Origin of the sequence: Micromonospora citrea (assembly GCF_049629545.1) — a bacterium.
Classification (GTDB): Bacteria; Actinomycetota; Actinomycetes; order Mycobacteriales; family Micromonosporaceae; genus Micromonospora; species Micromonospora citrea_A.
In genome coordinates this window covers 111,204-156,294 of sequence record NZ_JBNADX010000014.1, presented here as the reverse complement: position 1 = coordinate 156,294, position 45,091 = coordinate 111,204, and the positions used below count along the sequence as shown (strand labels likewise).

At 74.5% G+C, this 45,091-nt stretch carries 45 protein-coding genes; 26 read left to right on the top strand and 19 right to left on the bottom strand.

What is annotated here, in order from left to right; translation table 11 throughout:
* Positions 1 to 73 precede the first annotated feature (73 nt).
* From ACPFP2_RS17195 to ACPFP2_RS17185, 3 genes are all read right to left on the bottom strand, one after another.
* On the bottom strand, positions 74 to 238 hold the full coding sequence (locus tag ACPFP2_RS17195; protein ID WP_424090178.1) for a hypothetical protein: 165 nt from the start codon (positions 236 to 238) through the stop codon (positions 74 to 76).
* Between the two features lie 176 nt (positions 239 to 414).
* The gene (gene kynU, locus ACPFP2_RS17190; RefSeq protein WP_424090177.1) at positions 415 to 1,677 is read right to left on the bottom strand and encodes a kynureninase; all 1,263 of its coding nucleotides are present in this window, start codon (positions 1,675 to 1,677) and stop codon (positions 415 to 417) included.
* Between the two features lie 96 nt (positions 1,678 to 1,773).
* Complete coding sequence (locus ACPFP2_RS17185; RefSeq protein ID WP_424090176.1) at positions 1,774 to 2,706, bottom strand: hypothetical protein; 933 nt, start codon at positions 2,704 to 2,706, stop codon at positions 1,774 to 1,776.
* Between the two features lie 280 nt (positions 2,707 to 2,986).
* Between ACPFP2_RS17185 and ACPFP2_RS17180 the strand changes: the two genes are divergently transcribed.
* Positions 2,987 to 3,913 carry a diacylglycerol kinase gene (locus ACPFP2_RS17180; protein ID WP_424090175.1) on the top strand — a complete coding sequence of 309 codons (927 nt, stop codon included), beginning with the start codon at positions 2,987 to 2,989 and terminating at the stop codon, positions 3,911 to 3,913.
* Here ACPFP2_RS17180 and ACPFP2_RS17175 read toward each other — a convergent pair.
* The 3 genes from ACPFP2_RS17175 to ACPFP2_RS17165 all read right to left on the bottom strand — a co-directional run bounded on the left by ACPFP2_RS17175 (position 3,876) and on the right by ACPFP2_RS17165 (position 6,556).
* Positions 3,876 to 4,865 carry an EamA family transporter gene (locus ACPFP2_RS17175; protein WP_424090174.1) on the bottom strand — a complete coding sequence of 330 codons (990 nt, stop codon included), beginning with the start codon at positions 4,863 to 4,865 and terminating at the stop codon, positions 3,876 to 3,878. The two genes, ACPFP2_RS17180 and ACPFP2_RS17175, sit on opposite strands and share 38 nt — an antisense overlap.
* 135 nt (positions 4,866 to 5,000) lie before the next feature.
* On the bottom strand, positions 5,001 to 5,711 hold the full coding sequence (locus ACPFP2_RS17170; RefSeq protein ID WP_424090173.1) for a TetR/AcrR family transcriptional regulator: 711 nt from the start codon (positions 5,709 to 5,711) through the stop codon (positions 5,001 to 5,003).
* 80 nt (positions 5,712 to 5,791) lie between these two features.
* The gene (locus tag ACPFP2_RS17165; protein WP_424090172.1) at positions 5,792 to 6,556 is read right to left on the bottom strand and encodes an HAD family hydrolase; all 765 of its coding nucleotides are present in this window, start codon (positions 6,554 to 6,556) and stop codon (positions 5,792 to 5,794) included.
* An 86-nt stretch (positions 6,557 to 6,642) separates the two neighbouring features.
* On the opposite strand from ACPFP2_RS17165, the gene ACPFP2_RS17160 reads away from it, so the two are divergent.
* Both ACPFP2_RS17160 and ACPFP2_RS17155 read left to right on the top strand, forming a co-directional pair.
* A complete protein-coding gene (locus tag ACPFP2_RS17160; RefSeq protein WP_424090171.1) occupies positions 6,643 to 9,504 on the top strand; it encodes a DEAD/DEAH box helicase in 2,862 nt (953 codons plus the stop codon).
* 169 nt (positions 9,505 to 9,673) lie between these two features.
* Positions 9,674 to 10,561, top strand: a complete 888-nt coding sequence (locus ACPFP2_RS17155; RefSeq protein ID WP_424090170.1) for an MHYT domain-containing protein — start codon at positions 9,674 to 9,676, stop codon at positions 10,559 to 10,561.
* On the opposite strand, the gene ACPFP2_RS17150 is transcribed toward ACPFP2_RS17155, so the two are convergent.
* The 3 genes from ACPFP2_RS17150 to ACPFP2_RS17140 form a co-directional block, all read right to left on the bottom strand.
* Positions 10,546 to 11,286 (bottom strand): SAM-dependent methyltransferase, encoded by a 741-nt coding sequence (locus ACPFP2_RS17150; RefSeq protein ID WP_424090169.1) that lies wholly within the window; start codon positions 11,284 to 11,286, stop codon positions 10,546 to 10,548. The two genes, ACPFP2_RS17155 and ACPFP2_RS17150, sit on opposite strands and share 16 nt — an antisense overlap.
* 93 nt (positions 11,287 to 11,379) lie before the next feature.
* Positions 11,380 to 12,300: a 5'-3' exonuclease gene (locus ACPFP2_RS17145; protein WP_424090168.1), complete on the bottom strand. Its 921-nt coding sequence runs from the start codon at positions 12,298 to 12,300 to the stop codon at positions 11,380 to 11,382.
* Between the two features lie 52 nt (positions 12,301 to 12,352).
* Positions 12,353 to 12,571 carry a hypothetical protein gene (locus ACPFP2_RS17140; RefSeq protein ID WP_424090167.1) on the bottom strand — a complete coding sequence of 73 codons (219 nt, stop codon included), beginning with the start codon at positions 12,569 to 12,571 and terminating at the stop codon, positions 12,353 to 12,355.
* 229 nt (positions 12,572 to 12,800) lie between these two features.
* Between ACPFP2_RS17140 and ACPFP2_RS17135 the strand changes: the two genes are divergently transcribed.
* On the top strand, positions 12,801 to 13,928 hold the full coding sequence (locus tag ACPFP2_RS17135; RefSeq protein ID WP_424090166.1) for a DUF4037 domain-containing protein: 1,128 nt from the start codon (positions 12,801 to 12,803) through the stop codon (positions 13,926 to 13,928).
* Here ACPFP2_RS17135 and ACPFP2_RS17130 read toward each other — a convergent pair.
* The gene (locus ACPFP2_RS17130) at positions 13,876 to 15,135 is read right to left on the bottom strand and encodes an MFS transporter (RefSeq protein WP_424090165.1); all 1,260 of its coding nucleotides are present in this window, start codon (positions 15,133 to 15,135) and stop codon (positions 13,876 to 13,878) included. The two genes, ACPFP2_RS17135 and ACPFP2_RS17130, sit on opposite strands and share 53 nt — an antisense overlap.
* 61 nt (positions 15,136 to 15,196) lie before the next feature.
* On the opposite strand from ACPFP2_RS17130, the gene ACPFP2_RS17125 reads away from it, so the two are divergent.
* Positions 15,197 to 16,075 carry a winged helix-turn-helix transcriptional regulator gene (locus tag ACPFP2_RS17125; RefSeq protein WP_424090164.1) on the top strand — a complete coding sequence of 293 codons (879 nt, stop codon included), beginning with the start codon at positions 15,197 to 15,199 and terminating at the stop codon, positions 16,073 to 16,075.
* 37 nt (positions 16,076 to 16,112) lie between these two features.
* Here the strand turns inward: ACPFP2_RS17125 and ACPFP2_RS17120 are convergent, their stop codons facing one another.
* Positions 16,113 to 16,919 (bottom strand): alpha/beta fold hydrolase, encoded by an 807-nt coding sequence (locus tag ACPFP2_RS17120; protein ID WP_424090163.1) that lies wholly within the window; start codon positions 16,917 to 16,919, stop codon positions 16,113 to 16,115.
* 62 nt (positions 16,920 to 16,981) lie between these two features.
* Here ACPFP2_RS17120 and ACPFP2_RS17115 point away from each other — a divergent pair, with 62 nt between their 5' ends.
* Positions 16,982 to 17,668: a TetR/AcrR family transcriptional regulator gene (locus ACPFP2_RS17115; RefSeq protein ID WP_424090162.1), complete on the top strand. Its 687-nt coding sequence runs from the start codon at positions 16,982 to 16,984 to the stop codon at positions 17,666 to 17,668.
* A 91-nt stretch (positions 17,669 to 17,759) separates the two neighbouring features.
* Here ACPFP2_RS17115 and ACPFP2_RS17110 read toward each other — a convergent pair whose 3' ends face one another.
* Positions 17,760 to 18,587 carry a DUF72 domain-containing protein gene (locus tag ACPFP2_RS17110; protein WP_424090161.1) on the bottom strand — a complete coding sequence of 276 codons (828 nt, stop codon included), beginning with the start codon at positions 18,585 to 18,587 and terminating at the stop codon, positions 17,760 to 17,762.
* Positions 18,588 to 18,785: 198 nt separating this feature from the next.
* On the opposite strand from ACPFP2_RS17110, the gene ACPFP2_RS17105 reads away from it, so the two are divergent.
* The 5 genes from ACPFP2_RS17105 (at position 18,786) to ACPFP2_RS17085 (ending at position 22,355) form a co-directional block, all read left to right on the top strand.
* Positions 18,786 to 20,249 carry a hypothetical protein gene (locus ACPFP2_RS17105; RefSeq protein WP_424090160.1) on the top strand — a complete coding sequence of 488 codons (1,464 nt, stop codon included), beginning with the start codon at positions 18,786 to 18,788 and terminating at the stop codon, positions 20,247 to 20,249.
* Positions 20,250 to 20,320: 71 nt separating this feature from the next.
* The gene (locus tag ACPFP2_RS17100; RefSeq protein ID WP_424090159.1) at positions 20,321 to 20,452 is read left to right on the top strand and encodes a hypothetical protein; all 132 of its coding nucleotides are present in this window, start codon (positions 20,321 to 20,323) and stop codon (positions 20,450 to 20,452) included.
* Positions 20,449 to 21,591: an acyl-CoA dehydrogenase family protein gene (locus ACPFP2_RS17095; RefSeq protein WP_424090158.1), complete on the top strand. Its 1,143-nt coding sequence runs from the start codon at positions 20,449 to 20,451 to the stop codon at positions 21,589 to 21,591. Before ACPFP2_RS17100 ends, ACPFP2_RS17095 begins: the two co-directional genes overlap by 4 nt.
* Before the next feature lie 9 nt (positions 21,592 to 21,600).
* Positions 21,601 to 21,822: a DUF433 domain-containing protein gene (locus ACPFP2_RS17090; protein ID WP_091296648.1), complete on the top strand. Its 222-nt coding sequence runs from the start codon at positions 21,601 to 21,603 to the stop codon at positions 21,820 to 21,822.
* Between the two features lie 53 nt (positions 21,823 to 21,875).
* Positions 21,876 to 22,355 carry an Lrp/AsnC family transcriptional regulator gene (locus ACPFP2_RS17085; protein WP_424090188.1) on the top strand — a complete coding sequence of 160 codons (480 nt, stop codon included), beginning with the start codon at positions 21,876 to 21,878 and terminating at the stop codon, positions 22,353 to 22,355.
* A 6-nt stretch (positions 22,356 to 22,361) separates the two neighbouring features.
* Here ACPFP2_RS17085 and ACPFP2_RS17080 read toward each other — a convergent pair whose 3' ends face one another.
* Complete coding sequence (locus ACPFP2_RS17080) at positions 22,362 to 22,928, bottom strand: histidine phosphatase family protein (RefSeq protein ID WP_424090157.1); 567 nt, start codon at positions 22,926 to 22,928, stop codon at positions 22,362 to 22,364.
* A gap of 216 nt (positions 22,929 to 23,144) precedes the next feature.
* On the opposite strand from ACPFP2_RS17080, the gene ACPFP2_RS17075 reads away from it, so the two are divergent.
* Both ACPFP2_RS17075 and ACPFP2_RS17070 read left to right on the top strand, forming a co-directional pair.
* The gene (locus ACPFP2_RS17075; protein ID WP_424090187.1) at positions 23,145 to 23,879 is read left to right on the top strand and encodes a VOC family protein; all 735 of its coding nucleotides are present in this window, start codon (positions 23,145 to 23,147) and stop codon (positions 23,877 to 23,879) included.
* 580 nt (positions 23,880 to 24,459) lie between these two features.
* Complete coding sequence (locus ACPFP2_RS17070) at positions 24,460 to 24,651, top strand: CsbD family protein (protein WP_424090156.1); 192 nt, start codon at positions 24,460 to 24,462, stop codon at positions 24,649 to 24,651.
* 96 nt (positions 24,652 to 24,747) lie between these two features.
* On the opposite strand, the gene ACPFP2_RS17065 is transcribed toward ACPFP2_RS17070, so the two are convergent.
* Positions 24,748 to 26,154: a KamA family radical SAM protein gene (locus ACPFP2_RS17065; protein WP_424090155.1), complete on the bottom strand. Its 1,407-nt coding sequence runs from the start codon at positions 26,152 to 26,154 to the stop codon at positions 24,748 to 24,750.
* A 156-nt stretch (positions 26,155 to 26,310) separates the two neighbouring features.
* Between ACPFP2_RS17065 and ACPFP2_RS17060 the strand changes: the two genes are divergently transcribed.
* The 6 genes from ACPFP2_RS17060 to ACPFP2_RS17035 are packed head-to-tail and all read left to right on the top strand — an operon-like array spanning position 26,311 to position 33,037.
* On the top strand, positions 26,311 to 27,360 hold the full coding sequence (locus ACPFP2_RS17060; protein WP_424090186.1) for a zinc-binding alcohol dehydrogenase: 1,050 nt from the start codon (positions 26,311 to 26,313) through the stop codon (positions 27,358 to 27,360).
* 5 nt (positions 27,361 to 27,365) lie between these two features.
* Positions 27,366 to 28,937, top strand: coding sequence for an amidohydrolase (locus ACPFP2_RS17055; protein ID WP_424090154.1), 1,572 nt, complete (start codon positions 27,366 to 27,368; stop codon positions 28,935 to 28,937).
* Positions 28,938 to 28,996: 59 nt separating this feature from the next.
* The gene (locus ACPFP2_RS17050; RefSeq protein ID WP_424090185.1) at positions 28,997 to 30,559 is read left to right on the top strand and encodes a lysine 5,6-aminomutase subunit alpha; all 1,563 of its coding nucleotides are present in this window, start codon (positions 28,997 to 28,999) and stop codon (positions 30,557 to 30,559) included.
* On the top strand, positions 30,556 to 31,317 hold the full coding sequence (locus tag ACPFP2_RS17045) for an OAM dimerization domain-containing protein (protein ID WP_424090153.1): 762 nt from the start codon (positions 30,556 to 30,558) through the stop codon (positions 31,315 to 31,317). Before ACPFP2_RS17050 ends, ACPFP2_RS17045 begins: the two co-directional genes overlap by 4 nt.
* Entirely contained in the window at positions 31,314 to 31,706 is a 393-nt protein-coding gene (locus ACPFP2_RS17040; protein WP_424090152.1) for a hotdog domain-containing protein, read from the top strand. Before ACPFP2_RS17045 ends, ACPFP2_RS17040 begins: the two co-directional genes overlap by 4 nt.
* A complete protein-coding gene (locus ACPFP2_RS17035) occupies positions 31,703 to 33,037 on the top strand; it encodes a glutamate mutase L (RefSeq protein WP_424090151.1) in 1,335 nt (444 codons plus the stop codon). Before ACPFP2_RS17040 ends, ACPFP2_RS17035 begins: the two co-directional genes overlap by 4 nt.
* Before the next feature lie 413 nt (positions 33,038 to 33,450).
* On the opposite strand, the gene ACPFP2_RS17030 is transcribed toward ACPFP2_RS17035, so the two are convergent.
* A complete protein-coding gene (locus ACPFP2_RS17030; protein WP_424090150.1) occupies positions 33,451 to 34,116 on the bottom strand; it encodes an alpha/beta fold hydrolase in 666 nt (221 codons plus the stop codon).
* Positions 34,117 to 34,121: 5 nt separating this feature from the next.
* On the bottom strand, positions 34,122 to 34,628 hold the full coding sequence (locus ACPFP2_RS17025; RefSeq protein ID WP_424090149.1) for a pyridoxamine 5'-phosphate oxidase family protein: 507 nt from the start codon (positions 34,626 to 34,628) through the stop codon (positions 34,122 to 34,124).
* A gap of 77 nt (positions 34,629 to 34,705) precedes the next feature.
* On the opposite strand from ACPFP2_RS17025, the gene ACPFP2_RS17020 reads away from it, so the two are divergent.
* The 4 genes from ACPFP2_RS17020 (at position 34,706) to ACPFP2_RS17005 (ending at position 38,420) form a co-directional block, all read left to right on the top strand.
* Positions 34,706 to 35,380 (top strand): winged helix-turn-helix transcriptional regulator, encoded by a 675-nt coding sequence (locus tag ACPFP2_RS17020; protein ID WP_424090148.1) that lies wholly within the window; start codon positions 34,706 to 34,708, stop codon positions 35,378 to 35,380.
* A 99-nt stretch (positions 35,381 to 35,479) separates the two neighbouring features.
* Complete coding sequence (gene lnt, locus ACPFP2_RS17015; RefSeq protein ID WP_424090184.1) at positions 35,480 to 37,015, top strand: apolipoprotein N-acyltransferase; 1,536 nt, start codon at positions 35,480 to 35,482, stop codon at positions 37,013 to 37,015.
* A 28-nt stretch (positions 37,016 to 37,043) separates the two neighbouring features.
* Positions 37,044 to 37,808: a polyprenol monophosphomannose synthase gene (locus tag ACPFP2_RS17010; protein ID WP_424090147.1), complete on the top strand. Its 765-nt coding sequence runs from the start codon at positions 37,044 to 37,046 to the stop codon at positions 37,806 to 37,808.
* 93 nt (positions 37,809 to 37,901) lie between these two features.
* A complete protein-coding gene (locus tag ACPFP2_RS17005; RefSeq protein WP_424090146.1) occupies positions 37,902 to 38,420 on the top strand; it encodes an FxsA family protein in 519 nt (172 codons plus the stop codon).
* Positions 38,421 to 38,427: 7 nt separating this feature from the next.
* Here ACPFP2_RS17005 and ACPFP2_RS17000 read toward each other — a convergent pair whose 3' ends face one another.
* Positions 38,428 to 39,075, bottom strand: a complete 648-nt coding sequence (locus ACPFP2_RS17000; protein ID WP_424090145.1) for a MerR family transcriptional regulator — start codon at positions 39,073 to 39,075, stop codon at positions 38,428 to 38,430.
* Between the two features lie 50 nt (positions 39,076 to 39,125).
* On the opposite strand from ACPFP2_RS17000, the gene ACPFP2_RS16995 reads away from it, so the two are divergent.
* Positions 39,126 to 39,752 carry an NAD(P)-dependent oxidoreductase gene (locus ACPFP2_RS16995; protein ID WP_424090144.1) on the top strand — a complete coding sequence of 209 codons (627 nt, stop codon included), beginning with the start codon at positions 39,126 to 39,128 and terminating at the stop codon, positions 39,750 to 39,752.
* A 54-nt stretch (positions 39,753 to 39,806) separates the two neighbouring features.
* Here the strand turns inward: ACPFP2_RS16995 and ACPFP2_RS16990 are convergent, their stop codons facing one another.
* Entirely contained in the window at positions 39,807 to 40,148 is a 342-nt protein-coding gene (locus ACPFP2_RS16990; protein ID WP_007070998.1) for an RNA polymerase-binding protein RbpA, read from the bottom strand.
* A gap of 219 nt (positions 40,149 to 40,367) precedes the next feature.
* On the opposite strand from ACPFP2_RS16990, the gene ACPFP2_RS16985 reads away from it, so the two are divergent.
* A complete protein-coding gene (locus ACPFP2_RS16985) occupies positions 40,368 to 41,849 on the top strand; it encodes a peptide MFS transporter (protein WP_424090143.1) in 1,482 nt (493 codons plus the stop codon).
* Between the two features lie 54 nt (positions 41,850 to 41,903).
* Complete coding sequence (locus tag ACPFP2_RS16980) at positions 41,904 to 43,973, top strand: molybdopterin-containing oxidoreductase family protein (RefSeq protein WP_424090142.1); 2,070 nt, start codon at positions 41,904 to 41,906, stop codon at positions 43,971 to 43,973.
* On the opposite strand, the gene ACPFP2_RS16975 is transcribed toward ACPFP2_RS16980, so the two are convergent.
* Entirely contained in the window at positions 43,961 to 45,079 is a 1,119-nt protein-coding gene (locus ACPFP2_RS16975) for a hypothetical protein (protein ID WP_424090141.1), read from the bottom strand. The genes ACPFP2_RS16980 and ACPFP2_RS16975 overlap by 13 nt on opposite strands.
* Between the last annotated feature and the right edge of the window lie 12 nt (positions 45,080 to 45,091).

The following is a 45,091-nucleotide window of genomic DNA, read 5'->3' as shown; positions in this document are numbered from 1 at the left end:
TCCCCCCCCCCCCCCCCCCCTCCTCCCCCCCCCCCCCCCCCCCCCCCCCCCCCCCCCCCCCCCCGCTGCCGCCTCAGGCGCCGCCGGCGTCCAGGTCCGGGTCCGGGTGGATCCGGGTCGCCTCGATCCGCTCGACCTTGGTCACGGTGATCTTCATGGGTGCACCTCCCTCCGCCTGCTCGCTGCGGGGTGCGCCACCGGTCCTCGGTGGAGGGCCGCGACGCTGTCCCGCCGGCACCGTCGTGGTGCTGGGATCAGCGTCGGCGGCCCGTCGTCCCGGGAACCAGGGACATCGGCACCGATCGGACGGGCCCGTCCGTCCCGGCCGGCGCGGGACGGGCGAACGGACACCGCCCCCGCACGCGACAGTCGTGCGGGGGCGGTGCGGGTGACGGTGGGGTGCGGGCGTCCGGCTCAGGTGATCCGGGACGCCTCGCCCGGCATCCGCTGCCACGACCCCCGCTCGGCGATGTCCCGCAGTCGGTCCATCGCGTCCCACACGTCGACGTAGCGGGTGTAGAGCGGCGCCGGCCCGAGCCGCAGCCGGTCCGGGGCACGGTAATCGGCGACGACCCTGCCCTGCTCGGCCAGCGCCCGACAGATTCGCAGCGCCTCGGGGTGGTGCAGCGAGACGTGGCTGCCCCGCCGCGCCGGGTCGCGCGGGGAGGCCACGGTGAAGCCGTACGGGGTCAGCCAGGTGTCGGCCAGCGCGACGATCAGCTCCCCGAGGCGTCGGCCCTTCTCGCGTACCCGGTCGATGCCGGCCTCGGCGAGCACGTCCAACGCCGGGTCCAGGGTCGCCATGGCCAGGATCGGCGGGGTGCCCACCTGGAACCGGTCCAGGTCCGGCACCGGGTCGTAGGCGGGACCCATGAGGAACTGGTCGCGCTGGCCGAACCAGCCCTGGATCGGCTGGCGCAGCCGCGACTGCAACTCCTGCCGCACGTAGAGGAAGGCGGGCGCGCCGGGGCCGCCGTTGAGGTACTTGTACGTGCAGCCGACCGCGAGGTCCGCCCCGCTGGCGGCCAGTTCGACCGGGACCGCCCCGACCGCGTGCGACAGGTCCCACAGCACCGTCGCCCCGACCTGCCGGGCGGCGGCGTTGACCTCGGCCATGTCCAGCAGCGCGCCACACCGGTAGGACACGGCGGAGAGCACCACCAGGGCGACGTCGTCGTCCAGCGCCGCCCGCAGGGTGCGAAGGTCGAGCCCCTGGTCGAGGTCCGACGGGAGCATCCGCAGGGTCAGCCCACGCGCCTCGGCGAGCCCCTGCAGGACGTACCGGTCGGTGGGGAAGTCCTCGGCGTCGACGAGGATCGTGCGCCGGTCCCCGGCGGCGTCCAGCGCGGCGGCGGCGAGCTTGTACAGGTTCACCGAGGTCGAGTCGGAGACGGCGACCTCGCCGGGACGCGCGCCGAGGGCGTGCGCGGCGAGCCGGTCGCCGATGCGCCGGGCCCACTCGATCCAGGTCGGCCAGCCGCGTACCAGCTGTTCGCCCCAGCCGTCGCGGACCAGCCGGGTCAGGTGCCCGGCCGTGGCGGCCGGCAGCCGCCCGAGCGAGTTGCCGTCCAGGTAGATCAGGTCCTCGTCGGCGATCACGAACCGGTCGCGCAGGTCGGCCAGGGGGTCCGCGGCGTCCCATTCCTTGCACAGGTACCGGGGGATCTCGTCCCGCACGCGCCACTCCTCCGCCAGACCGTCGCCGCCGGCCCCGGGGCGGGGACGGGCCCGTCCCAGGGTAGGCGGCGCGGCGGCGGTCCCGGCCGGGCCGGGTCAGTTGTACGGCATGCGCGGGAACCAGCCGAAGCCGAAGATGGCCGGCACCCGCAGGTCCCAGTAGACGACGGTGAACACGCCCAGGGCGATGAGCAGCGCGCCGGTCACCACCGCGGCGCGGCGGGGGTGCGCCATCCAGCGCAGGAACCCGCCCCGGGTGGCGAGCACCACCACCGCGAAGATGAGCGTCACGAGCAGGACGTTGCCCACCGACTGGAGCGTGAAGGCCGCCGCCCCGTACAGCGGGTTGCCGCTGTCGACCGCCCAGTGGAACAGCTTGTTGAACATCGGGTACGGCCGGCCGATGAGGAAGCCGCCGACGAGGGCGCCGAGGGTGACCACCCGCAGCGTGGGTCGTCCGGCGAAGACGTCGGGCAGCGTGCCGATCGAGGCCAGGCCGAGGTAGATCAGGGCGAGGCCGATCACGCCGAACACGACCGACGACTGGATCAGACGCACCGGCACCCCGTCCACCGTCTCGGTGGAGAGCTGGGGCAGGCGGTCGCCGAGCAGGACGCCGACGAAGCCGTACGTGGCCGCGACCGCCACCATGCCCAGGGTCAGCCAGCCGACCGGGCGCAGCAGGGCGCGCAGCAGGCCGCGCCGGCTCTCGGCGGCGCCGACCTGGCTCATCGGGCCGAACGACGCCGCCATCGCGATGTTGCAGGCGGTGAAGGTGCCGGCGAAGCCGGAGACGAAGGCGAACAGCAGCCCGGCGGCGGTCCCGCTGATCGCGGTGGCCTTGGCGTCGTGTCCCAGCACGGTGTTGGCGACGTTGTCCCCGATGACCTTGTCGACCAGTTCGAACGACCAGAGCACGGCCAACAGGACGCCGGCCGCGGCGCTGAGCAGGATGATCCGGGCCCGGCGTGCCGGGGTGGGGGGTGCCGCCGGGTCGACCAGCGGTCGGGGGGCCTGGTGGAGTGCCATCATCGCCTCTTCCTGTGGCGGACGGCGCCGGTCGCCTGGCCGGCGGCGGGCGCGACCGCCCACCCGTCCCGCGCCGTCGTCGGGCCCGCCGTCGTGGTGACCCCGCCCGGCCCCGGGTGTCGGGCCGTGACCGGGCGAGGGGTTGTGCTGATGATGCCGGCCCGCCGGGGCGGACGCCTCTTCGTACGTGCGCACCTCTCGCCGCGGAGACCCGACGAGCGAACTTCGTCGGCCGCCGACCGTCGCCGGCGGTGGTCGGCGGTGCCGGCCGTACCGTACGGTGCTCGCCGTGACCGCAGACGATCACCGTCGGACCGGCCCTGTCGCCGTGCTCGCCAACCCCACCGCCGGCCGGGGCCGGCACCGTGGCCTGCTGCCCCGGCTGCTGGAGCGCCTCGGCGAGGGTGGCCGCCCGGTGCGGCTGCTGTCGGCGGACACCCCGGACGAGGCGGAGGCGGCGTGCCACGCCGCGGTCGCCGCCGGGGCCACCGCGCTGGTCGCCGTCGGCGGCGACGGCACGGTGCACCGGGCGTTGCAGGCGGTCGCCGGTACGACCGTGCCGTTCGGTCCGGTGCCGGCGGGCACCGGCAACGACTTCGCCGTCGACACCGGCTTCCCGGCCGATCCGCTCGCCGCCGCCGGGGTGATCGCCGCGGCGTTGCGTGACGGGCGCAGCCGCCCGGTCGACCTGGCCCGGATGACCGGCCCGGACGGCGCCGACCGCTGGTACGGGGCGGTGCTCGCGGCCGGCTTCGACGCGATCGTCAACGAGCGGGCCAACCGGATGCGCTGGCCGCGTGGCCCCCGCCGCTACGACCTGGCGATCCTGGTCGAGCTGGCCCGGCTGCGTCCGCGCCGGTACACGCTGCGCCTCGACGGGCAGGAGCAGAGCCTCGACGCGGTGCTGGTGGCGGTGGGCAACTGCGCCAGCTACGGCGGCGGGATGCGGATCTGCCCCGACGCGGACCCGCACGACGGGCTGCTGGACGTGGTGGTCGGCGGCCGGTTCGACCGGCGCACCCTGATGCGCGTCAAGCCCCGCATCTACCAGGGCACCCACGTACGGCATCCGCTGGTGCGCAGCTTCCGGGCCCGGACGGTGGAAGTGGCCGCCGACGGCATCACCACCTACGCCGACGGCGAGCGGGCGCTGGACCTGCCGGTGCGGATCAGCGCCGTGCCGCGGGCGGTGCGGCTGCTGCGCTGAGCTGCCCGTCGGGCCCGGCCGCCACCGGCCCGTCGGGGTCGGCCACCCGGTCGGCGTGCCGTGGCGCGGCGGCCCGGACCGCGCCGATGCTGGCGGCGACGACGAGGCCGATGGCGAGCACCTCCACCGCGTGCAGCGCCTGGTCGAGCACGAGCCAGCCGGCGAGGGCGGCGATCGCCGGGCCCAGGCTCATCAGCACGGCGAAGGTGGCGGTGGGCAGCCGGCGCAGCGCCAGCAGCTCCAGGGTGTACGGCAGCACCGAGGCGAGCAGGGCCAGCCCCGTGCCGAGGCCGAGCACGGCGGGATGCCACAGCCGGCCGCCGGCGTCGGCCAGCCCGATCGGCAGGGTGACCAGCGCGGCCACGGTGAGGGCGAGGGCCAGCCCGTCCGCGTTCGGGAACCGGCCGCCGACCCGGGCCGAGCAGACGATGTACGCGGCCCACATCGCCCCGGCCACCAGGGCGAGCCCGGCGCCGAGCGGGTCGAGCCGGTCGAAGCCGCCCTGGCCGAGCAGGGCCACCCCGGCCAGGGCGAGGCCGGCCCAGCACCAGGCGGCCAGCCGGCGCGCGGTGAGCACGGACAGCGTCAGTGGGCCGAGCACCTCCAGGGTGACCGCCGGGCCGAGCGGGATCCGCTCGATGGCCTGGTAGAAGATCGAGTTCATCCCGGCCAGGGCCAGCCCGAACGCCAGCACCGAGGCCCAGGCGGCCCGGTCGTGGCCGCGCAGCCGCGGCCGGCACGCCAGCAGCATCAGCAGCGCGCCGATGGCCAGCCGCAGCGTCACCGTGCCGGCCACTCCGGCGCGCGGGAAGAGCAGCGCGGCGACGGCCGAGCCGAACTGCACCGACAGCGCCCCGCCGAGCACCAGCCCCACCGCGGCGGTCCGCCCGGAGCCGGGGCGCGTGGGCGGGCCGGCGGTGCTCGCGGCGGCGGACGACAGGGTCTCGGTCATGACGGTGACGCTATGACCTGCGCCTGCGGCGCGGACACCCAGGTCCACCGGTGGCGCTGCTCGCGCGCTCGGGACCCTCGGGCCGGCGCGGGGGAGCGGATCGGACGGCGGGTCCGGTCCGGACGGCCGGGCCGCTCAGGGGGACGTCGGGTGCCGGCGCGCACCGGCGATCCGGTCCAGCCACTCGCCGAGCAGGGCCCGCTCCGCGTCGGTGAGGTCGCCCGCCACCTGCGCCAGCGCGGCCCGCAGCGCGACCGCGTGCCGGACCGGCCGGTCGGGTGGGCGCACGGCGCGGGCGGCCGGGCTGTCGGCACAGACGGCCGCGACGACCGCCTCCCGGGTGGCGTCGGACAGCGCCGGGTCGCCGCCCTGGATCAGGGTCAGGGTCACCCCGCAGCTCGCGGCGTGCGCCATCTCCGCCGCCCGGTCGACGTCGACGCGCAGCCGGCCGGCCTCGGCGATCCGGACGACGAGCTGGCGGAAGATGTCGGCGGCCACCCGGGCGGCGGTGGGGCGGACGCCGGGGCGGGGGTCGCCGTACATGAGGGTGTGGAAGGCGGGGTTGGCGACGCCGAAACCGACGTGCATGTCCCAGCCGCGGCGCAGGTCGTCCACCGGGTCGTCGGCGGGTTCCCGGGCCGCCTCGGCGTGCAGGTGCGCCGCGAAGCCGTAGCTGGCCGCCGCGTCGAGCAGCCCGCGCATGTCGCCGAACTGACGGTAGATGGTGGGGGCCTGCACCCCGGCGGCCCGGCTCACCGCGCGGGTGGAGACGGCCTCCCGGCCGCCCTCGGCGAGCAGCGCGGCGGCGGCCCGCACGATCCGGTCCCGGGCGGACGTCTCGGTCACGACAGCGACGATAACCTTCCGGTGTTAGCGGCGGGAGCAAACGTGAGTATCAAGATCGTGTTATCGGTGCTACCCGCTGGTCAGCGGGGCAGTGCCAGGTCGAGCACCGCGCCGAGGCCGTTGTCGCGCCCCGGCTCGGCGCAGGGCAGCACGAGCACGGCGCAGCCGGCGTTGACCGCGCCCGCGTCGGCCGGCGTGTCGCCCACCATCAACGCCCGCTCCGGGTCGACGCCGAGCATCCCGCACGCGCGCAGGAAGATCCCCGGATCCGGCTTGCAGCGCCCCACCTCGTACGACAGCGCGTACGCGTCGACCAGGTCGTCGAGGCCCCAGGCGGCCAGCAGCGGCCGGATGTCGAAGCCGATGTTGCTGACCACCGCCACCTTCACCCCGCCCGTGCGCAGCGCCCGCAGCGTCGCCGCCACTCCCGGGTACACCACCCAGCCGTCCGGGACGAGCAGCCGGTCGTAGAGCGCGTCGGCGAGGCCCTCGATCCCGGCGTCCACCGTCTCGGCCAGCCCCGTGTACGCCCCGCGGTGGGCGTGCTCGTACAGGTCCCGGTCGGCCCAGAGCTCGGCCAGTCGGGGCGGCACCCGCGCCGGCAGCGGCCCGCCGGCCCGGCCGGCGGTGACCAGCCGGTCGGCGAGCGCGGTGGCCCGCATCCGCTCCAGGCTCACCCCGCAGGCCGCAGCGGCGTGCCGCACCCACTCGTGCGGCTCCTCGACCTGGGCGAGGGTCCCGTGGAAGTCGAACAGCACCGCCTCGACGGGGCGGCGGGGCGGGCCCGGGCGGACGGCGTCGTCGGCGCCGCTCGGGGTTCGGGGCGGTTCGGCATGATCCGGCACGTCGTGCACCCTACCGACCGCCTCCGACCGCCCTGCCGGTTGGCCTTGGCGGGTGACCGTCGGTGGTACGCACTAATCTTGGAGACATGTCGAGCCCCGCCGAGCGGTACGCCGCGGCGCGCCGCCGGGCCGCGCAGGCCTCCCAGTTCCCGGCCCTGGACGAGTTCGCCCGCGACCTGGGGTTCGACCTCGACGACTTCCAGCGCGAGGCGTGCCAGTCCCTGGAGCGCGGCAGCGGCGTGCTGGTCTGCGCCCCCACCGGCGCGGGCAAGACCGTGGTCGGCGAGTTCGCGGTGCACCTGGCCCTGCGCGCCGCGCCGCCGGCCGGCCGGTCACCGGCGCGCCAGGTCGCGCCGGGCGCGGGTGACGAGGTGGTCCCGGCGGCCGGCGGGGAGGTCGCGCCGTCCCCGGGCGCCGGCGCCCGGCGCAAGTGCTTCTACACCACGCCGATCAAGGCGCTGTCCAACCAGAAGTACCACGACCTGGTCGACCGGTACGGCGCCGAACAGGTCGGCCTGCTCACCGGCGACAACGCGATCAACGGCGACGCGCCCGTGGTGGTGATGACCACCGAGGTGCTGCGCAACATGCTCTACGCCGGCTCCAGCACCCTGGAGGGCCTGGCCTACGTGGTGATGGACGAGGTGCACTACCTCGCCGACCGGTTCCGCGGCGGGGTCTGGGAAGAGGTGATCATCCACCTGCCCGCCTCGGTCACGCTGGTCTCCCTGTCGGCCACCGTCTCCAACGCCGAGGAGTTCGCCGACTGGCTGGTCACCGTCCGGGGCGAGACCGCGGTGGTGGTCAGCGAGCACCGGCCCGTGCCGCTGTGGCAGCACATGCTGGTCGGCAAGCGGATGTTCGACCTGTTCCACGACGCCGACGCCGCCCGCAAGCACGACGTGCACCCCGAGCTGCTGCGCTACACCCGCGACACGATGCGCCGGCTGGAGTTGGGCGAGGGGCGCAGCGCCGGCCCCGGCGCCGGGCGGCGCGGTCCCCGCTGGCGTGGCCCGATGCGCCCGGACATCGTCGACCGGCTCGACCGGGAGGGGCTGCTCCCGGCGATCCTGTTCATCTTCAGCCGGGCCGGCTGCGCCGCCGCCGTGCAGCAGTGCCTCGCCGCCGGGCTGCGGCTCACCTCCCCGGAGGAACGCGCCGAGATCCGCCGGGTCGTCGAGTCCCGGGTCACCGCCATCCCCGGCGAGGACCTGACCGTGCTCGGCTACTGGGAGTGGCTCGACGGGCTGGAGCGCGGCCTGGCCGCCCACCACGCCGGCATGCTCCCGGTGTTCAAGGAGGTCGTCGAGGAGCTCTTCGTCCGCGGCCTGGTCAAGGCGGTCTTCGCCACCGAGACCCTGGCGCTGGGCATCAACATGCCGGCCCGCTGCGTGGTGCTGGAACGCCTCGTGAAGTTCAACGGCGAGGCGCACGTCGACCTCACCCCGGGCGAGTACACCCAGCTCACCGGTCGGGCCGGGCGGCGTGGCATCGACGTCGAGGGGCACGCGGTCGTGGTCTGGTCGCCGGAGACCGACCCCCGGCACGTCGCCGGCCTCGCGTCCACCCGCACCTACCCGCTGCGCTCCAGCTTCCGGCCGTCGTACAACATGGCGGTCAACCTGGTCGGCACGGTCGGCGTGGAGCCCGCCCGGGCACTGCTGGAGTCGTCGTTCGCCCAGTTCCAGGCGGACCGGTCGGTGGTCGGCCTGGCCCGGCAGGTGCAGCGCAACACCGAGACCATCGAGGCGTACGGCGCGGAGGCGGCCTGCCACCACGGCGACTTCGACGAGTACTTCGCGCTGCGGGTGGCCATCGCCGACCGGGAGCGCGCCCTGGCCCGGCAGGGCCAGTCGCAGCGCAAGGCGGCGGCGGTGGCCTCGCTGGAGCGGCTGCGCGTCGGCGACGTGATCCGGGTGCCGTCAGGCCGCCGGGCCGGGCTCGCGGTCGTGCTCGACCCGGCCACCGGCGGCTTCGGCGAGCCCCGCCCGCTGGTGCTCACCCAGGACCGCTGGGCCGGGCGGGTCAGCCCCGGCGACTTCACCAGCCCCGCCGAGGTGCTGGCCCGCATCCGGGTGCCGAAGCACTTCAACCACCGCTCACCGGCGGCCCGGCGGGACCTGGCGGCCGAGGTCAGCGGCACCGGCCTGGACCGGCACGGCGGCCGCCGCGGTGGCCGGTCCCGGCAGGCCGCCGGTGAGGACGACCGGATCAGCCAGCTCCGCACCGAGCTGCGCCGGCACCCCTGCCACGCCTGCGCCGACCGGGAGGAGCACGCCCGCTGGGCCGAGCGGCGCCGCCGGCTGGAGAAGGACACCGAGGAGTTGCGCCAGCGCGTCGCCGGGCGCACCGGTTCCCTCGCCCGCACGTTCGACCGGATCGTGGCGCTGCTCACCGCGCGCGGCTACCTCTCCGCCGACGGCGGGGTGACCGACGCCGGCCGGATGCTCGGCCGGATCTGGACGGAGGCGGACCTGCTGGTCGCCGAGTGCCTGCGGCGGGGTGTCTGGGACGGTCTCTCCCCGGCCGAGCTGGCCGCCGCGGTCTCCGTGGTGGTCTTCGAGGCCCGGCGGGATCTCGACGAGCGCGCGTCGTTGCCGCGTGGTTCGGTCGCCGACGCGGTCGAGGAGACGCTCAAGCTCTGGAGCGAGATCGAGTCCGACGAGGCGAACCGTGGGCTGACCGTGACCCGGGAGCCGGATTTCGGCTTCGCCTGGCCGATCTACCGGTGGGCGCGGGGCGAGGCCCTGGCCAAGGTGCTCGCCAGCGGCCACCAGATCGACGGCGAGATGCCCGCCGGGGACTTCGTCCGCTGGGCGCGGCAGGTCGTCGACCTGCTCGGCCAGCTCGCCGACTCCGGTGGCGCGTCGACAGAGTTGCGCGCCACCGCCCGGCAGGCCATCGCGGCCGTCAACCGCGGTGTGCTGGCGTACCACGCGTCGGCCTGATCCGTCACTGTCCGTCACCGTCGCCCGCCGAATCGACGCATCGCGCTGTCACTGCAACAGCACCCCCCGAAGTGCCCGGGGGGTGCTGTTGCGGCTGTTGGAGGCACCCGTGATCATTGCTCCGGCGCTAGTTGTTACGCGCCGGTAATGACTGGGGGGACAGGCCGCCGTGGCGGAGATCAATCACTTTGAGTACGGGTGGATCACACCCGCGTTGAGCTACGCGCTGTCCGTGCTGGGCTCGGCCCTCGGGCTGGTCTGCGCCGGCCGGATCCGCACCGCGTCCACCGGGGGGCAGCGAGCCTGGTGGGGATTGCTCGCCGCCTGGGCGATCGGCGGCACCGCCATCTGGGCGATGCACTTCATGGCGATGCTCGGCTTCGCCGTGGAGGGCACCCGCATCCGGTACGACGTGCCGCTCACCGCGGCCAGCACCGTCATCGCGGTGGCCGCGGTCGGGATCGGCCTGTTCATCGTCGGCACCGGCCGGCTCAACGCCGTCCGGCTGGTCATCGGTGGTGTCTTCACCGGGTCGGGTGTCGCCGCGATGCACTACACCGGCATGGCCGCGATGCGGCTCAACGGAGATCTCAGCTACGACTCCACCCGGGTCGCGCTCTCCGTGCTCGTCGCCGTCGTCGCCGCCACCGTGGCGCTCTGGCTGGCCATGACCGTCCGCCGGGGGTTCGCCATCGCCGCCTCCGCGCTGCTGATGGGCGTCGCCGTCAACGGCATGCACTTCACCGGCATGAGCGCTCTGTCGGTGCACCTGCACGACCGGCGCGGCGACGTCGCGGGCGCGGGTGTCAGCACTCTGCTGGTCCCGATCGTCCTGGCGGTCCTCCTGGTGATCGTCGGGCTCGTCTACGCGCTGCTCGCCGCGCCCACCGAGGACGACCGCGCCGCGGTGGCGTACCTGGCCGCGCGGCAGAGCGCGGAGCCGCCGGCGCCGGCCGCCGCGCCGCAGCCGGCCGCGGACCCGGTCGGGCTGCGCGCCCGGTCGACCCTGGGCCAGCCCGGCACCCCGTTCCCGTCCCGCCGTCAGCCGCCGCGCTGACCCCTCGCCCGGACAACCAACGGTCGATCATGAAGTTGGCGGCGGTGGACCACAGGCTGACCGCCGCCAACTTCATGATCGGCCTTCAGTGGTGGGGGCTGACGCAGGAAGCGGAACAGCTCGCCGGTCGGGTCCAGTTCGCGCGGTGACCCGGTCAGCCGGTGGACCCCGACGGAGAAGAGCACGTCGTGCGGGGCGTGGAAGGCCTGCTCCTGGAAGCCGGCCTCCCGCAACCACCGCCGGAGCGCCGGGGTGCGGTCGGGCGCGCTGCGGCTGCGCGTCCAGACCACGGTGGCGTCGGGCGCGCAGAGCTGGGGAAGGGCGTGCACGGTTCGACGTACGTCGGAGTCGGAGATGTTGCCGAAGACCCCGACCATGAGCACCAGGTCGGCGGGGACGGCGCCGACGTAGGAGGCGAGCCTGCCGGCGTCCGCCCGCAGCACCGTCACGTCGGGCAGGCCGGCGGCGGCCGCGCGGGCGGCGGCGACGTTGCCGGGGTCGTACTCCAGCAGGGTGGCCCGCACGCGGACCGCGTCGTCCCGTCCGGCCAGCACCCCGATCAGGTCGTGGCCCTGCCCGGCGCAGGCGCTCACCACCGTCAGGGCCTCGCCCGGACGCTCGTCGAGCCACCGCCCGATCTCCTGGCGGACCAGCCGCAGCCGGCGGGAGAGTGCCGATTCCTCGTCGGTGTAGTCGCGGTGCCACGCCTGCCAGTCGGTCGTCATCGCGCCGGGCCTGACCCGCTCGCGCGGATCGCCGCCCGCGAGGCCGCGCCATCCTGTTCGTTCGACCCCGCACCACGGCGCGGCCCGCCGGGCTCAGCCACGGTCGGCGAGGGCGTCGACCAGCCGCCGGCAGGAGCCGGCCAGGTTCCACCGCTGCGCCAGCGCGAGCAGCCGGTCCGGGTCCACCGGGGCCGTCGGTAGCGCGGTGGCCAGCTCCGGCAGGGGCACGTCGGTGGCGACCCGCACCACCTTCGGCGCGACGGCCAGGTAGTCCCGGGCGGCGTCGAGCCGGGTGCGCAGCCCCGGGGCGAAGCCGGAGCCCGGCTCGTCGAGCGCGGCGAGGATGCCGTCGAGGCCGCCGTAGCGCTCGATGAGCCGGGCGGCCGTCTTCTCGCCCACCCCGGGCACGCCGGGCAGCCCGTCGCTCGGGTCGCCGCGCAGGGCGGCGAAGTCGGCGTACCGGTCGGCGGGGACGCCGTAGCGGGCACGCACCGCCGCGTCGTCGCAGTCCTCCAGCTTCGCCACCCCCCGGCCGATGTAGAGCAGCCGCACCGGGCGGGCGTCGTCGACGAGTTGGAACAGGTCCCGGTCGCCGGAGACCACCTCGACCGGGGCGGGCTGGGTCACCGAGAGGGTGCCGAGCACGTCGTCTGCCTCGTAGCCGGTGGCGCCGATCGCGCGGATGCCGATCGCGTCGAGCACCTCCAGGATGACCGGCACCTGGGGCGACAGGGTGTCCGGCACCTCCTCGCCGCCCTCCGGCGCGACCCGGTGCGCCTTGTACGACGGCAGCAGTTCCACCCGCCACGCCGGCCGCCAGTCGTGGTCCAGCGCGCAGACCATCCGGTCGGGCCGGCGGGTGCGGACCAGTTGGGCGAGCATGTCGAGGAAGCCGCGTACGGCGTTGACCGGCTGCCCGTCCTCGGCCCGCGCCGCCGACTCGGGAATGCCGAAGTAGGCCCGGAAGTACAGACTCGGAGCGTCGATCAGCAGGATCGGAGGTCGGTGTGCCACGCCGGACAGCCTGGCACAGCCCGGTGACGACGTGGGGGACCCGGTGCCGCGGTCAGCGGCGCTCGTGGTCGGTGTAGAGCGCCTCGCGGCGGGCGACGCGCTGCACCGCGTAGCTGGTCACCAGCAGCGCGATCGCCAGCACCACCTCCAGCCAGGCCAGCGCGCCGTCGGCGACGGTCAGTCCGAGCAGGAGCAGCGCCAGCCCCGCCACGGCGAGGATGCCCGCCCAGAGCAGCCGTCGCCGGCGTGCCGCCGCCCGGTCCTGTGCCACCGCGTCCGCCTCTCGTCGCCCTCTGCGACCAGGCTATCCGCGCCCGCCGGTCGGTGGGCCGACAACCGGGTCACCAGCGCAGCGGCAGGGTGGCGGGGAATTCGCCGAGCCGGTCGGCGGTGAGCTGGTGGAGCCGGACCTGCCGCGAGCGATCCGGCCCGCGTACCCGGCACCGCGGACCCGTGGAACGGGGTGTCGCCGGTCCGGTCGCCCGGGAAGACTGACCGGCATGGCGTTCCTGCCCGGACTGACCCTGAGCCGCCGCTTCCACGACGAGGTCGTCGCCCCGCTGTTGGCCCGCCGCCTGCCGCGTCTGCGGTACGCCGCGGGGCTGCTCGACGGCGGGTCGGAGCTGCTCGGCCTGGACACCCCGCGCTCCACCGACCACGACTGGGGGCCGCGCGTGCAGCTCTTCGTCGCCGACCCGGACGAGGTCGGGCCGGTGCGCGCCGTGCTGCACGAGCTTCCGGACGGGTTCCTCGGCTGGCCCACCCGGTTCGCCGGCGGCCCCGACGTCCGCCTCGGCGTCGTGGACCCGGACGGCGACCGGCACGGGGTGAGCGTGCACGAGCTGTCGGGTTGGCTGCGTGCCCGGCTCGGCGTCGACCCGGCCGTCGGGCTCGACGTCGACGACTGGCTGTCGGTGCCGACCCAGCGGCTGGCCGAGCTGACCGGCGGCGCGGTCTTCCACGACGGACTGGCCGGGGCGCTCACCCTCACCCGGGCCCGGCTCGCCTGGTACCCGGACGACGTCTGGCGGCACGTGCTGGCCGCCGCCTGGACCCGGGTCGGTCAGGCCGAGCACCTGCCCGGGCGGTGCGCCGAGGTCGGCGACGAGCTGGGCAGCCGGGTGGTGGTCGCCGGCGTCGCCCACGACCTGATGCGCCTCGGGCTGCTGCTGCACCGCCGCTGGCCCCCGTACGACAAGTGGCTGGGCACCCTGTTCGCCCGGCTGCCCGGCGCGGCGCCGCTGGTCGCGGCGCTGTCGGCCGCCCTCGGCCCCGGCGGCTGGCCCGACCGGCAGGCGGGACTGGCCCGGGCCCTGGAGACCGTCGCGGGCTGGACCAACGACACCGGGCTGGCCGCGCCGGTCGACCCCCGGGTGCGGCCCTTCCACGACCGGCCGTTCCTGGTGCTCGACGCCGGCCGGTTCGCCGCCGCGCTGCGCGCCGGGATCACCGACCCGGTGTTGCGGGCGCGCCCACCGGTGGGCGCGGTCGACCAGTACGTCCACAGCGTGGACGTGCTCACCCACCCGGACCGGGCCCGCCGGGTGGCGGTGGCCGTGCTGCCCACGACGGCGCTCAGCCCACCGGCGTCGCCCGCCGGACCGACTCGTCCGCGTCCCGGTCGGTGAGGTCACGCAGCCGCCGGACGGGGGAGCGGACCAGGACCAGTGGCGCGAGCACCGTGGCCCCGGCGAACAACGCGAGGGTGGTCCGCGCGCCGACCAGCCCGGCCAGCGTGCCGGCGACCAGCCCGCCGACCGGGATGGCGCCCCAGGAGACGAAGCGGACCGTGGCCATGACCCGGGAGAGCAGTTCCGGCGGGCTCGCGGTCTGCCGGTACGTCCGGGTGGTGACACTGAGCACCACCACGCCACCGGCGAAGACCACGTTCCCGGCGGCGAACGCCAGGTACGCCGGCCAGCCCACGCCGAGCGGGACGGCTGCGGCGCCGAGCACCGCGACGCCGCAGCCGACCAGGACCGACCGGGCGCTGCCCCACCGGCCGGTGATCCACGGGGTCAGCGCGGCGCCGACCAGCGATCCGACGCCCTCGACGGCGAGCAGGACGCCGACCAGGGCCGCCGGGGCGTGCAGCTCGCGCACCAGGTAGAGCGGGTAGACCGCCAACTGCGCGCCGCAGACGAAGTTCACCGCGGTGGCGGCCCACATGGTGGGGCCCATGATCCGGTGTCGGGTGACGTACCGCCAGCCCTCGACGATCATCTGCCGTACCGGGGGCCACCGGTCGGGGGCGTCGGAGCGGCGGGCGGGCAGCGAGCGCAGCAGCGCCGCGGAGACGAGGTAGCCGGCCGCGTCGACCAGCATCGTGGGCACCGCGCCGAGCACCTGCACGGCGAGGCCGCCCAGCGACGGGCCGCTCAGTTGGGTGACGGCGTGCGTGGCGGAGGTGAGGCTGTTGCGCGAGTGCAGTTGGTCGCGGCCCACGATGGCCGGCAGGAAGGTGGAGTTCGCGACGTCGAACAGCACGTTGGCGAAGCTGACCACCAGGGCCACCACGACGAGCTGCGCCACGGTCAGCCGGCCCGCCCACCAGGCCAGCGGGATGGAGGCGACCGCCGCCGCCCGGGCCAGGTCGGCGCCGACCTGGGCCCCGCGCAGCGGCAGCCGTTGCACGATCACCCCGGCGGGCAGCCCGATCACCAGCCATGCCACGTAACTCGCGGCGGCGACGAGCCCCATCTCGAAGGCCGTCGCGTCCAGCACGGTCAGCGCCGTCAGCGGCAGCGCCACCGCGCCGACCGCCGACCCGACCTGGCTGGTCGTGCCGGCGGCCCACCAGCGCCAGAACACCCCGGCCCCCTGCCTGACGGTCATGCCGTCGACCCCCGTCCCCGAACCGGTGAGTTCCATTCTGGAACGGACTATAGTCCATGAGGTGAAGCGCGCCGACCTGTCCGACGCCGACTGCGGCATCGCCCAGGCCCTCGGCGTGCTCGAGGACTGGTGGACGTTCCTGATCGTCCGCGACGTCGCCGGCGGCACCACCCGCTTCGACGCACTCCAGCGCGCGCTCGGGGTGAGTCGCCGGGCCCTGACCGAGCGGCTCGGCGCCCTCGTCGCGCACGGGGTGCTGCGCCGTGAGGCGTACTCCCGGCACCCGCCGCGCTACGACTACCTGCTCACCGGCAAGGGCGAGGCGCTGCTGCCCGTGCTGGTCGCCCTGCAGGACTGGGGCACCCGGCACGTGATGGGCGACGGCGCGCTCACCGCGACCGCTGCCGCCGACTCGCCCGAGGCCCGCCGCGTGCACCAGCTCGTCGGCCATCGGCTGCCGGCGGTCACCCTCACCCGGCACGACGGCGGCGAGCAGGCGCCGGCCGTGCCCGGCCGGTGGACCGTGCTCTACCTCTTCCCCGGCGCGTTCGCCCCCGACGCTCAGGCGCTGCCGCCCGGCTGGGGGGAGATCCCCGGCGCCGTCGGCTGCACCCTCGAAGCACGTACGTACACCGAGCGCCACGACCGGTTCCGGGCCGCCGGCGCGGAGGTACGCGGCGTCAGCACCCAGCGCCCGGACCAGCTCGCCGCGTTCGCCGCCCACGCCCGGCTGCCGTACCCGCTGCTGTCCGACCAGGACGGGCGGCTCGCCGCCGGGCTGCTGCTGCCCACCTTCCGGGCCGGCGGCGTGGAACGCCTCAAGCGGCTCACCCTGCTCGTCGACCCGGACGCGGTGGTCCGCGCGGTGCAGTTCCCGGTCACCGATCCGGCCGGCGCGGTCGACGAGATGCTCGACCTCGTCCGGTCCCGGGTCACCTGAACCGGGTCAGCGAGGCGGTGTCGGGTCGACCGGGTGGTCAGCGGCTCAGGAAGGCGACCAGGGGCTCGACCAGTCGGGCCGGTGCCCGGTTGATGCCGTCGTGGCCGCAGCGGGGCACCGCAAGCACCTGCATCCGGGGCAGGACGGGTGCCAGGGCCGCCGCGAGCCGCGGGTAGTGCGGCGGCCCGGCCTGCCCGTACGCGAACAGCACCTCGGCGGTGACGCCGGCGTACTGCTCGGGCGGCCCGTCGTGGGCCGCGACCTGGGCGGTCTCGTCGAGAGTCATGTCGAGCAGCGCGCCCATCTCCCGCCCGACGCGGCTGCGCAGGAACAGCCGGGTGATCGCGGTCTGCGCGCCGAGTGGCAGTCGTGCCGCCGGTGACTGGGGATTGCCGGCGGCGCCCACGATCGCCAGGGCGCGGGCGGTGTCGCCGGCCCGCAGCGCGGCCCGGGCCGCCGGGATGAAGGCGCCGGTCATGCCGCCGTCGACGGAGACGGCCGGGTCGTAGAGCGCGAGCCGGTCGATCGGCAGGCGCAGCGCGGCCCGCAGGGCGATGAATCCGCCGGAGCTGTGGCCCACGACGGCACAGGCCCCGGTGTGTGCGAGCACGGCGCCGAGATCCTCGATCTCCTGCTCCACGGTGTACGGCTCGCGGCGTGCCGGCGCGTCGGCCCTACCCCGCCGGTTGTACAGGTGCACCGTGTGCCGCTCCGCCAGCGCGGCGGCCAGCCTCCGGTAGACCTCGATCGTGACACCGCCACCGTGCACCAGGACGACGCCCGGGCCGGTGCCGCTGGAGTGCAGCACGATCGTCGCGCCGTCCGGCGCCGTCACTCGTTCCACGGCTGGTCCGCCCTCCCGTGTCCAGAAAACTGCGAACGACGTTTGCAGATTACATTGATCCGGTGAGCGACGCAGCCCCCCGACCCGGCCACACCCAGCGGGAGTCGGTCTTCCGGCGGCCGGTACGGGGAGCCCGGGGGCCGGCGCCGGCGCACAGCCGGGACGACATCGTGGCGGCGGCGATCGCCATCGCCGACTCCGACGGGCTGGCCGCGGTGTCGATGCGGGCGGTCGCCAAACGACTCGACACCGGCGCGGCCTCCCTCTACCGGTACCTGTCCTCCCGCGACGACCTGCTCGATCTGATGGCCGACCGGGTGGCGACCGAACTGCGCCCCTATCCGGAGCCGGACGGCGACTGGCTGGACGGCATGGTGCGGATGGCCCATGCCCAGCGGGCGGTGCACGAGCGCCACCCCTGGCTGGCCGAGCTGAGCCGACGCCCGTCGGCCATCGGCCCGGAGGCGCTGGCGTTCTTCGACGCCTGCCTGCGCGTCATGGAGCCGGTCCCGGCGTCGGTGATGGCGAAGTTCGAGGCGGTGGCGACGATGAACGGCATCTCCATCCTGTTCGCCCGTCAGCGGACGGGCGGAGAGGCGTTCACCTTCGCCGGCCTCGACGTCACCCGGTACCCGCACCTGGCGGCGGCGCTCGCCCAGGCGCCGGCCGCGCCCCCGGCGATCGACCTCTTCGAGCGCGCCCAGCGCAGCCTGCTGCGCGGCCTGCTCACGCCCACCTGGCAAGCCTGACCGGGGTCGTGACGGACGTGACGGGATCGCCGCCGACCCGGGAAGTGGCGGGCGCGATGAGCCGCTGGCCGCGACGGCAGGGGGTCGACGGTCAGAACAGGGTCGCCGGCTCGACCGGCAGCGGCTCCGGCAGCGCCGCCAGCTCCGGTAGCCGGGCCCGCACCTCGTCGTGGAACCGGCGGGCCAGCACCGGCGCGTCGGCGTTGTCGGGGGTGTGCACGAACATGGTCGGCGAGCGGCCCTCGCGCAGCCACCCGGCGACGACGTCGACCCAGTGCTGCCAGCCCTCGACCGTCCGCGCGGCGTCGTCCCGACCGAGGTAGCGCACGACCGGGCGGTCGGTCAGCGCGACCGACCGCCGTGGCAGCCGCGGCTTCTTCATCCAGGCGTCGCGCTCGGCGTCGCTGGTCGGCCGGTTGCCGAAGAACGCCGTGGTGTCGAACGGGATCCACTCCGCGTCCGCGTCGACGAGCACCCCTTCGAGCAGCCGCGTCGCGCGGGGGTCGTCGAAGAACGCGGGGTGGCGGACCTCGACGGCGTACCGGTGGGTGGTGGGCAGCCGGCGCAGGAACCGGGCGAGGACGGGGACGTCGGCGGGGGCGAACGATCCCGGCAGCTGGATCCAGAGGGCGTCGGCGCGGGGGCCGAGTGGCTCGATCGCGTCGAGGAAGACGCCCAGCGCCTCGTCGACGTCGGTGAGCCGGCGCTCGTGCGTGACGACCCTGGGCAGCTTGAGCACGAACCGGAAGCCGGGACCGGTCTGCTCCGCCCACGACGCCACGGTCTGCCGCGCCGGGGTGGCGTAGAACGTCGTGTTCCCCTCGACGGCGGTGCACCAGGCGGCGTAGTGGCGCAGCCGCTCGTGCGCCGGCAGCGGGTGGGCCAGCAGCCGGCCCTGCCAGGCCTTGTGGGTCCACATCGCGCATCCCACGTGCAGACGCATGAGTCCGGCCTCCCACCGCTCGCCCGCGCCCGGCCTCACCCGGGCTGCCGCAGACGGTATCCGGCCGCGACCGTCGCGGGGGAGGCGCCGGTCCGCGATGCGGGTCGTCGCGGCATGCGGCAGAGTGGCACCCGCGGTCGCACTCCTGCGACCGCACGGTGAAAGGCGGTGGCCGTGGAGGGTCCGCGCGGGGTGGTCTTCCCCCGTACCGGGGAGGGACGCAGCACGAGCGCGCTCGGCCGGGCGGTCGTCGCCGACGCGCTGCGCGCCGTGGACCCGGTCGGCGCGCGCTCGGCCGAGCACGAGACGAACTGGCGGCACGGCTACCTCGGCCACTTCCGCCGGCTCGTCGAGGCGGGGCTGCCCTCCCGCGAGGCCGCGCTCACCATCGCCCGCGACGGCCTCGCCGCACTGCACGCCCGGATGAGGGTCCTCGGCGACGACGGCCGGGAGACCGGCCTGGACGAGGTGTTCCACACCGAGGGGCACGAGCAGTTGGAGACCGTGGCCGTCACCGGCGAGGGCCCGGTCGAGCGGGAGCTGTCGCTGCCGTACCGGGGCCGGCGGCTGCGCGGCGACGAGCTGCTCCGTCAACTCGACGCCTGGGTCGACGCCGGGGTGGTGGAGCCGACCTGCGCCGAGGCGGTCCGCGCCGTGCACACCCACCCGGACTGGCTCGACCTGAGCGACCAGCGGGTCGTGGTGCTCGGCGCGGGCGCGGAGATGGGCCCGCTGCCGTCCCTGCTGCGCTGGGGCGCCGACGTGGTCGCGGTCGACCTGCCCCGGCCGGAGATCTGGCGGCGGGTGCTGCAGACCACCCGCCGGCACGGCGGCCGGCTCCTGCTGCCGGTGCGGCCCGGCGCCGCCAACGACGGCGACGCCGCCCTGGCCGCCGCCGCGGGCGCGGACCTGCTGCACCGCCTCCCGCAGGTCGCCGACTGGCTGCGCGGGACCGAGGGCCGGCTGGTGCTCGGCAACTACGTGTACGCCGACGGGGCGACCAACGTGCGGGTCGCCACGGCCGTCGACGCGCTCACCGGTCACCTGCAACGGCACCGCGAGGACGTGGCCCTGGCGTTCCTCGCCACCCCCACCGACGTCTTCGCCGTGCCCGCCGACGCGGTGCGGCACGCCGACCGGGCGTACGCGGCGCGCGGGCCCGCGCGGCGGGCGTTGCGGGTGCTCTCCGGCGGCCGGCTGCTGCACCGCAACTACCCGCCGGACGCCGACCCGGGGATCAACGACAGCCTGGTGCCGCAGCAGGGCCCGAACTACGCCCTCGCCAAGCGGTTGCAGCGCTGGCGGGCCACGGTGGCCCGCGACGGCGGGTCGACCGTGTCGTTCACGGTGGCCCCGCCGACCCGGACCCGGTCGGTGGTGCGCAACCGGGCCCTCGCCGCCGCGTACGCCGGCGCCCACCGGTTCGGCATCGAGATCTTCGAGCCGGCGACCAGCAACACCCTGATGGCCGCGGTGCTGGTGCACGACCTGCGTACCGGCGGGGGGCCGGCGCTGGCGCACCCGTGGCAGGACGAGGCGTACGCCGCCGCGCACGGCGGCCTGTGGCGGGTGCCGTACGCCCCGCGCAGCGCCCTGGGCCTGGCGGTGCTGCTGGGCCTCGGCGGCGCCCGCGCCTGACCCGCCCGGGTCCGCCTCCGGCGGGGCGATCCGGGGTGGGTCCGCTCCCGAACGACCGTTAAGCTGGCGGGGTGGGAACCGACGCGCCGACCGTCATCGACCTGACGGCCCGGCACGGCACCCGCACCGAGGACCCCGCCGGCCGCACCACGGCTCGCGGGCAGCGGCTCACCACCACCCCGACGGAGCTCATCGCGCCATGACTGTCGACCGGATCCTCCCCACCGACGAGGCCCACGACCTGCTCGACCTCGCCACCGAACTCGCCGACCGTGAGCTGGCCCCAAAGGCGGCCGGCTTCGAGGAGCGCGCCGAGTTCCCCCGCGAGGTGCTGCGCACCCTCGGTCGGGCCGGCCTGCTCGGCCTGCCGTACGCCGAGGAGCACGGCGGCGCGGCCCAGCCGTACGAGGTCTACCTCCAGGTGCTGGAGATCCTGGCCAGCCGCTGGCTCGCGGTGGCCGAGGCGGTCAGCGTGCACACCCTCTCCTGCTACCCGGTGGCGCAGTTCGGCACCGACGCCCAGCGCAAGCTGCTGCCCGACATGATCGGCGGCGAGCTGCTCGGCGCGTACTGCCTCTCCGAGCCCCAGGGCGGCTCGGACGCCGCGTCGCTGACCACGAAGGCCGTCCGCGACGGCGACGCCTACGTGGTCACCGGCACCAAGGCGTGGATCACCCACGCCCGGGTCGCCGACTTCTACAACATCTTCTGCCGCACCGGCGGGCCCGGCCCGAAGGGCATCTCCTGCCTGCTCGCCGACCGCGCCACCCCCGGCATCCTGCCACAGGCCGCGGAGCGCACCATGGGCCTGCACGCCTCCCCGGTGGCGCAGATCGCCTTCGACGGTGCCCGGGTGCCGGCCGACCGGCTGATCGGCGGCGAGGGGGTGGGCTTCACCATCGCCATGTCGGCGCTGGACTCCGGCCGCCTCGGCATCGCCGCCTGCGCGGTCGGGCTGGCCCAGGCGGCGCTGGACTACGCCGTCGGCTACGCCAAGGAGCGGCAGCAGTTCGGCCGCCCGATCATCGACTTCCAGGGCCTCGGCTTCAACCTCGCCGACCACGCCACCGCGATCTCCGCGGCCCGGGCGTTGATGCTCTCCGCGGCCCGGTTGCGCGACGCCGGCCGGCCGTACTCGATCGAGGCGGCGAAGGCGAAGCTCTTCGCCACCGACATGGCGATGCGGGTGACCACCGACGCGGTGCAGGTGCTCGGCGGCGCCGGATACGTCGCCGACCACCCGGTCGAGCGGTACATGCGGGAGGCGAAGGTGCTCCAGATCGTCGAGGGCACCAACCAGATCCAGCGGCTGGTCATCTCCCGCGCGCTGGCCAAGGGCTAACCTGGCCCGATGGCCTTCCCACGGATCACCGTCGACCCCGAGGTGATGGGCGGCGCGCCCTGCGTGCGGCAGTCCCGGGTCCCGGTCGCCACCATCCTGGCGATGATGGCCGACGGCATGTCCGTCACCGACATCCTCACCGATCTGCCCTTCCTCGACGAGGAGGACATGACGGAGGTGCTGCACTTCGCGGCGGACGCGGTGCGCGACCGGACGGCACGCGGAGCGTGACCGACGGCGGGGGAGTCCACCATGGGAGCGTGGCACCGGGTAGGTTGCACGCCGTGGAGGAGATCGACCGGGCCATCGTCGCCGCGCTGACCGCTGACGGCCGGCTGTCGTACACCGATCTGGCCGAGAAGGTGGGGCTGTCGGTGTCCGCGGTGCACCAGCGGGTCCGCCGGCTGGAGCAGCGCGGGGTGATCCACGGGTACGCCGCGAAGGTCTCCTTCGAGGCGCTGGACCTGCCGCTGACCGCGTTCGTGGCGATCCGCCCGTTCGACCCCTCCCAGCCGGACGACGCCCCCGAGCGGCTGGCCCACCTGCCGGAGATCGACTCCTGCTACTCGGTGGCGGGGGAGGACTTCTACCTGCTGCTGGTGCGGGTGGCCGGCCCGGTGGACCTGGAGCGGGTGCTGCAGGAGATCCGTACGGCGGCGAACGTCACCACCCGCACCACGGTGGTGCTATCCACCCCGTACGAGGCGCGCCCGCCGAAGATCACGCTGGGGGAGTCGGCCCGGCGTCCCCGCGACGGCGGCTGAGGCCGCTCAGCGCCCGTTCCAGCGCAGGATCACCCGCCGCCCGTGCTCGTGGCCGAGCACGCTCACGGTGGCGGTGTCGAGGCGAAGCTTCCCGCCGGCCGACGCCGGCAGGCCGATCCAGCGGGCCCCGACGACCCGCAGGCAGTGCGCGTGCCCGACCAGCGCGACGCTGCCCCGCTCCAGCAGGGGCGTGATCCGGGTGAGCAGCCGGTCGACCCGCTCGCCGACCTGCTCGGGGGACTCTCCACCGGGGCAGCCGTCGGTCCAGATGTTCCAGTGCGGGTGGTCGTCGTGGATGTCGGCGGTGGTGCGGCCCTCGTACTGGCCGTAGTTCCACTCGACCAGGTCGTCGTCGGTCCGGTCCACAGTGAGGCCGGCGAGTTGCGCGGTGCGCAGCGCCCGCTTGCGAGGGCTGGCCAGCACCCGGGCGAAGCGTCGGCCGACGAGCACCGCGCCGAGCGCGCGGGCCTGCCGCTCGCCGTCGGGGGTCAGCTCCAGGTCGGTGTACGAGGTGTGCCGGTGGCTGGCGCTCCAGGTGGTCTCACCGTGCCGGACCAGAAGGATCTCGCTCATGCCCCCAGTCAACCAGTCCCGGGCGACTCGAGGGTCGAGGAACATTGCGGAACGGAAACCGGCCGTGAGCCTCAGCCGTTGCTCGGTCGGTCGATGGTTGGCCAACGTGGAGCGCCGGAGCGGAGCCGGTCACGGTCGCCGTCCTCTGGCCGGGAGCGGCGCATGGCTCACTGGAGGGCACAGCACACTTGATCCATTGGATATAGGGTGCGCGGCATGGCGCTGCGTCTGGCTCAGGCGAACTTCAAGGCTCGGGACGACTCGGCCCTCGGACGGTTCTGGGCGGAGGCGCTCGGCTGGGGTGTCTCCAGCGAGGAACCCGGTGTGACCAACGTCGAACCCGTGGGCTTTACCTGGCCGGACCCCGTCGCCGTCTGCGTCGATGTCGTCATCGTCCCGGACCCGGAAACGGTGAGGTACCGTGCGCACCTCGATCTCGCCACCACCTCGGCGGCCCATCAGGCGGAGTTGGTCGCGCGCCTGCAGGAACTCGGTGCGACGCCTGCGGAGGTGGGCCAGGGCGATGTCCCGTGGACGGTTCTGGCCGACCCGGAGGGCAACGTGTTCTGCGTGTTGGAGCCTCGGGAGATCTACCGGGACACCGGGCCGATCGCCGCGGTGGTGGTCGACTGCGCCGATCCCCGGGCGATGGCCCGGTTCTGGGGCGAGGCGACGGACTGGACCCTGCACGAGGTGACCGATGATCACGCGGTGCTGCGTTCGGCCAAGGGGGTCGGGCCGTATCTGGAGTTCCGTCGTACGCCCGCGAAGACCGTGTGGACCCGCGTGCATCTCGACCTGAAGCCGTATCCCGGTGACGACCAGGCGGCGGAGGTGGCCCGGCTGGAGGCTCTCGGTGCCACCGGCATCGACGTCGGCCAGGGCGATGTGTCGTGGAGGTGCCTCGCCGACCCGGAGGGCAACGAGTTCTGCGTGCTCAGCCCCGGCTGACGCGGAGCCTCGCCGACCCTTCACCGGCGACGGCCGCCGGCCGGGCCTCGCCACGATGCCTCCGCGCGGACTCCGGCGGGATGCCAGCCACCTATTGTCCTAGGATGCATTAGAGGGTGTGACGCTGGCGGGCAGTCAGTCCGGGGTGACGGTCCCAGCGAGGTCGAAGCACGAGGTCCAGGGCCGCATGCGGGACAGGGGAGTGGGCCGCGCCCTGTCGACGGTCGACGGCAGGGGCCTGCATCGCCCGCTACCAGGGCCGGACGTCTCCTGGTGCCCTTGGCCCCGCGACACGCAGCCACCCACCACGACCACCCAGGTCGCGCGCCGGGGCGAACCCGTCCCGCTGCCGCACCCGCCGCTCGTCGTACCGCCCGAGCCGCTCCAGAGCTGTTGCAGACGCACCGGCCGGTCGGTCATTCTCCCCCTAGTATCCTAGGATGCCCTATCCGATGTGCGAGGCCGCACATCAGAGCCACGCATCACCGGGAGACGTCGGTTTCGGCGCCGTCGGGTCGGGGACGCAACAGCAGCGGGGCGGACGGCCCCGTGGACCGCCGGAGCAACGGCAGGAGGCGACATGAGCTTCACCGACAAGGCGAAGAGCAAGGCCCAGGAGCTGACCGGCGTGGCGAAGGAGCGGATCGGCAACGCGACCGACAACGAGCGGTTGCGGGCCGAGGGCGCCCAGGAGCGCAGCGGCGCGCGTGCCCGGCAGGCCGGCGAGCACGTCAAGGAGGCCGGCAAGGACGTACGGGACGCGATGCGCTGACCGTCGAACGTGCCGAGCGGCCTCCGGGGATGCCCCGGAGGCCGCTCGTCGTACCTCGGAGGCCCGCCGGGAGACGGTGGCGGGCCTCCGAGCCGGTCAGTCGTTGCGGTGGGCCTCCCACCAGGCCTGCCCGGACTCGGGCAGGGTGTCGATCGGGTCGTAGTAGGCGTAGCGCTTGTTCAGCGCCTCCAGGTCGGCCGACTCGATCGAGGTGCGGTAGTTCTTGGTCCAGTACGAGATGCCGCGCTCGCGGTCGTACTCGGTGAGCATGTGCACCCAGCGCTTGCCGACGAACGGGACGTCGCAGACGATCCGCGGGGTGGCGTAGCCGGGCAGGTAGCCCATGATGTCGTGCTGGAGCTGCTGGGCGTGCCCGACCGGGACCCGCCAGTGCTCGGCGTTGGGGATCATGTCGCACATGTAGAAGTAGTACGGCAGGATGCCCGCCTCGCCCTGCAGCGCGAAGCAGAGGTCGAGCAGGTCGGGGGCGGTGGCGTTGACGCCGCGCATGAGCACGCCCTGGTTGCGCACGTCGCGTACGCCGACGTCGAGGGCGGTCTGGGCGGCCCGGGCGACCAGTGGGGTGATCGACTGGGCGTGGTTGACGTGGGTGTGGATGGCGAGGTTGACGCCGCGGCGGGCGGCGGTGCGGGCGACTCGCTCCAGTCCCTCGACGACGTCGGGCTGGAGCCAGTGCTGCGGCAGGCCCATCAGGGCCTTGGTGGCGAGCCGGATGTCGCGGACCGTCTCCAGTTCCAGCAGCCGCATCAGGTACGACTCGAGGTTCTTCCAGGGCACGTTGGCCACATCGCCGCCGGAGACCACGACGTCGCGAACGCCGGGGTGGGCCTTGAGGTAGGCGATGTGGGCGTCGTAGCGGTCGACGGGCTTGAGGGTGAGCTTGAGCTTGTCGACGGCGGGGGTGGAGTTGCCGACCAGGTCCATGCGGGTGCAGTGCCCGCAGTACTGGGGGCAGGTGGAGAGCAGTTCGGCGAGGACCTTGGTGGGGTAGCGGTGGGTGAGGCCTTCGGCGACCCACATGTCGTGCTCGTGCAGGCTGTCGCGGCTGGCGTACGGGTGTGACGGCCAGTCGGTGCGCCGGTCGGAGGCGACGGGGATCATGTAGCGCCGTACCGGGTCGGCGAGGAACGCCTCGGTGCTCATCGGGGCGAACGGGACCATGGTGTTGAGCATCTGCGGCGGCACCAGCATGGACATGGTGGCCAGGGCCTTCTGGTCGGCCTCGAGGTCGGCGTAGAAGGTCTCGTCGACGAGGTCACCGAGCACGGTGCGCAGCTGCTTGAGGTTCTTGACGCAGTTGACGCGTTGCCACTGGGCGTTCTCCCACTGCTCGCGGGTGACGTGGCGCCAGCCGGGGAAGCGGGTCCAGTCGGGTTCGACCAGGGGGCTGCGGCGGTATTCGTACGGCTGCCCGGCGGTCGGCGCCGCGACCGGGGCGTGACGGGGTTGAGGGATGGTCTCAACCGGTTGGGTCTGGGTCACGGCCCCTCCTCGGTGCGTGGTGCAGATGATCAGCGGCCCGTAGGCTACTGGAAAATATCCGGTGAAGAAATTAGTCTGCCGGAAGTTTTCCCGCGACGCGAGTCCTGGCCAGGGCTTCGAGCGGCTGGACAGGGGGAGGTCGGCGTGACGTCACCGGTGGGTCTGCACCGCGTTGTGGAACCGGCGGGGGTGCTGCCGCAGGCGGCGTGGCGGTTGGACGCCGACCCGCGGATCGCGCCGAACGAGGTGCGGATCCGGGTGGAGCGGTTGAATCTGGACGCGGCGAGCTTCCGGCAGTTGTCGGAGAAGCACGGCGGCGACGGGGAGAAGGTGCGCGCCGAGGTCCTCGACATCGTCTCCACCCGGGGCAAGATGCAGAACCCGGTGACCGGTTCGGGCGGCATGCTGATCGGCACCGTGGAGGAGGTCGGCCGCCGCTCGCCGCTGCAGCTCAAGGCCGGCGACCGGGTGGCGACGCTGGTGTCGCTGACGCTGACCCCGCTGCGGATCCTCGACGGGCTGGCCCGCTGGGACGGGCGCAGCGAGCAGGTGCCGTGCGACGGGTACGCGATCCTGTTCGCCCGGTCCATCGCCGCGGTGCTGCCGGCGGACCTGCACCCGGAGTTGTCGCTGGCGGTGCTGGACGTGTGCGGGGCGCCGGCGTTGACCGCGCGGGTGGTCGCCGAGCACGTGGCGCGGCGGCAGCGGGCGGGGGACGCGACGCCGGTGACGGTGGCCGTGATCGGCGGGGCCGGCAAGAGCGGGTCGCTGTCGTTGGCGGCGGCGCGGCGGGCGGGCGCGGGTCGTAGCGTCGGGGTGGTGCCGGTGGAGGCGGAGCGGGACGCGCTGCGCGCGGCCGGGCTGGCGGACGTGGTGGCGTTGGCGGACGCGCGGGATCCGGTGGCGTTGTCGACGGCGGTGACGTCGGCGTTGGGGGTGCCGGCGGACGTGACGGTGGTCTGCGTGGACGTGCCGGGTTGTGAGCACGGGGCGGTGCTGGCCACGGCGGACGGCGGCACGGTGATCTTCTTCTCGATGGCGACGAGTTTCGCGGCGGCGGCCTTGGGGGCGGAGGGCCTGGCGGCGGACGTGACGATGCTGGTGGGCAACGGGTACGTGCCGGGGCACGCCGAGGTGGCGTTGGGTCTGCTGCGGTCGGAGCCGGGGGTCCGTGCGCTCTTCGAGGCCCGGTTGGCGGCAGACTGAGTGCCATGACGAACCCCTCGACGTTGTATCGCGGCGCAGTGCTGCACTGTCCCGCGGAGCCGAGCGCGACGGCGCTGCTGGTGCGGGACGGCCGGATCGCCTGGTTGGGTGCCGACGCGGACGCGCCGGCGGCGGACCGGGTGGTGGAGTTGGACGGGGCGCTGGTGACGCCGGCGTTCGTGGACGCGCACGTGCACGCCACCGATACCGGTCTGGCCCTGTCGGGGCTGGATCTGTCGTCGGTGCGGTCGGCGGGTGAGTTGTTGGACGCGGTGTCGGTGTTCGCGGCGGGCCTGCCGTCGGACGCGGTGGTGCTGGGGCACGGCTGGGACGAGTCGGGCTGGGTGGACGGGCGGCTGCCGGACGCCGACGAGGTGGGTCGGGCGGCCGGTGGGCGTCGGGTGTACCTGTCGCAGGCGTCGATCCATTCGGCGTTGGTGTCGCGGGCGTTGCTGGCGGCGTGTCCGGAGGCGGCTGGCGTGGCGGGGTTCGACGCGTCGGGGTGGTTGCGGCGGGACGCGCACCATGTGGTGCGGGCGGCGGCGCAGGGGTCGGTGACGCGGGCGCAGCGGGTGGCGGCGCAGCGGGTGGCGTTGGCGCATGCGGCGTCGTTGGGGATCGCGGCGGTGCACGAGTGTGGTGGGCCGGAGATCTCCGACGAGGAGGACTTCACGGGTCTGTTGGGGATTTCCGGGGCGGGTCTGCCGGAGGTGTACGGGTACTGGGGTGAGCTGTCGGGGGCGGCGAGGGCCCGGGAGTTGGGTGCGGTGGGGGCCGGGGGTGACCTGTTCGCCGACGGGGCGTTGGGGTCGCGGACGGCGCACGTGTCGTCGGCGTACCTGGATTCGGAGTCGGGGTCGTGTGGGCACGGTTATGTGAGCGCGGAGCAGGTGCGTGCTCATCTGGTGGACTGCGCGGCGCACGGGATGCAGGGCGGGTTCCACGCGATCGGTGATGCGGCGATCGCGACGGTGCTGGAGGGTTTCGCGGCGGCGGCGGCGGAGTTGGGCACGGATCGGGTGCGGGCGGCGCGGCACCGGGTGGAGCATGCGGAGATCATGAGCAAGCGGTTGATCGCCGGGTTCGTGGAGTTCGGGGTCGTGGCGTCGATGCAGCCGGCGTTCGACCGGTTGTGGGGTGGCGCGGGTCGGATGTACGAGTCGCGGTTGGGGTTGGACCGGTCGTTGGAGTCGAACCCGATGGGGGCGATGCACGCGGTCGGGGTGGCGTTGGCGTTCGGGTCGGATTCGCCGGTGACGCCGTTGGATCCGTGGGGTTCGGTGCGGGCGGCGGCGGCGCATCACAATCCGGTGCAGCGGATGAGTGTGCGGGCGGCGTTCGCCGCGCACAGCCGTGGTGGTTGGCGGGCGGTGCACCTGGACAACGAGGGTGTGTTGGCGTTGGGGGCGCCGGCGACGTTCGCGGTGTGGTCGACGCCGGCGGGGGTGGAGCGGGGTCTGCCGGTGTTGCAGGCCGAGGATCCGGAGGTGCGGGGTCCGCAGGATCCGACGCCGTTGCCGGTGTGCCGGCGCACGGTGCTGCGCGGTGAGGTCATCTATGAGGAAGGGTCTGCGTGAGCGAGCGAGGCATCGAGGCGGCACGGGCGCGGGTGGCGCCGGCGGCGAGCGGGGTCGGGGTGGCGGGCAAGCTCGATCTGGATCCGGTGCTGGTGGCGCGGGCGCGGGAGTTGGCGCGTCGGGCCGGGCAGCCGGTGGTGGATCTGGCGCGTAGCCACACGACGGTGTCGGTGGAGCGGGCGGTGTTGCGGTTGGCCGGGGTGACGGGTGCGGATCCGGACGGCATTCCGTGGGTGAACCGGCTGGTGGATGCGGTGGTGGCCGATGTCGGGTTGGGGCACGGGGTGGCGGTGCCGGTGTTCGACGCCCTGGTGCGGGAGCAGATCGGTGACGTGACGTTGCTGGCGCAGAAGGCGGCCGCCGGGTCGGTGCGGTTCCAGTTGCCGGTCGGCAAGGGGGCCACCTCGGCGCGGAAGGCTGCTCGCAAGGCGGTCACCGCGGGCATCCGGCAGATCGACCGGCGGCGGGCCGAGCGGGACCGGCTGGTCAAGCGGTACGGGGATCCGAAGCAGCGGCCCTGGATCTACCTGATCGTGGCCACTGGTGACATCTACGAGGACATTCCGCAGGCGCAGGCGGCGGCGCGGGCGGGGGCGGATGTGATCGCGGTGATCCGCTCCACCGGTCAGTCACTGCTGGACTACGTGCCGGAGGGGGCGACCCGGGAGGGGTTCGCCGGGACGTACGCGACGCAGGAGAACTTCCGGCTGATGCGGGCGGCTCTGGACGAGTCGTCGCGGGAGTTGGGCCGGTACGTGCGGTTGACGAACTACGCGTCGGGTCTGTGCATGCCGGAGATGGCGACCCTGGCGGGGTTGGAGCGTCTGGACATGATGCTCAACGACTCGATGTACGGGATCCTGTTCCGCGACATCAACCCGATCCGCACGTTCGTGGACCAGCGGTTCTCGCGGCAGGTGCACGCGCGGGCGGGGATCATCATCAACACCGGTGAGGACAACTACCTGACCACTGCGGACGCGGTGGACGAGGCGCATACGGTGACGGTGTCGCAGCTGCTCAACGAGTACTTCGCGCACGAGGCGGGGTTGGCGGACTGGCAGCTGGGGTTGGGGCACGCGTTCGAGATCAACCCGGATGTGCCGGAGTCGTTCCGGTTGGAGTTGGCGCATGCGCTGCTGGCGCGGGAGTTGTTCCCGGACGCGCCGTTGAAGTGGATGCCGCCGACGAAGCACATGACCGGTGACGTGTTCCGGGGCAATCTGCTCGACGGGTTCTTCAACCTGGTGGGGACGATGACCGGGCAGGGGATCCTGTTGGTGGGGATGATGACGGAGGCGGTGGTGACGCCGTGGCTGTCGGACCGGGACATCGCCCTGCAGAACGTGCGGTACGTGTTGGGTGCGGCGGGTGGGTTGCACGAGGACTTCGTGCCGGCGCCGGGTGGGTTCATCCAGCAGCGCGCCAACCGGGTGCTCGGTGAGGCGCTGGATCTGTTGGAGCGTATCGGGGACCAGTCGTTGTTGACGGCGATCGCCGAGGGCACGTTCGGGATCATGAAGCGGCCGGCGGACCGGGGCAAGGGCCTGGCGGGGGTGGCTGCCCACGACGTCGACTACTACAACCCGGCCACTGAGATCCTGGAAGGGGACCGCGCGTGACGGCCGCGGCGGAGAAGAAGATCGTCCGGCCGTACGGGGACACCACCGGTGACGGCATGGTGCAGGTGTCGTTCACGTTGCCGGTGCCGCACGACAAGCGGGCCGAGGGCGCGGCGGTGCAGTTGGCGAACAAGATGGGCATCGATCCGGCGATGTTGGTGCACGCCAAGCAGATGGGTGACGGGTTCACCTTCTTCGTGGTGTACGGGCGGGTGAACCATCTGGTGGACCTGTCGGCGGTGCAGGTGGTGGAGCGTGACTTCCCGCTGCTGAGCGCCAAGGAGGTGAACACGGTGGTGAAGCAGCGGCTGCGGCGCAAGTTGTCGGTGGTGGGGGCGTGTATCGGCACGGACGCGCACACGGTGGGCATCGACGCGATCCTCAACGTCAAGGGCATCGCGGGGGAGAAGGGCCTGGAGTACTACCGGGAGTTGAAGGTGACCAACCTGGGTGCGCAGGTGAGCGTGCCGGAGTTGGTGGAGGCGGCCCGGCAGGAGAAGGCCGATGCGGTGCTGGTGTCGCAGGTGGTGACGCAGCGTGACGCGCATTTGCACAACACGCGGGAGATGTCGGCGGCGTTCCGGGAGGCGATGCCGGCGGGGAAGCGGCCGTTGCTGATCGTGGGTGGGCCGCGGTTCGACGAGACGATGACCGGTGAGCTGGGCGTGGATCGCATCTTCGGGCGGGGTACGACTCCGGGTGAGGTGGCGTCGTACCTGGTGCACGCGTTGATCACGGACAAGAAGGCGAGAGCATGACTGACGCACGGCTGGGCTTGACGGTGACGCACCGGCGGTACGTGCCGTATTCGCACGCCCATTACGCGGGGAATCTGGTCGACGGGGCGTACGCGTTGGGGTTGTTCGGTGATGTGGCCACGGAGGTGTGTATCCGCACCGACGGTGACGAGGGGTTGTTCGCGTCGTACGCGGATGTGCAGTTCCGGGCGCCGATGAAGGCCGGTGACGTGTTGGAGGTGACGGCGACGGTGACGCGGGTGGGTACGCGTAGCCGCACCATCGACTTCGTGGCGCGGGTGGTGTGCCGGGGCCGCCCGGACAAGGGTGAGTCGGCGGCGGAGGTGCTCGACGAGGCGGTCGTGGCGGTCACCGCGACCGGCACCGTGGTCGTTCCTGAGTCGGCGTGAGCCTGGCGGTCTGCGCCGACGTCGGGTCGACGTACACGAAGGTGGCGGTGGTGGACCTCGACGGCGGGGTCCTGGTGGCGGGGGCGTCGGCGCCGACGACGGTGGGCACGGACGTGCTGCGTGGTTTGGACGCGGCGGTGGCGGCGGCCACCGACGGGCTCGGGGTGTCCGACGTGCCGTGGTACGTGTGCTCGTCGGCCGGTGGGGGCCTGCGGTTGGCGGTGGTCGGCTACGAGCCGCTGGTCACCGCGCAGGCGGGCCGGCGGGTCGGGTTGTCGGCGGGGGCGAACGTGGTGCACGTGGCCGCCGGCCGGTTGGGCGGAGCCGACCTGGCGGCGTTGCGGGCGGCCCGGCCGGACGTGGTGCTGCTGGTGGGTGGCACCGACGGTGGGGACGCCGAGACGTTGACACACAACGCGACGCGGCTGGCGCGGGCCCGGTGGCGGGTGCCGACGGTGCTGGCCGGCAACGTGCAGGTGCGCGACGAGTTGCGGGCGCTGCTGGTGTCGGCGGGGGTGCCGGTGACGGTGGCGGACAATGTGCTGCCCCGTATCGGGGTGTTGGCGCCGGTGTCGGCGCGGGCGGCGATCCGGGAGGTGTTCCTGCGTCACGTCATCGGCGGCAAGAAGCTGTCGCGGGGTGGCCGGTTCGCCCGGCTGGTGCGGGCGGCGACGCCGGACGCGGTGCTGACCGGGGTGGAGGTGCTCGCCGACGCCGTCGGTGGGGACCTGGTGGTGCTGGACGTAGGGGGCGCCACGACCGACGTGTACTCGGTGCTCACTCCGGACGAGCGGGACAGCGGTCCGGGTCGGGAGGTGGCCGGGACGTTGTGGCGGGCGCGCACCGTGGAGGGGGACCTGGGGATGCGGTGGAGCGCCCCCGGGGTGGTGCGTGCCGCGGCGGAGGAGCGTCTGCTGGCGGTGGGGGAGCAGGACGTGTTGGCGGGGCAGGCGGCGGTGCGGGCGGCGGATCCGGGGTTCCTGCCGGGTGACGACGCGGGCCGGGCGGTCGACGCGCGGATCGCCGCGCTGGCCGCGACGGTGGCGTTGCGTCGGCATGCGCGGGGCGCGGCGACGGGGGAACGCGCGGGCCGGGATCTGCGGGACGTGCGGCTGGTGGTCGGCTCCGGTGGGGTGCTGCGGCATGCGCCGTCGGTCGACGCGGCCGGGGTCGTGGCGGCGGTGCTCGCCGACCATGCCGGTGGGTGGCCGGTGCCGCGTGCCGCGCGGGCGGTGGTGGATGTGGACTACGTGTTGGCCGCCGGGGGGCTGCTGGCCGCCGAGCATCCGGGTGCGGCGCGGGCGTTGCTGTGTCGGCATCTGGTGGCGTGACCGGCCGTGCCGGTGGGTCACGTATCGAGACGCGCCGACGCGACACGCCGTGGCGCAACACACGACAGGCCGGGGTGGGTTGACAGCGGCGGGGGTCCACGCCGTACCGTCTTTGAGTCCTACTACGGGAAGCGGCTGTTGTTCGCTTCGTCCCTTCGTCCGCTGGCCGAGCGACCTTGCGAGTCGCGGCGGCCAGGTCCAGCGGGCGGGGGTCGGCGGGGCGGCGCGAACCGGCCGCGGTTACCGGTGTACGGGCAGGGTGAGGGGCACGGCCAGTAGACAACGGCCAGGCGGGGGCAGCCAGTCCACCGTCGGGTCGGTCCGAAGGTCGGCGTCGCTCGTTCTCGCCCCACCGGCCGGGAAGGGCCTGGGAGCATCGGGGCGCGGCGTATGCCGCGCCCCGATTTCCGTCTCTAGCCGGTGAGGCTGAGCAGCTTCTCGGCCAGCAGGCGGGGTTGGCTCAACGCCAGCAGGTGCCCGCCGGGCAGTTCGTCCGGGTGCACGCCGAGGCGGTCGACGGCCAGGCGGCGTTGGAAGTCGGCCGGGAAGAGCCGGTCGTCGCGGCCGCTGATCACCCGGGTCGGCACGTCGGGCCATGCGCGCAGCGGGTTGGGCCGGACGAATGCCGCGTCGGACTCCTGCGGCCCGTCGCTCATCCGGGCGAACACGTCGGCGGGCACGTCGTGCAGGAAGTCGACCGCGAGGTCGATGTCGGCGTGCGGGTCGCGGCCCTGCGCGGCGGCGTACGCGGCGCGGGCCTGGGCGTGGCCGGTGGCCGCCCACCAGTCGCCGGGTGTCTCACCCGGCGCGGGGATCATCGGGTTGACCAGCACCAGCAGCCGCACCGCCGGGTGGTCGGCGACGAGCGCGGCGGTGAACGCGCCCATCGACTGGGCCACCAGCACCACCTCGGGGTGGGTGTCGACGACGGCGCGGACGGCGGCGGCGTACTCGGGCAGGGCGGCGTCGGGGTCGGCGGCCGGCAGCGGCACCGCCACGGCGCGGTGGCCCCGGGTGTGCAGTTCGTCGACGAGCAGGTCCCAGTAGCGGGGATCGCCACCGGCGCCGGGGATCAGCACGTGGATCACTGTCGGGCCTGCCCGACGATGTCCTCGGCGGTGCCGCCGCCGGGGAAGCGGGTGACGAAGTCGAGCACCCCGACCCAGGTGGGGCGCAGCGCGATGCGCGCCATGACCAGGTCGGGGTGGTCGATCTCGGCGAGTGTCGCGGCGGCCTGTTCGGCGCCGCGGTAGCGCTCGTGGGCCGCGATGTACTCGGCGACGACCCCGCGTACGTCGGTGACGGTGACCGGGCCGCGTAGCAGCAGCACTCGGGGAGGGTCGCCGGCGGTGTCGATGGTGACGGCGACGTGCGGGCGGGCACGCAGGTGGGCGATCTTGCGGGCGCCGCCGAAGGTGCTGAACACCACCTCCTCGCCGGTGAAGTGGAACATCATCGGCATCACCCGTGGGGTGCCGTCCGGGGCGACGTAGGCGAGGCGGGCCAGCTCGGTGGAGGTGAGCAGCTCGCGGGCCAGGTCGGTGTCGAGCAGGCGCGGGTCGCCCTGCGGCAGGTCGGTCTCGGTCGTCATGCACCCTCTCCTCGGTCACTCCTAACCTAGGAGTGACAACTACGGGTGCACAACTGCTTTCGGCTACGCTGTCGCCCATGCGCTCCTACGACGACCCGTGCGGGGTCGCCCGCGCGTTGGCCGCCGTGGGGGAACGGTGGTCGCTGCTGGTGGTCCGGGAGCTGCTGCTCGGGCCGAAACGCTTCGCCGAGCTCAACCGTGGCCTGCCCGGCATGAGTCCCAACGTGCTCTCCCAGCGGCTGCGCGACCTGCAGGCCGCCGGCGTGCTGACCCGCCGCACCCTCGGCCCGCCGGTCAGCGCCGGTGTCTACGAGCTGACCGAGTGGGGCCGCGAACTCGACGCGGTGCTGCTCGCGCTGGGCCGGTGGGGGGCCCGGGCGCCGCTGAGCAGCGCCGCCGGGCTCGGCGTCGACGCGCTGATGCTCGCCCTGCGCACCACGTACGTGCCGGGCCTTGCCGCCGGGCCGCGCGGCGTCGTGCGGCTGCGGCTGGGGGTGGACTCGTTCACCGTCGAGGCCACCGGGGAGGAGCTGCGCGTCACGCGCGGCGATGCCGGGCGACCCGACGCCACCGTCGACACCGACCCGACGACGCTGCGCGACGTGGTGTTCGGGGCGCGGACCCTCACCGACGCCGTCGCGGCCGGGGCGATCGGCGTCACCGGCGACCGGGACACCGCCGCGCGCCTGCTGGGAAGCTTCCGCAGGCCCGAGCCTGCCGGCACCGCACCGACGGGCGCGGCGGCCGGGTAGCCTTCGGCCCGTGATCGTGGTGAGGTGCCGGTGACGACGCTCGACCGGGATGAGACGCGTGCCACCGAGGTGGTACGCCGCGACGATGTCCCGCGCGCGATGCCGCTGCGGTGGGCCGTGCCGGCGGCGGTGGTGGCCGGGTTGACGATGCTGCTGGCGTTCCCCCCGTACGGGCTGTGGCCGCTGGCGCCGCTCGGGGTGGCGCTGCTGGCCGTCGCGGCGCACCGGCGGCGGATGCGCGCCGGCGCCGGCCTGGGCTTCCTCACCGGGGTGGCGCTGTTCGCGCCGATGCTGGAGTGGACCAACCTGCACACCGGTTACCTGCCGTGGGTGCTGCTGTCGTTGTTGCAGGCCGGCTACCTGGCGCTGCTCGGCGCGGCGACGGCGTGGGTGTCGCCGCTGGCCGACCGGCGGCGGTGGGCGTGGCCGCTGCTGACCGCGCTGCTGTGGGTGGCGCAGGAGGCGCTGCGCTCGCGTACCCCGTTCGGCGGGTTCCCGTGGGGCCGGTTGGCGTTCAGCCAGGACACCTCCCCGCTGCTGCGGCTGGCCTGGCTCGGTGGCGCGCCGCTGGTGACCTTCGCCGTGGCGCTGGTCGGTGGGCTGCTGGCCGCCGCGCTGTGGCGGCGCTGGCCGGGCCGTACGCCGGGGGCGTGGGCGCCGGTGGCGGCGTCGACCGCCGTCGCGCTCGCCGTCACCGGCGGGGCGCTGCTGCTGCCCACCGGCGCCACCGGCACCGGCCGGACGGTGAACGTGGCGGTCGTGCAGGGCAACGTGCCCCGGCTGGGTCTGGACTTCAACGCCCAGCGGCAGGCGGTGCTGAACAACCACGTCGACGCCACCCTGGAGCTGGCCGCCCGGGTCGACGCCGGCGAACAGCCCCGCCCGGACCTGGTGGTGTGGCCGGAGAACTCCTCCGACATCGACCCGCTGCGCAACGCCTCCGCCGGGGAGCGGATCTCCCGCGCCGCCGAGGCGATCGACGCGCCGATCCTGGTCGGGGCGGTGCTGCGCGGCCCCGGGCCCAAACAGGTGCGCAACGCGGGAATCCTGTGGCGCCCGGGCAGCGGGGCGGATGAGTCGCAGCTGTACACCAAACGCCACCCGGTGCCGTTCGCCGAGTACGTGCCGCTGCGCCGCATCGCCCGGATGGTCAGTGAGCAGGTCGACCTGGTCCGCAACGACTTCGTCGCCGGGGACACCCCCGGTGTGGTGCGCTCCGGTCCGGCGGTGCTCGGCGACGTGATCTGCTTCGAGGTCGCCTACGACGGGCTGGTCCGCGACACCGTCGACGGCGGGGCGCAGATGCTGGTGGTGCAGACCAACAACGCCACCTTCGACGTCGCCGAGGCCCGCCAGCAGCTGGCCATGGTGCGGCTGCGGGCCGTCGAGCACGGCCGTGGGGCGTTGATGGCCTCCACGGTGGGGGTGTCCGGGTTCGTGACCCCCGACGGGCGGGTAAGCGGCGCCACCGGGTTCAACACCCGCGCGGTGGTGCTGCGGCAGGTGGCCCTCGCCGACGGCCGGACGCCGGCCACCCGGGCCGGGGTGTGGCCGGAGGTGGCCCTGACCGGGCTGGCGGTGGCGCTGCTGCTGGCCGCGGCCGGGACACGTCGCCGCGCACGCGCCGGAGGGTAGCCGCCGGCGTCGACGCGAAAGGGGTGCGGTGAGCGTGCCGATCGACGGCGTGGGGCGGGTGCTGGTGGTCATCCCCACCTACAACGAGGCCGACAACGTCACCGACGTCGTGCGCCGGGTCCGCGCCGCCGCCCCGGCGGTGGACGTCCTCGTCGCCGACGACAACAGCCCCGACGGCACCGGCGCGCTCGCCGACGCGATGGCCGCCACCGACGGGCACGTGCACGTGCTGCACCGTCCCGGCAAGGCGGGGCTCGGCGCGGCGTACCTGGCCGGGTTCGCGTGGGCGCGGCAACGGGGCTACGACGCGGTGGTGGAGATGGACGCCGACGGCTCGCACGCCCCGGAGGACCTGCCCGCGCTGCTGGCCGCCGCCCGCGACGCCGACGTGGTCATCGGGTCGCGGTGGACCGGTGGGGCGAAGGTGGTGAACTGGCCGGTGCGGCGGCTGTTGTTGTCGCGGTGCGGCAACCTGTACGCGCGGCTGGCGCTGGGCATGCCGGTCAGCGACGCCACCGGCGGGTACCGGGTGTACCGCACGGCGGCGTTGCGGGCGATGGCGCTGGAGTCGGTCTGCTCGCAGGGGTACGCGTTCCAGGTGGAGCTGTCGCGGCTGGCGCACCGGGCGGGGGTGCGGATCGTGGAGGTGCCGATCACGTTCGCCGAGCGGGAACGGGGCGCGAGCAAGATGAGCCCGCTGATCGTGGCGGAGGCGCTGTGGCGGATCACCACGTGGGGGTTGCGTGACCGTGGGGTGCGTCGGGGCCGGGCGGGTCACGACCGGTGGCCGTGAGCGCCGGACGTGTCATGCTGGAGGGGCGGATTCCCGCCCCGGGTCCGGTGTGCCGGCCGGTGAGCGGGTGCCGTACGACGCGGATGAGGTGAGATGCGCCGATACCTGAGGTTCGTGCCGCTGGCGCTGCTGCTGGCGGTGGTGCTGGAGTTGGCGGTGTTCGTCGGGGTGGGCCGGGCGATCGGGTACGGCTCGGCGGTGCTGCTGGGGTTCGCGGCGTCGCTGCTGGGGCTGGTGCTGCTGCGCCGCGAGGGGATGCGGGCGTGGCGGGGGTTCCGGGCGTCCGTGCAGTCGCGGCAGCCGCCGGGGCGGCAGGTGACCGACGGGCTGGTGGGGTTGCTGGGTGCGCTGCTGCTGGCCGTTCCGGGTCTGCTCAGCGCGGCGGTGGGGCTGTTGTTGCTGGTGCCGCCGGTGCGCCGGCTGGCCCGCGCCGGGGTGCAGCGGGCCACCGAGCGGCGGGTGTCGTCGATGGTCGCCGGTGACCTGTTCGGGCCGCGTACGGTGCGGGTGCGCCGGGGGGACGCGCAGCCGTCGGCCGCGGCGGACGAGCCGGTGGTCCTCGACGGCGCTCAGGCGATCGAGGGCGAGATCGTGGAGCCGCGGCAGGGCTGAGCCCCGCTCAGCCGGGTTCCCGGCCGGCCCAGTGGTGTTCCTGGGCGAGGCGGCGCAGCGCGCCCAGGACCCGTTCCATCAGCACGGTGCCCGCCACGACCCGTTCGACGACCTCGTCGCGGGCCAGGTCGGTGGGGACACCGGCGACCTCCGCGGCGGCGAGGGGTTCCACCGCCTCGACGTACGGGGTCAGCAGGCGGGTCACGGCGTCGGCGGTGTCGACGGGCGGTGCGCCCGAGTCACGCAAGCCGGCCAGCGCGGTCAGGACGGCGGCCAGTTCGGCGCGGGCGGGGGCGTCGGGGCGTACCTGCCAGCCGCGCCGGTCGAGGAACGCGTCGACGGCGGCGCCCGCCTCGGGTGAGGCGCCGGCGTGCGCGCCGGCATCGGCGAGGGCCCGGTGGACCACGCCGAGGACCTCGTGCAGCGGCAGGTCGGCATCGTCGATGGCGTCGCAGACGCGGCGGCTGGCGTCGACGCTGAGCCGGCCGATCTCGATCAGCGCGCGGACCAGCCGCAGCCGGCGCACGTGGCGCGCGTCGTAGCGGGCCTGGTTGGCGGCGGTGGGGGTGCCCTTGGGCAGCAGGCCGACGCGCAGGTACCACTTCACGGTCGCCGTCGGTACGCCGACGGCGCGGCTCAGATCGGACAGGCGCATGGTGGGAGCCTACTCGACACCGGATAGTGGGGAGCGCTACTCTCCATTTCATGGTGAAGATCCTCCTGGTGGGAGCGACCGGCGGAACCGGTCAGGCCGTGCGGGAACTGGCCCCGGCGGCCGGGCACGACGTGGTGGCGCTGGTACGCCACCCTGCGGTGCCCCGGCTGCCCGGCGCGAGCGTGGCACACGGCGACGTGCGCGACCCCGAGGCGCTCACCCGTGCGCTGGCCGGAATCGACGCGGTCGTCAGCTGCCTCGGCGTACGAATCGGGCAGCAACCGGGCACCGTGCGATCGACGGGCACCGCCACCCTGGTCGCGGCGATGGCCGCGAGCGGGGTGCGCCGGCTGGTCAGCGTGTCCACCGTCGGCGTCGGGGAGAGCGTCGCGGCGCAGAGCCGCACCGCCTGGCTGCTGTGGCCCCGCCTCGTCGGCGCCGAGCGGCTGGCCGAGGCCGAGCGCGCCGAGGCGGCGGTGCGCGGCAGTGACCTGGACTGGACGATCGTGCGCCCACCCCGGCTGGTCGACGGCCCCGACACGCCGGTCGCCGTCGGCGTCGACCTGCCGACCGGGCTGCGCTCGCAGCTGACGCGCGCCGCGCTGGCGCGGACGCTGCTCGACCTGGTCGACACGGGCGCGCACCGCCGGGGCTGCGTGACCGTCGTGCGGCGCTGAGCACGACGAAGCCCCCGCAGGAGACGGGCTCTGCGGGGGCTTCGTCGTGCTCGCTCAGGCGCGGCCGCGGCGGGTGCGGACCTCCTGCAGCCGCTCGGCGAGGATGTCCTCCAGCTCGGCGATGGAGCGGCGCTCCAGCAGCATGTCCCAGTGGGTACGCGGCGGCTTGGCCTTCTTCTGCTCCGGCTCGGTGCCGTCGACCAGCCGGGCGACACTGCCGTCGAACTTGCACTCCCAGGTCGTGGGGACCTCGGCGTCGACGGCGAACGGCACCTCGAACTGGTGGCCCTTGGCGCACAGGTACTCGCGGGTCTGACGCGGCGCGAGCTCCGTGTTGCGGTCGGATTCGTAGCTGACCGCGCCCAGACGGCTTCCGCGCAGCATACGCTCGCCCATGATCGACTTCCCCTCGTTCGTGGTGCTGGTCTTCTCGGTGTAACGGCCCGTCGCCGCCGGGGCATTCCCGCCCAGGTGGGTGACCGGCCCGGTGGCCCCTGCAAGGGTAGCCGCCCATGACCGGTACCCGGCGGGGTCGTCCCCGGCCGGGTCGAATCGTATGCGTGTTTCGGCGTTCACCGGGGATGTTAGCCGCCCCCAGGTGTGCCGGAGGTGACGATGAGCGGTGACGCGCCGGTCGACGCCCGACGCCCCGGCGGGAAGACCTTCTTCGGTCACCCGCGGGCGCTGTCGACCCTGTTCCTCACCGAGATGTGGGAACGCTTCAGCTTCTACGGCATGCGGGCCATCCTGGTGCTGTACCTGACCGCGGCGGTCGCCGAGGACGGCCTGGGCCTGCGCGAGTCCACCGCCAGCGCCGTCTACGGCACCTACAACGCCATGGTCTACCTGATGGCGCTGCCCGGCGGGTGGATCGCCGACCGGCTGATCGGCGCGCGGCGCAGCGTGCTGGCCGGCGGGGTGGTCATCGCCGCCGGGCACTACGTGATGGCGATCCCCACCCGGTGGAGCGTCTTCGCCGGCATGACCCTGATCGTGCTCGGCACCGGCCTGCTCAAACCGAACATCTCGACCATGGTCGGCGACCTGTACGACCGGGACTCCCCACGCCGCGACGCCGGGTTCTCCCTCTTCTACATGGGCATCAACCTCGGCGCGTTCATCGCCCCGCTGGTCTGCGGCTTCCTCGGCGAGAAGATCAACTGGCACCTGGGGTTCGGGGCCGCCGCGATCGGCATGACCTTCGGCGTGCTGCAGTACGTCCTCGGCCGGCGCCACCTCGGCGACGCCGGCGCCCGCCCCGCCGACCCGCTGCTCGGCGCCGACCGCCGCCGCGCGCTGCGGCGCATCGGCATCGGCGTGCTGGTGCTGGCGCTGGTGCTCGCCGCGCTCGCCGTCGCCGGGCTGTTCACCGTCAACAGCGTGGTCAACCTGCTCACCGTCGCCACCGTCGTGATCACCATCGGCTACTTCGCCCGGATCCTCACCGACCAGGAGATCAGCGGCACCGAACGCCTGCGGATGAAGGCGTACCTGTGGCTGTTCGTCTTCGCCGCCTCGTTCTGGCTGATCTACGACCAGGCCGGGTCGGTGCTGAACATCTTCGCCGCCGACAACACCGACCGCGACGTGCTCGGCTTCACCTTCCCCGCCTCGTGGCTGCAGTCGGTCAACCCGATCCTGATCATCATCGGGGCGCCGCTGGCCGCCTGGCTGTGGCTACGCCTGGGCCACCGGGTCTCCACCCCGGTGAAGTTCGCCGTCGGCCTGGTCCTCAACGGCCTGTCGTTCGTGCTGATGGCCGCCGCCGCGCAGGCCGCCGTCGGCGGGGACCTGGTCTCCCCGTGGTGGCTGATCGCCGTGTACGCCATCCAGGTCGCCGGTGAGCTGTCCCTGAGCCCCGTCGGCCTGTCCGCCACCACCAAGCTCGCCCCGGTCAAGTACGCCAGCCAGATGATGGGCCTGTGGTTCCTCGCCACCGCCGTCGGCGACGCGATCGGCGGGCAGGTGGCCCGGCTGGCCGAGACCTGGCCCGAACCGACGTACTTCCTGACCTTCGGGCTGGCCTCGGTGGCGCTGGGCCTGGGCGCGATGATGGCCGGGCGGCACGTCTCCCGGCTGATGGCCGGCATCCACTGAGCTGCCACCTGTGGGGGAGGTGCGCGGGCACCCGGCGGCGATAGCATCCGCGGCATGGCCCCCACCACGAGCGTGCACCCCGGCGCCTGCCCCCTGGACTGCCCGGACACCTGCGCCTGGCAGCTCACCGTCACCGACGGCCGGGCCGTGGCGCTGCGCGGCGACCCCGGGCACCCGTTCACCCGGGGCGCGCTGTGCGGCAAGGTCAATCGCTACCTCGACGCGGTCAACGGCCCCGACCGGCTCACCACCCCGCTGGTGCGGGTCGGTCCGAAGGGGGTCGGCCCGGTGTCGTACCGGCCGGCGAGCTGGGACGAGGCCGTGGCGCGGGTCGCCGACGGGCTGCGCGCCGGCATCGAGCGGCACGGCCCGCAGTCGATCCTGCCGTACTACTTCGCCGGCACCATGGGGCTGGTGCAGGGCTGGACGATGGGACCGCGGCTCTTCGCCCACCTCGGGGCGTCCCGGCTGCGCACCACCATCTGCACCGCTGCCGCCCGGGCCGCCCTCGCCTCGATCTACGGCGGGTCCGTCGGCTTCGAACCGGAGTCGATCGTCGAGGCGAAGCTGATCGTGCTGTGGGGGGCGAACCTGCTCTCGACCAACCTGCACCACTGGCCGTTCGTGCAGGAGGCCCGCCGGCGCGGCGCGTACGTGGTGACCGTCGATCCGCTGCGCACCGACACCGCCGCCCGCAGCGACGAGCACGTCGCCCCGCTGCCCGGCACCGACGCCGCGCTCGCCCTGGGGCTGATGCGCCACATCCGCGACCTCGGCGCCGCCGACACCGAATGGCTCGCCGCGCACACCACCGGCTGGGACCGGCTGCGGGACCGACTCGACGAGTGGCCGGTCGAACGGGCCGCCGCCGTGTGCGGCCTCGACGTCGACGTGCTGCGCCGCCTCGGCGACCGGATCGCCACCACCCGCCCCACCGCCATCCGCGTCGGGCTCGGCCTGCAACGGCACGCCGGCGCCGGGCAGGCCGTCCGGGCCATCGCGGCCATCCCGCTGCTCACCGGAGACTTCCGCCACCCCGGCGGCGGCGCCCTGGTCACCACCAGCGGACACCACCGCATCGACCCCGACCGGGTGGCCCGCCCGGCGGACCTGCCCACCCCGCCGGCCCGGTCGATCAACATGAGCCGGCTCGCCGCCGCGCTGACCGACGAGGCCGACCCGCCGGTCAGCGCCCTGGTCGTCTTCGACGCCAACCCCGCCGCCACCGTCCCCGACCAGAACCGGCTGCGGCAGGGGCTGGGCCGCGCGGACCTGTTCACCGTGGTGCTGGAACAACGCTGGACCGACACCTGCGACTTCGCCGACGTGGTGCTGCCGGCCACCATGCAGCCCGAACACCTCGACCTGCACACCTCCTACGGCCACCACTACGCCACCCTCAACCTGCCGGCGACCGTCGCGCCCGGCGAGGCGTTGCCCAACACCGAGATCTTCCGGCGCATCGCCGCCGCCCTCGGCCTGCAGCATCCCCGGCTGCGCGACAGCGACACCGACCTGGCCCGGCAACTGCTCGACGGCAGCGGCGTCAGCTACGAGGAACTCGAGGAGGCCACCTACGCCCGCGCCACCGGCGTCGAGGTCGGCACCGCCCCGTACGCCAAGGGCGGCTTCCCCACCCGCGACGGACGGGCCCGGCTGTACGACCCGCAGCTCACCGCGCAGGGCGTCGACCCGCTCGTCGGCTACACCCCGCCCGCCGAGACCGGCGACGCCGACCTGGCCCGCCGATTCCCGCTGGCGCTGATCTCCCCGGCCGGCCGGTACCTGATGAACTCGACCTTCGCGTCGCTGCCCTGGCACCTCAAGCGCACCGGCCCGCCCCGCATCCACCTGCACCCCGACGACGCCGCCGCCCGGGGTCTCGCCGACGGCGACACCGCGCGGGTGCACAACGACCGGGGTGAGTTCCTCGCCACCGTCGCCGTCGACGACGCCACCCGGGCGGGGCTGGCGTTCACCTACAAGGCGTACTGGGCACGGTTGAGCCCCGGCGGCAGCACCGTCAACGCGGTCACCGCCGTGCGCGACACCGACCTCGGTGGCGGACCGACCTTCCACGACACCCGTGTCGAGGTGCAGGCCGTCCCGGCTCAGCCGGCCTGAGCCGGGGTCCCGAGCCGGGCCAGCGCCGCCGCGAGGTCGCTGACCTGGTCGGCGAGCTGCCCGGCGCGGCGCTGGGCGGCGTCGGCGTCGGCCTCGGCCGCGCGCAGGCGTACCTCCAGTTCGGTCAGGCGGGCCTGCGCGGCGGCTACGGTCTGCCGCGACGCGGCCAGCTCCGCGGTGGCCGTGTCGCGCTGCCCGAGCGCGGCGGCCACCTCCTCCCGTGCACGCGCCGACGTCGCGGCGGCCTCCTCCCGGATGCGTTCGGCGGCCGCCCGCGCGGCGTCGCGGTCGCGGGTCGCCGCCTCGGCGTCCGCGCGGGCCTGCCGGGCCTGCCCGGCGTGCCGGTCGGCGTCGGCCCGCGCCGCCGCCGCGTCGGCGCCCGCCTGCTGTGCGCGGGCGAGGGCCTCGGCAGCCGCGGCGGTGGCCCGCTGCGCGTCGGCGTGGGCGGCGTCGCGGGCGACGGACAGGTCGGCGGCGCGCTGCCGCTCGCTGTCCCGCTCCGCCCGCAGGCCCCGCAGTTCGTGGCGGGCGGCGTCGCGGTCCCGCTCGGCCTGCACCCGCAACGCCTCGGCGGCCCCGGCGTCGCGGCGGGCGGCCTCGGCGGCGGTCTCGGCTCGCAGCGCATGCTCGGCGGCGGCGGCGGCCCGGCCGTCGGCCTGCCGCGCCCGCGCCTCGGCGGCGTCACGGTCGGCGACGGCGAGGCGGGCCTCCTGCCGGGCGCGGGCCGCGTCGACGCTCGCGGCCTCGGCCTCGGCGCGGGCCTCGTCGCGTTCGGTGTGCGCCTGGGCGACCTGCGCGGCGGTCTCGGCGCGTAGCTGGGCGAGCTGCCGTTCGACCCCGACCGGGGACAGCTCGGCGTGCAGCGCCTCGGTCAGCGTCTCCACGATCTGGTCGAGCCGGTCCACCGCCTCCCAGGTGCGCGCGACCTGCCCGGGCAGGCCGGGGGCGTTGCGGTGGCGCATCCGGGAGTTGCGCGACGCCCGCTGGCAGGCGCCGTCGTTGTCCCGGCAGTACCGGAACGGCCGGCCCGCGCCGGCACGCTGCGGCACGTCGCGTCCACAGTGTGCGCAAGGGCGGGTCTCGGCGGGAGCGGGCTGGGCGTCCATCGAGGCGGAAGT

Excerpts from the sequence above, each read along its gene's own strand:
- ACPFP2_RS17185 (WP_424090176.1), bottom strand. The coding sequence starts at position 2,706 with ATGGCACTCCACCAGGCCCCCCGACCGCTGGTCGACCCGGCGGCACCC.
- ACPFP2_RS17175 (WP_424090174.1), bottom strand. The coding sequence starts at position 4,865 with ATGACCGAGACCCTGTCGTCCGCCGCCGCGAGCACCGCCGGCCCGCCC.
- ACPFP2_RS17160 (WP_424090171.1), top strand. The coding sequence starts at position 6,643 with ATGTCGAGCCCCGCCGAGCGGTACGCCGCGGCGCGCCGCCGGGCCGCG.
- ACPFP2_RS17150 (WP_424090169.1), bottom strand. The coding sequence starts at position 11,286 with ATGACGACCGACTGGCAGGCGTGGCACCGCGACTACACCGACGAGGAA.
- ACPFP2_RS17135 (WP_424090166.1), top strand. The coding sequence starts at position 12,801 with ATGGCGTTCCTGCCCGGACTGACCCTGAGCCGCCGCTTCCACGACGAG.
- ACPFP2_RS17130 (WP_424090165.1), bottom strand. The coding sequence starts at position 15,135 with ATGACCGTCAGGCAGGGGGCCGGGGTGTTCTGGCGCTGGTGGGCCGCC.
- ACPFP2_RS17110 (WP_424090161.1), bottom strand. The coding sequence starts at position 18,587 with ATGTGGACCCACAAGGCCTGGCAGGGCCGGCTGCTGGCCCACCCGCTG.
- ACPFP2_RS17095 (WP_424090158.1), top strand. The coding sequence starts at position 20,449 with ATGACTGTCGACCGGATCCTCCCCACCGACGAGGCCCACGACCTGCTC.
- ACPFP2_RS17090 (WP_091296648.1), top strand. The coding sequence starts at position 21,601 with ATGGCCTTCCCACGGATCACCGTCGACCCCGAGGTGATGGGCGGCGCG.
- ACPFP2_RS17080 (WP_424090157.1), bottom strand. The coding sequence starts at position 22,928 with ATGAGCGAGATCCTTCTGGTCCGGCACGGTGAGACCACCTGGAGCGCC.
- ACPFP2_RS17075 (WP_424090187.1), top strand. The coding sequence starts at position 23,145 with ATGGCGCTGCGTCTGGCTCAGGCGAACTTCAAGGCTCGGGACGACTCG.
- ACPFP2_RS17070 (WP_424090156.1), top strand. The coding sequence starts at position 24,460 with ATGAGCTTCACCGACAAGGCGAAGAGCAAGGCCCAGGAGCTGACCGGC.
- ACPFP2_RS17055 (WP_424090154.1), top strand. The coding sequence starts at position 27,366 with ATGACGAACCCCTCGACGTTGTATCGCGGCGCAGTGCTGCACTGTCCC.
- ACPFP2_RS17040 (WP_424090152.1), top strand. The coding sequence starts at position 31,314 with ATGACTGACGCACGGCTGGGCTTGACGGTGACGCACCGGCGGTACGTG.
- ACPFP2_RS17025 (WP_424090149.1), bottom strand. The coding sequence starts at position 34,628 with ATGACGACCGAGACCGACCTGCCGCAGGGCGACCCGCGCCTGCTCGAC.
- ACPFP2_RS17020 (WP_424090148.1), top strand. The coding sequence starts at position 34,706 with ATGCGCTCCTACGACGACCCGTGCGGGGTCGCCCGCGCGTTGGCCGCC.
- lnt (WP_424090184.1), top strand. The coding sequence starts at position 35,480 with ATGCCGCTGCGGTGGGCCGTGCCGGCGGCGGTGGTGGCCGGGTTGACG.
- ACPFP2_RS17005 (WP_424090146.1), top strand. The coding sequence starts at position 37,902 with ATGCGCCGATACCTGAGGTTCGTGCCGCTGGCGCTGCTGCTGGCGGTG.
- ACPFP2_RS17000 (WP_424090145.1), bottom strand. The coding sequence starts at position 39,075 with ATGCGCCTGTCCGATCTGAGCCGCGCCGTCGGCGTACCGACGGCGACC.
- ACPFP2_RS16995 (WP_424090144.1), top strand. The coding sequence starts at position 39,126 with ATGGTGAAGATCCTCCTGGTGGGAGCGACCGGCGGAACCGGTCAGGCC.
- ACPFP2_RS16990 (WP_007070998.1), bottom strand. The coding sequence starts at position 40,148 with ATGGGCGAGCGTATGCTGCGCGGAAGCCGTCTGGGCGCGGTCAGCTAC.
- ACPFP2_RS16985 (WP_424090143.1), top strand. The coding sequence starts at position 40,368 with ATGAGCGGTGACGCGCCGGTCGACGCCCGACGCCCCGGCGGGAAGACC.
- ACPFP2_RS16980 (WP_424090142.1), top strand. The coding sequence starts at position 41,904 with ATGGCCCCCACCACGAGCGTGCACCCCGGCGCCTGCCCCCTGGACTGC.
- ACPFP2_RS16975 (WP_424090141.1), bottom strand. The coding sequence starts at position 45,079 with ATGGACGCCCAGCCCGCTCCCGCCGAGACCCGCCCTTGCGCACACTGT.